The following is a 56,878-nucleotide window of genomic DNA, read 5'->3' as shown; positions in this document are numbered from 1 at the left end:
AACGCCGGCGTCAACGGAAACAACCAGAGCAACAACGATGCTCCTCCGACGTTCAACTCGAACAATCTGGGCACCTATCAACGTCTAGGTGCACGAGATGACGGGGCTCCGATCGACGGCAATTAGTCCCAAACCTCTTTGCGTGGCGGCCGACCGAAGCCTACCGGTCGGCCTTCACGTTTTTTTGCCAACGGCGGGCCATGACTGGCCATCTGATAAGCCCGTGGACACTCGATTTATTGGCACACACATGACACGAACTCTTAACTGCGCCATTCTGTTCTGCTTGATGTCTCTCGTGGGATGCCAGGGGGGAAACGAAGGGGTTACGGGAACGGTTTCCCTGGACGGAAAGCCCCTTCCGAAAGCCGAAGTGGTTTTCACTCCAACCGAAGGAGGCCGACCGGCAACCGCCACAACCGATGCCTCTGGCAAGTACGACTTGCTGTACACCATCAACCAGAAAGGGGCTCCGGCTGGTGAGTACGTCGTAAGGATCCGCACGGCGACCACAACCACCGGCGAAGACGGTCGCGACATCCAAAGCCCTGAATTAGTCCCCGCCAAATACAACCAGCAAAGCGAACTGGTAGTTGAGGTGAAAGAAGGGGCTGCGAACCAATTCGACTTCGACTTGAAGTCCGAATAGTACCCTCAAGAAACAATGGAAGGGCAAGCCTGGCATGCAGGCTGCCCTTCCGGTCCAATCGCTCCCAGTAGGGAAGGTAGCGGTCTTTACGGGATCCAGTACACGGCCCCCAGCACGGCAGCTGTCTGAAACGCAGCACCGCGGGCACTAAGTGGTACCGGTGGAATCAGGTGCGGAGCACAGTTGCCTGGTCGGTAGTAACCCAACGCGTAGCGGCATTCGGTTGGCGGATACATGCCCATTTGGTAAGGCAGCAGCGCCGCACTTCCGAAGAAGTGAGCCCCACTCAGGGCAACCTGCGAGATTGGCCCGGTCGTGTGACCATAGCGTTCCAAAGCTCGGTCTTCAAAGTACAGCGGCTTGTGGCACAGTGCCGAAGCGGTCCAGTTGACCTCCAGCGGAGCCCAGTTGCGTCCCATGAACGGCTGATCGGTCCAACCACATTCGTACGGCAAGTTCCAGTGAGCGGTCAGGAAGCACTTCTCGTCGCTGCCCAGATCTTGGATACGAATCCGCTTGATTTCGCTCCCATCGTCGATCAGCACGCGGCGATCGCGAATATCGAGCATGCGGCCGTCGGCGACCAGTTCGCCCTGAATGTTACGCCACTGACGCGACGGAGCACTTTGCATCGCCTGAATCTGCATCGACTCGGCCACGGCCGGATCATCTTCATCCGGAGCAAACGGCGAAGAGATGTCGAGCGAGATGTTGCGAATGTTGAATCGGCCTAATTCCTCGCGAATCTCGCGGCAGCTGTCCGACTCTTCACAGCAGTTGCGGTCTTGGTAAACCTGCTGGCAATCGGGGTCCGAGTTCTTAGGAATCTCGGGCTGCGTGCGGAACAGCGGCGGCGGCAGATTGTTATTCGATCGAGGTGGCGTTTTCGGAGCCATCGGCTGCATCGGCGTGACTTCCGGCATGGGCTCCTCCATGGGAGCCTCCTCCATCGGCATCGGCTGGGTAGGAGCCGGTTGCATGGGGACCGGCTGCATTGGCGGCTCTTCCACCATCGGCGATTCGGTCATCGGCTCGGGCATGGGCTCTTCGGCCGAACGGCTTGGTGGAGCCGAGAATCGACTTGGCGGTTGAATCTGCTGAGCGGTATAGCGGGGGATCTGGTCGCCGAAGGGATCGTTGAACGGGTCAGCCGGGGGGAGCGTCGAAACGTTTTGAACGACCGAGTGACCGTCTGCAGCGGTCAACTGAACGTGCGAAGCAGGCTGAATCTTGCTGGCCGGCTGCTTGGCCGGGGCACTGACTTTGGAAGATGGTCGCCACTTGAGGTGGCTTTGCGCCGTGGTGGTCTTTTCGATCGGCGCCGCTTCGACAACCGAGCGGGGCAGGGCGCGTGGCGTTTGAGCTTCAGCCTCGGCTGCGAGTCCGCCCAGGACCACGCCACCCTGAACCATCAAGGTGGCAAGCAACTTGAAGCTATTCGTTGTCGTGTGTCTCCGGGCTGTAGTTAGGAGACTCTTGAGTGATCGCGATGTCATGAGGATGGCTTTCCCTAACACTAGCCGAGGTAACTCGGATAAAGGTGGCGTCCTTGCGCAACTCCTCGATGGTTCGCGTTCCGCAGTATCCCATGCCGGCTCGTAAACCGCCAACCAACTGATACACGAACGCGCTCAAATTCCCTTTGAACGGCACACGACCTTCAACCCCTTCGGGAACCAGCTTGCCACCGTCGGTGACGCTGCCTTGTCGGTACCGCTCTTTGGAGCCTTTCACCATCGCTCCGAGGCTGCCCATCCCGCGGTAAACCTTGAAGGTTCGACCTTGGTACAGGATCACCTCGCCAGGGCTTTCGGCCACGCCGGCGAACAAACCGCCAACCATAACCACGCTCGCACCTGCTGCGATCGCCTTGGTAATGTCGCCCGAGAATCGAACGCCGCCGTCCGCGATGATCGGAATTCCATATTTCGCAGCGACCACGCTGGTATCGTGAATCGCCGTGATTTGTGGAACGCCCACCCCGGAGACGACTCGGGTCGTGCAGATCGAGCCAGGCCCGATGCCAACCTTTACCGCGTCCGCGCCCGCGTTGATCAAGTCTTCGCATCCTTCCGCGGTCGCCACATTGCCGGCGATCACGTCGATGCTCCAGTTCTTTTTGATCTCGCGAACGGTCTCGATGACATTCTTGGAGTGCCCGTGAGCACTATCCACTACCAACACGTCGACGTCGGCATTGATGAGACTTTGAACCCGGTCGAAATCCATCACACCGACGGCGGCTCCAGCCCTCAAACGTCCCATCGAGTCTTTGGACGCCTGGGGGAACCGGTTCATCATGTCAATGTCCTTGATCGTGATGAGACCCGTCAGTTTGTAATCTTCGTCAACCAGTAAAAGTTTCTCCACCTTTTTAGCCGTTAAAATTTGCTCAGCTTCCGTAAGCGTTACGGTCCCCGTTGCTGTCACGAGGTTGTCTTTCGTCATAACCTCGTTGATAGAAAGGTCATTCGACTCGAGGAAGCGTAAATCGCGGCGGGTGATGATGCCAGCTAGCTTGCCATCGCTGCCAATGATAGGAACGCCGGAAACGTGATGCTGATCCATCACGCGCTTCGCTTCGTTGACCGGTGCTGTCGGTGGTAGCGTGACCGGGTCGACGATAATCCCGTTGGCCGACCGCTTCACCTTGGTGACTTCTTCGGTCTGCACTTCGGTCGACAGATTCTTATGAATGATCCCCAGGCCACCTTCCTTGGCCAGGGCAATGGCCATCTCCGATTCCGTGACCGTATCCATCGGCGAGCTGAGCAGCGGAATGTTCAACGCGATGTTCGCCGTCAGCTGGGTCTTGGTCGTGACGTCCGCTGGCACAAAGTCGCTAAAGCGCGGGGCAAGCAGCACGTCATCAAACGTAATCGCGACCTTGGCAAAGCGATCTTCCATAGACATTCAAACTCCTGTCGGCTTATGGATACGAGCAAGTCAGGGTAGAGAAACCCTGCATTATGCACCAAAGCATGCACGTTAGGCAACGCGTGGAACTTTAGGGGGAATTCGCAATCCAGGTAAATCGCTCCCAAAAATCGACATTGCAGCGATCCCTCCTTATGGGTACGGTACTGGGGCAAATTGGCACCCCAGATCACATGGATAAGGTTTCGATCGTGAGATTCTCCTGGCTACTCGTTAGTGTGTTGGCTCTGTTTGCATCGGTCTTCCATATTTCTTCGCTCGCTGCGAGCGAAGAAATGGTCGAACTGAAGATCCGCCTGTTGGAAAAAGTCGCAGGGCAAGACGAACCGCTGGTCTTGGCACAACCGCGGATCATGTCGGTCATCGATCGTCCGTTTTCTATCAAAGTGACTCCTAGCAAGCAGTCGAGGTTGGATCAGTCAGAGCACGAGGTTGGGCTAAAGCTCGTCGCCAAGGTCAACAAACTGGGAGATCAACGATACGAACTCAAGCTCGAGTGGTTCCGGGGACAGCCCATGCAGCCGAAGGATCAGCCCGAGAGTGAGTACTTCCGCGAAGAGAAACTTCATGCCCGCACAGTCTTGCAGCCGAACGTTCCGCAAAAAATCACCCTCTCATCCAATCGCTGGTACGAAGTGACCCTCAGCCTGCCCGCTGGTAATCCGCAACCTCAACCGGCCAAGCAGCACTTGCTACTCACCACGCATATCTACCACCAGTCCCCTGGCCAAGACAAACCTGCGTGGAAGAACTCTCCCTCAATGCACCTGGTCGCTGGCAAATACGGTCAGTTCGTTTCCGGAGGGAAGATGAAGTCGCAGTTCGACGAGACGTTCCACGAGATCGGCATACGCATGAGTGCCATCGCCAAGAAGACCGACGACGAAACGTATCTCCTAAGCCTCGAACTAACCCAAGGCAACCTCCGCATACAGTCCTCGGTCCCCAACACGGAAGTCCTTCACAACGACACCACCAAACTGCGCACCATCTTGAAAAGTGGCGAGAAAAAGAAAATTGAAGTCTCCCCCACCTCGTGGCTGGAACTCCGCCTGGAAGAGATTGCGCCCAGCGATCCAACACCGGTAGCTGGCTCCATTCCGAATGCTGGTCCGACGAGATTTTAAGTTCAAACGCAAGTTGGCACGACTCTCTCTGGTAACGTACGATACGAGTAGTTCCCCAAAGCACTGCTTTTCGTACCCAAGCTCATCTCGACAACTGAGTCGGTTCCATGCTTGACCTCGACCACCCGATGTCCCGGTTCATCGTTGCCGTCGCACGTGAAGACGACGCCATCCTTTCGATCGCCAGGCGGATGACACTCGTCTCGACGGAAGCGAAACGCGAATTACTTGAATCTGCCAATCCTCACTTCACGCGCATGCGCGAGCTGCAACGCGAAGGATGGGGCGAGTCAACCGAACAGACCGCAGCGATCGTTCTGCTTAAGCAGCAACTCACCCATCTCGCCGAGATCCCTTCGGAGAACGATTTCTATCCCTATCGGCAAGGCAAGAACTGCACCGTTTGCAGCCGCCCGATTGAGAATCTCAAAGACTATCCAGACATGGTCTATTGCCACGCGTGCATCGCCAAGATCGACTCTGGCCGTGAAGCCGTCGACGAGGCCTTTGGGCTGTTTGCGATCTAACGGCATCTGTCTGCATCGGCAAACCAAAACTTGGAACTCGCCACCGCCCCTTCTATACTAAAAGCCACCAACCCACCCTCGCTCTGTTCTTCTTTTCAAACCGAAAAACACCATGCGAACGCTTCTTCTGAGCTGCGTGCTTGTTCTGCTGGCCTCTTCCTGGCTGGCTGCGGAAACGACTCGTCCCAACATCCTGATCTTGATCGGCGATGACATCGACCGCGACTCGCTCGGCCCGTGGGGTGGTCAGGCTCACACGCCCAATCTCGATCAGTTGGCCAAGGATGGCATGCGGCTCGATGGCGTTTATGCGAACGTCGCCATGTGTGCTCCGTTTCGGCAAGAGCTTTACAGCGGGCGCACGGCCTGGCGGACGCGGGCCATGCCCAATCACAGCAAGTCGGTCGAGGGGACCAAGAGCCTGCCCCATTACCTGCAGCCGCTGGGCTATCGCGTGGGCCTCTTGGGCAAAACGCATATCGGTCCAAGGGATGCTTACCCGTTCGATTATCTCGGCGACGTCAGCAAGCAGAAAGATGGCAACCCGGAACTTGTCCGCCGTGCGACGGCCTACATCCAAGAGGCCAAGGCCGCAGGCGAACCGTTCTGTCTGGTGGTCGCCTCGCACGATGGTCACGGCCCATACACCACCGGCGATCCTTCAAAGTACGACCAAGAGACCTTCGAGTTGGAAGCCGACAAGATCGACACGCCTGCCTATCGCAGCGAACTTCAATTGCATCTGGCTGAAGTGACCAACCTCGATAAGCTGCTCGGCGAACTTCGCGGCGTACTGGCCGACGAAAAGCTGGCCGACAAGACGCTCGTCCTGTTCTGCTCGGAACAAGGCAACGCGTTCCCGTTTGCCAAGTGGACCTGCTTCAACGACGGGCTGGCCAGCGGCATGGTGGTCGCGCTGCCTGGCAAAATTCCCGCCGGCAAAAGCAATGCTCAACTTACCTGGATCGCCGACGTCACTCCGACGCTTCTGGAAGCAGTCGGCGGCAAGGGCACCGCCGATGACTTCGACGGCAAAAGCCAATGGCGGAACTGGACCGGCGGCAACGAGCAAGTCCACAAGTACGCCTATGGTGCGTTCACCAACTGCAACATCATCGACAACCGCGAGCGGGTCTACCCGATCCGCTCGATCCGTGACGACCGCTTCACGCTGATCTGGTCCCCTCAGCACGACGAAGAGATCACCTCGAACACCACGCTGACCGAGGCCTTGGCCTGGCTCGAGTCGGAACCCCAGGATGGCAAGGCCAGCCCCGCCGCCACCTGGGTTCGCAAGGCAAAGCGAACTAAGACCGAAAAGGACGACCAACTCGTCCACCGCCTTCATCACCGGCCCGAGTGGGCCCTATACGATCGCACGGCCGATCCGGAAGAACTGACCAACCTGATCGATGACTCTAAGTATGCCAAGGACGCCGAGCGACTGAAGCAGGAACTCAAGACCTGGCTAACCAGGTGGGACGATACCGATCCGGTGGTGACCGAACGCGGGTTCGTGAAAAGGTCGAAAGCGCAACCGCATTAACTACGAACCGAACGATTCCTGTTAGGAAGCCAGCCACCGATCCGCTTAGAATGAGCGGCTGGATATTGCTGGGGATCGTCCCAGGCTACAACGCTGAAGAAAAAAGGGCGACTGCTCTCACTTCGTCGTCAGCTCGAAATCGTGCGTCTGCGAGCCAGGCTGAACGTCGTACTCAAGTTCTGTCTTCGTGTTGTACTTCGCCGGCACTTGTTCCTTCTGGAACCAGATCTTGCCAGTCTCTTCGTCTCGCTTTTCGCCGCCGTTGGTGATGGTGACGGTGTTCACACCAACGGTCGCGCCGGCCTGGCTGCCGGTGTACATCATTTTATACTTGCCATCTTCACCAGTCTTCCCATAGGCAGGCCGGCCGCCAAGCGGCTGGAACGTGATCACGGCGTGCTTGAGCGGCTCGCCATCGAGCGTGATCGTGCCGCTTACCTCGCCTAGGTTGTCATACTGGCCGCCGCCACAGCCAACAGCGGAGATCAACACAGCACCCAAAAGCATCGCCATCAGGCGATGCTTGTTCAGCATAGAAATCATGAAGACTTGTTCCTGGAAGGATAAAAGATGAATAAGTAAGGAATGGTTCTCGATCCGAGCCGGCTTAGAATTCGCCCACCGGCTGACCGTCGCTCCGGGCACCCAGCTTCTCGTACACCGAATCGATGTTGTTGTCTTGAAGCGGATCGTGATCGATCGTTTCGGGAATGAAACGTACCGAGGCGTCCATCAGCATCGCCATCACGCCGCCGGGATGGTTGCTTGACAGGTTGCCATTGAGTCGCCAGTTATCTGGGTGATTCGAGTTAGGGGACAAGGCCGTCGAGGCCATGCAGTCGTAACGGTGATCGCACGCGTGCGTGGTCGCCGCCGAACACGCCCACACGGCCGCGCGATAATGCTGGCTCCCCAGTCGGTTACAGCGTTCGCCAATACCCAGAATGTTGCTCGTACCATCGGTCAGGTCCGAGAAGGTCAGCCCGCGGCTGACGAGGAACGAACCGGTTTGCGTATCGGCGCCGCTGGCGAACTTAGAGCTATCACCATCTCGCTTGAAGTGGGCCATGGCGACGTAATTCATCGTGGCGACGTCATTCGCCCCTTTCGACATCGACCAGCCGAGGTTGCCATTCAAATCGTCGGTCGTATCCGAAGGGCAGCGGTAGCCGCTGATCGGCGTCTGCATCAAAGCCAGGCGAGTCGCATCCTGATAGGCCTCGTCCGCGTACACCCCCTGGGTAATGCCCAGCCCGTCGTGCAGGGCCTGTTGTTCGATAAACGGCAGAATCAATGCCGACCAATTCCACGCACTGGGGGACGTCAATACGTCCCACGTGGCGGCCCGGTTGTAATTCACGATGATGCCTGGCGGAAAACTACCGTAGGTATCGTGATAGTTATGCACGGCCAGGCCGATCTGTTTCAAGTGATTGCTGCACTGCATCCGCCGAGCTGCTTCGCGCGCCTGCTGCACCGCAGGAAGTAGCAGGGCAATAAGCACCCCAATAATGGCAATAACAACGAGCAGTTCAACAAGCGTAAACGCACGGCGTGCTGGTGCCGCAGGGGAGTGTCGCATGAGGGAACTCCTTGAGAGGGGAAGGAGGGTGGGAAATGAGAGGTAAGAATTAATTAGCAGTTATCTAATAAACTAAGCCAGATAGATCAACATCTCAACATGTATTTGCGCAAGCGTGGCAAAGACAAGATGTTACGCATGGCCAAAACAGAAAAGATTCGCCCAAGAACTGAGCTCGTTTATTCATCGGCCATGGTAGCGTCTCGGTTCGTACGTAAGCATCGCCGATCGACTCATCGTTCCGCCCCATCGCCTAGCGGCGGGCAAATTGAACCCACGGAATCGTCTTCCACTCGCTGCCGGTCCAGAACAGCAGTCCCGAGTCATTAGGAAAAAGCTTGGCGATTTTGTCGAACGAATGCAGTTTGCGAGGTGGTGCGTTCGGGTTGCTCAGATCGATCGCCTCGAGGTTTGCTTCATGGATTCGATAGCCCACGCGGTGCTTCATCATGAACAGCCCGTGGATGCGTTTGTCGTCGCGGTAAGACGTAACGCGTTTGCCGGTCTGAACGTCGATGACGTAGTCGTCGTCCAACAGCAGCAACCCATCATCGAAGGCAGTGAACCGACTATGCTTTCGTTCGTATTCGTTTAAGTCCGGGTCACCGATGGGCACTACTTTTTCGGTTTGAGACGATAGATCCACCAGGTGCAAGCTCTCGGGCGACATCCACAAAAGCACGTCGCCTGAGCGAATGTTTCGATAAGGCACCCACTGCGTCTCCTTACCGATCGGGGCCAACTCGAATTCCCGTTGCTGGTCCAACTGGAATCCATCAAAGGGTATCCAGACCACATGTTCACCACGTGCGTCCCTGGTGCTGTGAGACTTCTTTTGGATGACGCCATCTGAGTAGACGCTGGTGATTCCGTGAATTTCTTCCTTCGGCGAATGAACCTGACCGTCGACGTCGTACCACGTCAGTCGGTTGTAGGTGGAATGCGTAATCAAGCCACTCTCCTGGATCTCCACCGGCGGAACCACGCCCGATCCATACACCGCTTGATACGCGTAGCGCGCGTCTTGCTCTCCTAGCCGCTGGCGATAGTACCGATGCAGGTAATCGGGCCCGCGTCGCGTTGGAACGGCACTGATCACTTCGGACGTTGCCCAAACGGCCCACGTATCATTGAGGCACACCGGGTAGGCAGACTTGTGAGTCGCCGGATAGATGATCAACTCTTCGGCCGAGGGCTCTCCTTGGCCGCTTCCCTGGAAGAGAAACGTCAGACCGAGCGCCGTCAGAAAGAGCGTGCCCAAACCCAGGTTCGATACGGTTTCGCGAAAAGATAGTCGATTCATTTCCGACCTCCCAACGGAATTCTATCCGTGACGGGAATCGACCGCGAGAAATTTGCAGAAGTCGCCGTTAGTTGCCGTCGTCGAACAGCCGTCGCTGCTGACGCTTGTTCCGGAAGAGGCCGGTCTTGGTGGCCGTTGGGTTGGTGGTCTCGGCGGCGACCTCGTAGTTCAACAGTTGCACAGTCGTCTTCGACTTCAGCTTTCCGCTGGCGTCGTAGGCGGTCATCCACGTGCCGACTACAAAGCCTGGCACCTCGGTGCACTGGGCCTCGACCGTTTCGGTCGTCTCGTCGGTGGCCGTCGTCTTCTGCACGATGAACGCAACCGTTTTGATCTCGGTCAGCACCGGGTATGGCTTGTTCAGTGCGACCACTTCCGAAACCATTTCCTTCTGCGGAGCGTCGGCTCCTTCCTGCGTGAACGTGTGTTCGCGCCGCAGGATGTACGGAGGCGTGCTGGCATTGTAGAAGACCTTGCCAGTGATCTTCGTCGGCTCGCCCAAGACTTCCATCTGACGTACTTCGCAAGTGTACGGCTTGCCCAGAATCGAGATTTTCTGCTCGCCTCCGGGCGTGATGCGAACGCGCTGCGCTCCGCTCTGCCCGTTGAGCCCGCTGCGGAACTCGCGGATCGGTTTCTCGAAAACCTGGCCGCTCACTTCCGACTTGGCTTCCCGTTCCAGGACAATGTAGTCCTTACCCACTTCCTTCAAGCGAATGGTCAGCGTGGTCGTCATCGACGAAACCAGTTCGCCTTCCTTGAACGTTTCGGTTACCTGACGAACCTGCTTCCACGAGCCTTCAGGAAAGCTGGCCCACTCGTGATGTTGATGCGGGACGAGCAGTTCCTGCGCTTGCCCCCACATGGGCAAGACCAGCACGAACATCATGGCAACCGCTCGAAGCATCAAACAACTCGCAAGAGAGTATTGTGGACCAAAATACGCAAAGCAGCGTGCGCACGGAACGGACGCTGCTTAGAGACTTATCTTGCCTAAGCTACCTTATCCTGGGTCCGCTTGCATCCAAGAGGGTCGATTTAGCCCTTCAACTCTCACTATTTTTCGGCATTTCCCCTATCGCCCCCCTCGATGGTATTATTTTCTGGCACCAGCTTGCTCACCAACTGGGCATCATTACGGGGGAATAACGTCCGCAAATCGAGTACGACTTCCTCGGCATTCTGGCTCCAACATGCCACCGCAGGAAAACCTTGCAGCTGAGTTTGCAGCGTATCGGCGGCGTCCGGCGCGGCTTTGAGCGTTACGTGTCGGCTGGGCAACTTGATGCCTCCTGGCAGGACGAACGTCTCGGCCGAACCCGTCACCGCTTCGGCAATCCAGGGCGAAACTGCGAGCTGATCGGCCAGCCGCGTCGCGCGAAGATCCAAGTTCTCTTCCGACGTCGACAGAAGCGACATCACCGGGATGCGATCGTCAACGCGCTGGCCGGACTGATGAATCCGCAGCGCCACTTCCAACTCCGCCAGACTCGCTGGCGGTGCCTGTAAGTACTGGGCAATCGGCAGCTTGGACAACTTCGACACGCACTCCGCTTTCCCCAACACGATCGCGCAGCCAGGGCCTCCCAGCAGAAAGCCCGCGCCGACAAGTGCAGCATCAGCCCCAGCTTCCAGCGCCTGCTTCCCGCTGCAGAGACCTAGGTCTTCATGGATTTCATCGGGCAACAGCCCAGCCACCCCCAGCATGGCCCACAGCGACACGCCTGATGTTTTCAACGCGCCGATTGCTTCGAGCGTCGGCGGAACGACGTTCGCGCCGCTGACTGAGAAGTTCGTCTTGTCGAGCCACAGCAGATTCTCGGCGCTCGATTCGATCTCGCCTGCCAGCGAAGCCAGGTCGATCGCATTACTCGATCCTACTTCCTGCACGCCGGCTTCTTCCAGCAGCTTCGGCACGGCGATCCGGTCGAACGTCGCCGACATTTGCGAACGCGGTACGAGCGTCTTCTGGCCGCTCAGTGCTTGCGCCAACAGATAGACGGCTGCCTGGCGATCGCTGACGACCAGCGCCGCTTCGGCGCCGGTCATCTCGCACAACAGCTGCTCGATCGCCTGGCGGTAGTTTTCCTGGGCAGTCGCTTGCCGGTAATCATGCCGCCGGGCATGCGCCTGCACGAGAATTTCTTCGGCGATCGGCCCGGTGGGGAAGTCGGCCCCAAGTACCTGCCCGGTCGCATTGATCACCTCCGGCCGGCTCAGTCCGCGCTGACCGAGAATCCAATCCGAGATCTCACTGGCCAGGCTCTGCAGCGACGCATACGGCAGCGTCGGGGCGGCCTCCATGGCCATCTTCTGGTACGGCTGCAAGTAAGCTTTCACGCCCTCGGCGACCGTGCTGCTGGAAACCTTATGTGCCAGGTCCTTCAGCGGCCGCAGTTCCATCAGCTGTGAGATGGAAGGAATACGATTGACAGGTGAATCCGACATGGGGCAACTCTCCTCAGGTAACGAAGCATGCCCCCATTATGCCAGCCAGGTGCCCCAGTCTAAAACGGTAGGGGAGGTAGAATTTTTGCCTGGTGAGCGAAACAGGTAACTCAACCACTCGGTCAGGCTTCCCGACGTGTGCCACTGCCGCCCTCGGCAGTGGCACACGTGGGAATGAATCTTCTAAGTGGCGAACTCGGTAGCCCTATCAACAAAATCGGCGCGCGCACTATCTTCCGGCACACCCAGGCTGGTATACCTAACTCTTGCACGGGGACTCTTCCCCAAAAGCACTCATTTAAATCGGTGTGCCGCGGGCCTCTGGCCAGTTTCTTTCATGCTAAAGTTGCGTTGGCTCACGTGTACTCCTTCACACTTGCCATATGCCAGTGGCACACGCCAGAGACGTCTCGTTGGTAGACGCAATGTAACCGCTAATCCCCTTTTTTCTGATTATCACCATGTCATCAACCCCAGCACAAACGGATCGCCGCGGATCGCTCTCGCCTGAGAGCGGACCGCAGGTCGTCGTGCGCGCTGGGAAGACGTTCGTGTGCTCGGCCTGTGGGACGCTGGTGGAAGTGCCAGTGGACGTCGTCGGTCAGTTGGTCCATGCGGTCGATCCTTCGCCGCAGGACGAAGCAGTCGAGACCGAGCCTGAGGGTAGGGTTCCTGCTAAAGCGAAGACACGCCCTTCTCGGCCAAAGAAGATCAGGCCAGCGCGGCCATCACGGCCGAAACGTCCTGAGCAACCAGAGCGTGTTTCTCTCGTTGGCGAAATCATTGACGGGCTCCGCGTGCCCTCTGGGAAACAGTTGGACCGCGCGCTGGCGTGGGTTTCGTTTCACTTGAAAGTGCTCGACCGCCAAGGGAGCGAATTGAAACGTCTGCAGAAACTGCTCAAGCAGCGCTCGATGGATCGGGTGCCCCGCTCAAGTCCGCTTGGGCGTGCGAAGGAGGTCGCCGCAGAAGTATCGATTGGCACTCTCGCAGGCACAAAGCCAAGACACGCCCACGCGGACTTGGGCGTGGCACCCACCGTGGGCAACACGAAAGAACGCGGGCCTCCCTGAATTGCTGTCCGCTCTTCCTCGTGGAGAGAGGGCTAGAGTGAGGGTTTTTGAGCGAGGTTTGAAGTGAGTCGCCGATGGATGTTCTTATCGATCGGAACTCTGGTCGCGCATGCGCTGTCAACTTGCGAGATGCCCCCTCACACTAACCCCCAAGGGGCGAGGGGACCAGATAGCCGGCTGCGACTCTTGGGCGTGCGCAACGAAAAACCGCCCTGTGGGGAGCCAGGGCGGTTTCTAGGAATTGGCTTGTTGCGGACTCGCTTAGAACTTGGCGCGTTCCAGGTCTAAGAAGTCGCTGACCGTTTGGGGTGGGCCTGGTTCGGGTTCGGGAGACAACCAGTCGAACCAACCGGGCTCTTTTTGTTTCTTATTATCGCGATAACCGCCGTTGTAGCTGTATCGCTCCTTCTTCTTATGATCGTCGGCGTCGTTGAACGGATTCATGTAGTCCGCCGTTTTGTAGAAGAAGTTTTTGGTGTTGGTGTTGATCTTCGAGAGCGTGCTGGGGCCCTTCGACTTTTTGCTCGAGGAGGAACCCATCCAGCTCATTGGATTGTACCACTCGGCGGAAGCCATCGTCGGCACGGAAACCACACATACGCAAACGAGTGTCCAGATGACCAATTGTTTGTTACGAATCATTTCTCCGACTCCCTCTGTAGAAATTTGGCAGGGGCGGATAGTTGCAACTTTGCCGGTGCGTGTCCAGGTCAATTTGAACATTTTCTGACCCGGTGCCAGCATGCATGCCGATTGTCCCGCAAACCGATATGACTTAGAGTGACGGCAACTTACCAAGAGAATAGGAAGCATTGATGTCAACGAATTCACCCCGCATCGGTTTTTTGGGTGCCGGGCAAATGGCACTGGCAATGGCGCATGGGTTTGTCGCTCGTGGTGGCGTACCCGCGGCGAACATCCTGGCCGCCGATCCCTTCGAGCAAGCTCGAACTCGTTTCGCGAAAGAGATTTCCGGCGCGAAGACCACGGCGTCCAACCAGGAGGTGATCGACCAGAGCGACGTCGTCATCCTTGCGGTCAAACCGCAGATGATGGCCGACGCGGCCAAGTCGCTGACGAAAGTCCCTGGTAGCTGCCTGTTGATCTCGATTGCGGCCGGCATTTCGCTAGACAAGCTAAACTCGCTATTTTCCACCAAGCGGATCATTCGCGTGATGCCCAACACGCCGTGCCTGGTGGGGCTTTCGGCTTGCGCCTTTTCCGCAAACGAAGGGATCTCGGACGAAGACGTCACGCTCACCAAAACGCTGCTGGAAGCCACCGGCATTGCGGTTCAGGTCCCCGAAAAGCAACTGGACGCGGTGACCGGGCTCTCAGGCAGCGGCCCGGCGTTTGTGTACATGATGATCGAAGCGATGAGCGACGCCGGCGTCCGGCAGGGCTTGCCGCGAGCGGTGGCGCTACAGTTGGCAGCCCAAACCGTAAAGGGTGCCGCCGAAATGGTTTTGGCGACCGGGCAGCATCCCGCGGCGCTGAAAGACAACGTGACCAGCCCCGGCGGGACAACAATCGCAGGCGTGCATGAGCTCGAGAAAAAGGGCTTCCGGGGGGCAGTTATCGACGCGATTTCGGCCGCGGCAGAGCGTTCTAAAGAATTAGGGCAGGATTGACAACGCAAACCGCCGATGCCAGTAATATAATGAAATGGTTAAAGAGACTGCCTGTATGAAAAGGAGTCGCCCATGAGTTCGCTCTTTTGCATCATCGACGACAAACACGTACCGATCTATCGCATCTTATGGATCTCGGACGTACCACACTTCTGTGGTGAGGACGATTGCCAGTGCGAAGGCCGCTACGAAGTTCGCCTGGAACAAGGCGAATCACTATGGACCAATCGCGAGGAACGCGATGAAGTCCTGAAGGTTCTCGAAAAGTGGCATACTGGGGACGACCTGGACGCCGGGGGGTCCGATTTCGAGAACTGGTCGTAACCCGAATTCACCATTCAAGCTAACACACCATATAAAAAGGACCTGACAGCAAAGGGTCAGGTCCTTGTTTTTCAAGATTAAAGTCTTTCCCGGATCATTCCACCAGGCGGCATCGCCGACTACTTTTTGGCAGTCTTCTTTTTAGCGGCCTTCTTCTTCGGTGCAGCCGTGCTAGTTTTTTTGCCGCTTGTTTTGGCGGCAGCCTTGCTAGTCGACTTCTTGGTGGTGGACTTCTTTTTGGCAGGGGCGGCGCCAAAAGCCGATTCCCAACCGGAAGCGTACTTTTCGGTGGAACCCACGCGAATGATAGACACGGTAAAAACCTCCTAGAAACTACTAAGTCCTGAATGGATGTCAGGCAGGTGAATCATTGTGTTAGTTAAAAACGTTTTTCGTCGACAGGTCAAGGACCAACCCACTAGCGCTGCAACTTCTTGTACTTGAATCGATGGGGCTCGTCAGCGCTGACTCCCAGACGTTCTTTCCGCTGACGCTCGTAGGTGTCGAAGTTTCCTTCACACCAGTGGACGTAGCCATCCCCTTCAAAGGCCAGGATATGCGTGGCAATCCGATCCAGAAACCAGCGATCGTGGCTCGTGACGACCACGCAGCCGGCATAGTTCAAAATGGCTTCTTCCAGCGCCCGCAACGTATCGACGTCCAAGTCATTCGTCGGTTCGTCCAACAGCAGGACGTTCGATCCGCGACGCAGAAGCGTGGCCAGGTGCACCCGGTTGCGTTCACCACCCGAGAGTACGCCGACCTTCTTTTCCTGGTCGGGGCCTTTGAAGTTGAAGCGCGAGACGTACGCCCGGGCGTTGATCTTGCGTTTGCCCAGTTCGATCGTGTCGTGACCTCCGCTGATCTCCTGAAAGACGGTCTTGTCGGGATCGAGCGCGTCGCGCGACTGATCGACGTAGCCGAGTTCGACCGTATCGCCGATCACGATTTCACCCGAGTCCGGCGTGTCTTGACCGGTCAGCATGCGGAACAGCGTCGTCTTACCGGCACCGTTAGGACCGATGATCCCGACGATACCCCCAGGGGGCAGGCGGAAGTTGAGGTCTTCGACCAACAGCCGATCGCCGAAGCCTTTGTTGACGTTTTTGACGTCGATGACCTGATCCCCCAGTCGCTTGCCCGAAGGGATCTGGATTTCAAATTCGTCGGGCTGGTCTTCGTATTGCTCGGCGACCAGCTTTTCGTAGGCGTTGATACGGGCCTTCCCTTTGGACTGCTTCGCCTTGGCGGAAGAGCGGATCCACTCCAATTCCTTTTGCAGGGTCTTCTGGCGGGCTTCGCTTTGCTTCTCTTCGACGGCCAGACGCTTCTGCTTCTGCTCGAGCCACGACGAGTAGTTCCCCTCGAACGGAATGCCTTTGCCGCGGTCGAGTTCCAGAATCCAGCCAGCGACGTTATCCAAAAAGTAACGATCGTGGGTCACGGCGACGATCGTACCGGGGTATTCGGCCAGGTGATGCTCGAGCCACAGAATCGATTCGGCGTCCAAGTGGTTCGTTGGTTCGTCCAACAGCAGCAGGTCCGGCTTGCGAAGCAGCAGCTGACACAAAGCGACACGCCGGCGTTCACCACCAGACAAGTTGGTGACGCCCGACTCTGGCTCCGGCAGGTTCATCGCGCTCATGGCGATTTCGATTTCGCGATCGAGTTCCCAACTGTTGGTCGCCTCGATCTTGTCCTGCAAGCTTGCCATCTCTTCGTAGAGGGCATTCATCTCGTCTTCGGGCAACTCCTCGCCCAGCTTGCCGGTAATCTCGTTAAAACGCGTCAGCAAACCACGGCGTTCAGCGACCGCCTGCTCGACGTTCTCGAGCACATTCTTGCTCTCATCGAGCTGCGGCTCTTGCGGCAAATAGCCTACCGTAAAACCATCACTAAGACGGGCTTCTCCGTCAAATTCCTTATCGATCCCCGCCATGATCTTGAGCAGGGTCGATTTTCCGGCCCCATTGCGGCCAAGAACTCCAATTTTTGCACCTGGATAGAATGCTAGCCAGACTTCCTTTAATATCTCGCGAGGACCAATCTTCTTGGTCAGTTGTTCCATCTGGAAGATGTATTTCTTGCTCATTGAAATCTTCAAATCCCGTTTTAGGGGAAAAGTTCTAGTCCTTGCGCTTTACCGTACCGTTAAGCTTTCAAGAGGCCTAATGAAAAACTAGACACCGCAAACCGTTTTCCGCCGGAAAATTATCTGCCATCAACCAGTTTTTAATGCTTGCAAGCTCACGATTCTCTGGTACCATCCGAAGTGTTGGAAGCACACTCCAACGCTCACTAATCTCATATCTTGTCGGTACGAGTAAGGTTCAGTTTCGAGGATTACCATCCCCATTCCTCGCCCCGCCAAAAACTGAATTTACATCGCACCTTCCCGATCAACAGCGTGGCTAGTCCCCCTAGTCACGCTTTTTTCGTTTCTTGCCGGCCTGCTCGCGGGAAAGCCTATTCCCACTCGATCGTAGCCGGGGGTTTGGTGCTAATGTCGTAGCACACGCGATTGACCCCTTTGACCTCGTTGATGATGCGCGTCGAGATCCGTGCCAGCACCTCGTACGGCAGGTCGCTCCAGGTCGCCGTCATGAAGTCGTCCGTATCGACGCAGCGGACGCACACGGCGTTGTCGTACGTGCGGGCATCGCCCATCACGCCCACGCTTTGCACCGGCAGCAGCACGGCGAAGCACTGCGAGGTCGACCGGTACAGGTTGGCCGACTTGATCTCGTTCACCACAATCGCGTCGGCTTCTCGCAGCACGGCCAATTTTTCCTCGGTCACCTCGCCCAGGCAACGCACAGCCAGGCCTGGACCAGGGAAGGGATGCCGCCAGACGATATCTTCCGGCAGCCCCAGTTCGATGCCCAGCTTGCGGACTTCGTCCTTGAACAGGTCGCGTAGCGGCTCGACCAGGTCGAAGCCCAGTTCCTTCGGCAGACCGCCGACGTTGTGGTGCAGTTTGATCACCGCGGCCGGCCCGTCTTGAGCTGCACCACTTTCGATCACGTCCGGATACAGCGTCCCTTGAGCGAGGAACTTGGCGTCTTTGATCTTGGTCGCTTCCTCCTTGAAACACTCAATGAATTCATAGCCGATGATGCGGCGTTTTTCCTGCGGATCGGAGACGCCTGCCAGCTTGTTCAGGAAACGCTCCTTCGCGCTGACCACGTGCAGGTCGGTCTTGAAGTGCGAGGAAAACTCGGAGATCACCGCACCTTCCTCGTCTTTCCGCAAAAGGCCGTTATCGACCAGGATGCAGGACAGTTGATCGCCAATCGCTCGGTAAAGCAGGGCGGCCACCACCGACGAATCGACCCCGCCTGAAAGGCCGCAAATGACGCGGGCATCCCCCACTTCTTCGCGAATCCGGGCGATCGTTTCGCGGGCAAAGTCACCCAGTTTCCAGGTTCCCTCGCAGCCGCAAATGGTGATCACGAAGTTCCGCAGGATCTGGCTGCCCAGCGGCGTGTGCGTGACTTCCGGATGGAACTGGATGCCGTACTGCTTGTGCTCGACATGACGCATCGCCGCCACGGGGCAGGTGCGGGTCGAAGCCAACGGGCGGAACAGGCCGCTGATCTGCTCGACCTGGTCGCCATGGCTCATCCACACGTCGGTTTCGTCCGGCAGGCCGGACAGCAGGTCTTTGGCGTCGTTGATTTTGATGTGGGCATGGCCGTATTCGCGGGCCGAGGCGTTACGCACCTTGCCGCCAAACCGATCGCACATCAACTGCATGCCGTAGCAGATGCCCAGGATCGGAATGTCGAGGTCAAAGATGCCTGGGTCGCACTTCGGAGCATCCGGCTCGTACACGCTGGAAGGCCCGCCTGAAAGAATGATTCCCTTGGGGGCCAGTTCCCGGATCCGCTCGGCGGTAATGTCGTGCCGCACGATTTCGCAGTAAACGTGCTGTTCCCGCACGCGGCGAGCGATCAACTGGGCATACTGCGACCCAAAGTCGAGCACCAGCACGCGTTCCGAGTAGATGTCGTTTGTCCCAGGGGAACCGACGGAGGCGGTATCAGGCATGGTTTCCGTCCGTGATCGTCAGGCAATCGGGCCTGACCGGGAAATGAAAAATCCCGCCGAACTATGGGGCGGGACATGGAAACGGGCGATTATATCGCGACTTCCGCAGCCGTCCAACCGTCTCGTAGTCCGTTTGAGGTGAAGTCGCGGGAAACCTTGCCCATAGTTTGGAAGTTTGAAGTGTTCCGTTTTCAGCAGGAAGATGGAAAGGTAACCTGCTGTCCAGATTCACCCCGTTCGGGTGGGGATGGTGGTATGCTGCTCAACTGTAAGTTGAAGATACAAGGCTGGGTCTCGACCCCGCCACGGCAATTCGGTTATATCAGCCTGTTGTTACCGGAAGATAGTGCGCGCTTGCGTTGCTTGTGCTGGATACCGTTTGGCTGCCGGTTATCCGATTTTCGTTGATCACCATCGCAGTGCAGTCAGCCGGCCTTCTAAGCGATGGGATTTCCGAAGGCCTCACAGAATTCGGATGCCGACGTCTTGCCGACTGAAAGATCTCAAGCCTGCGAGAGCGTCTTCTGCCACTCGCTCGACAACAACCCATAAACAACGTGGCTCAAGTAACGCCCGTCGATTGCCTCCGCTTCGCGGATGGTTCCTTCGATGGTGAAGCCTAGCCGCTGGGGGATGGCTCGGCTTTTGGTGTTTTCCGTCGCGCAGCGGATCTCGACGCGGTGCAGGCCCAGCTGGGTGAACGAGTGGGATATGTACGCGGCACAGGCCTTGGTCATGATCCCTTGGCCCTGGGCTTTTTGGGCCAGCCAATAGCCGAGGGAAGTCGACTTGTTTTGCCAGTCGATCTTGTGCATGCCGATGACGCCGACGATTTCCTGGCCGGCGCGAATGGCCGTCTGGAAGCCTGAGTTGCCGGCGAGTTGCTGAAGCGTGGTAGCAATGAACGCTTCGACGTTGGCGACCGACTGGGTCGATTCCACCCACGGCATCCTCGGGCGAAGATGCTCGCGGTTGGCATCGACGACCTCGAAGATCTCCTGCGCGTGTCGCGGTGCGAGGAGTTCAAGCCGAAGATTGGGTTCGAGGTGATACGAGAACATCAATGGCTGCCTTGGCTGGATTCGTGGTGCGATGGACTAAGTCATTAGTGCTACCCTGGCAGCAAATGGTTCGCGAAATCCTGGGTGTGATGAGAGTAGCGAACGACGGGCTTTCTCGGCCAAGGTAGGCGAGCGGTGAAACGAACGAGTGAGCCGGACGGTTTTGCCGGCCAAAGGGGCTTGGCAGCCCCTTAGCATACGAACCAATAGGCCGCTGAATAGCCTGAATGGCGCCTTATTTAACCAAATTGCCTATTCTAAGGATGAGAATATTTCGTAACGCACTGCCGTACAAATTCATTGGATTTAAATCCTTTTTCTGATAATCTGCGGTTACACTACCCCTCTGGTTAGCCGGTCAGCCACCCAACTTTTCAAATTTATACTGTTCCAACGAGCCAACCATCGTCTCATCCATTGAGGTTGCCATGGACCAACTCTGCAGACTCTTTTCTTTGCTTCGCGCGAAGAATGGCCTCGCGATTCCTGCGATCTTGTCGGTCAGTCTCCTTTGCCTGTCACTTACTGGTTGTGGCAATGGCCGCACTACGGCCGGTGCGACGGCTTCGGGCCTGGTGACGATCGATGGGGTTCCGCTTGACGGGGGCACAATTGCGTTCGCTCCGGTCGGTCGCGGCTCGTCCGCGTTCGGGAAGATTCGTCCCGACGGTACCTACGTTGTCGAGACCGACGCCCAAACGATCGGACTGGCCCCAGGTGACTACCAGGTAGCCATCTACTACGAACCGAGTGAAACGGAAGACGCCCAGGGGAATGTGATCGTCGGCAAGAATCCTGTGGCGAAGAAGTACGGCGACTTTGATCGTTCCGGGTTAACCGTCACCGCCAACAAGGGTGACAACAAGTGGGATTTCGATCTCCAACCCAAGAAGGCGGGTCGCAAGTAATAAGCCATAGATTCAACGGTGCCTGCGGCGATTGTTCGAGCGGGCACACCGTTCTCTTCTTTTTCTTATCTGGTATTTACAAGGAGTTGCCATGTCTCATTTCTCATTTCGAAGACATGCGTTCACGCTTGTTGAACTACTTGTCGTGATCGCGATCATCGGCGTTCTGATTGCGTTGCTCTTGCCGGCGGTTCAGCAAGCCCGGGAAGCAGCACGGCGGATGCAATGCACCAACAACCTCAAGCAGTTGGGGTTGGCAATGCACAACTATCATGACGTCGTCGGCAGTTTGCCGCCGGCGTATGTGTTTACCGGCGACACGTCGCACGACCGGATTGCCCTGTGGTCCTGGGGCGCCATGCTGGCACCTTACTTCGAGCAGAACTCTGCTTACGACCGCTTAGATATCCGAGGCAATACGGCCGTTGCTGCCGTCAACAACAATGCCAAGCGGAATATCATTCAAACTCCACTTTCCGCCGTGCGCTGCCCATCGGACGCCGGCCCCGAGAAGCACAATGACTCCGTTGCCGCGCGGAAGTATCGAGACACGATCGCGGACGTGAACCGTCACGGAATCGTGTCGAACTACGTGGTGAATAACAGCAGCGGGCAGATTCGCAATTTCCGCGGAACGCCCAACAGCGATGCCGATGGTGCGTTCTACCGAAATAGTGACGTCGGATTTCGCGACCTGGTCGATGGGACCTCGAATACAATCCTGATCGGCGAGCGCAGCTATCTGCATCCGCTGGCTGGGAATAACGAACCTCAAGGCGCCATGTTCTGGGGCACCAGTGGTTATTTCGACGGCGATGGCAAAGGGCTCGGCTCGGTTTCCGCTGGCGGCCATCGCAAAATCAATTGCCCCGAGAACAACCAGTGTCGCCGCTCCTACACCAGCATGCATCCTGGCGGAGCACAGTTCTGCCTGGGTGATGGTTCGGTCCGTTTCATTGCCGAAACGATCGAACACAATACCAACGCCAACGTGAACTCGACGTTTGAGTTCCTGCTTTCCATCGCCGATGGCAACGTTCCTGGCGAATTTTAGAAACGTCCTAGGATGTCGGATTCAATGGCCCCGGACGAGTTTCCGGGGCCGGATTCGTAGGCTGGGGGCGGCAGCGGCACACGAAAGAAACCTAGGACAAGAAAACCCGAGAAACACCCACCTTCTCAAGCAGAAAGCGGGCCGAGCGGTTCTTCCTTGGTTCTGCCAAACAAGGGAAGTTGCTCGAGCCCGCCACCTGTCGTATGGACGTCGTAGGGGGTCGTACGATTGATCGTTACTTCGGTGGTTCGACCTGGAAGTCGATCGTGTTGGCCCCTGGCTTGACCTGGGCGGTCAGTTCCGAGGTCTGCACGTCGGCGTACTTTTCGTGAACCAGCGACTTGGATGTTGCCACCGAGCGGCCGTTACGGTCGCCGCCGACTGAACTGATCTTCGAGACGATCGCTACCTGGTAATTGCCGGCCGGGGCGCCGTCGCCAGGCTGAACCGAGGAAAGCTCGTACGAGCCATCGGGGGCGATGCGAGACGAAGCGCTGATTGGCGGACTGACCGAAGTGAACGTGATCCGACCGCCAGAGACCACCTGGCCGTCAGTCGTGGTGATGGTGCCGGTCACCGTCGAATTACCGGACGAACCACAGCCGACCAGCGGAAGGACCGCCACGAGGGCAAACAGGGCGATACAAAAACGTTTCATAGTCACACTTATTGGAATAGGTTGTTGGCAGGAACTCTTCAATTTCAAAAGAGCGACTAAGGAATCGAGTTGACTTCGCCGTCGTTGCAGATGACCAGGCGTTCCAGAACGACCTGGCTCAGCGTTGGGGCGATCGTCTGCACGGCACCGTCAGCCATCAGCATGTTGACCACGTTGCCTGAGTGCCAACTGCCCAGTTGCGGTTCGCCGGCGTTGTGCAGGTTGTAGATCACGTCTTGCGGCCCCTTGGCGAAACCACGGCCACGCACCGGCAGCAGCACGCCGTGAGCACGTCCCCAGCTACCGAAGTTGAAGATCACACCGTCACGTTCACCATTTTCTGGCGTGCAGCAGGCACCCAGCTTCTCAGCCGGAACGTGCTTTTCGGCGAACAAGGCCGTGTTGCTCAGACCGTCGGTCACGCGAGCGAACGAGTCGCGGCCGCTCCAGGTGGTAACCGTTTCGGTGTCGAGGTTGGGAACGTGACTGAAGTTCGTCTTGGCCATTCGCAGCGCTTGTCGCTGGTTCGACTGGCTGGCATCGTTGTGCAGATTCCACTCGTCCCAACCGGTGTTGCCGCCGTGGTAGGTAAGAATGCCGTAGTCGTAGGCCGCGAAACCGGTACCTTCGTAGTGGTTGCCGCCGTTGCCGCTCATTTCACGAGCCGATCGCGAAGGGCACATAAAGACGCTCAACCCCTTGGCACCATCGGAAGTGAGCGCGGTCAGGCTCACGTCGCGGTCAGGCTGGCCCATGGTGTTTAGCTGGTTGTAGAGGTTGTCTTGCTCCAGGTAAGGAAGCAGCAGCGAGAAAGCCGAGTGTCCTTCCTTGGCAATGGCCAGGGGGACCATCTTGTCATAGGTGTCGTGGAAGTTGTGTACGGCCAGCCCGAGCTGCTTCAAGTTGCTGGTGCACTGCATCCGGCGAGCTGCTTCACGAGCTTGCTGCACCGCCGGCAAGAGCAACGCGATCAGCACCCCAATGATGGCAATCACCACCAAGAGTTCGACCAGGGTAAAACCACGCCGCGATGGGCGAGATACGACGAGAGCGGTAGCTGGAGACATCGGCAGGAACCTCTGAATAAGAGTTCGACGGACGCGACAACCGATAAGTCAGCGAGGCCGCGTTCGTCAGGGTTTCTATTGAACCCGCGACAGGTGAAAGTAAGAAAAAACTCGTAGCAAACAGTCGCTACTTCGCATTGCGTTGGGAAGGCCGTGGTTAGTTGGTCATCAAGGTTGCTGACCTGGCAGCTAACCTTGGCCGGATTCGCTGAGCGATATGTTTATTTTAGTTTTTCTTTCGAATGCAACCCATGAAAGATTGCACAACGATGCCACACACTTTTACCTGTAAAAATGCGACCGCTCATGTCGTAAAACCTCTGATCACTCGCATCGCGGCGTGTCTGTGGCAAATCATTAAGCCTTCGTGAGCCACATGTACCGACGTTCAAATTGCCGTAAGATGAAAGAAAAACCCGAGGTGGAACCACGATGAAAATACTTCTTGCGAATGACGATGGCATTTATGCTCCGGGCTTGGCGGCCATGGAAAAGGCTTTGCGTGCCATTGGTGACGTGACGGTCATCGCGCCGGCGACCGAGCAGAGCGGGGTAGGGCACTCGATCACTTTCCTGTCGCCGCTGGTCTGCAAAGAGATCTACGACGGCGATAGGCGGCGCGGGTATGCCGTGGAAGGGAGCCCGGCCGACTGCGTGAAGTTGGGGGTCGTCGAGTTGATGGACGGGCGGCCGGATCTGATTGTCAGCGGGATCAACGGCGGGCTGAACGCGGGGATCAACGTCCTGTACTCCGGCACCGTGGGCGCGGCCATTGAAGGAGCCTTCTTCGGCATCACCAGCATTGCCGTTTCCCTGGAATGGAACGAGCATGCCCAGTTCGACCGGGCAGCGGAGATGGCTCGCCAGATCATCAGCCAGATTCTCGAGCACAAGTCGAACTCCCCCAGGCTGTACAACCTGAACATTCCCACCCCCGCCACGAAGCTACCTCCCGGCAAGGCGGAACTAAAGGTCGTGCCGATGGGAGTGGCCCGCTACGGCGAGCACTTCATCAAGCGAAAAGACCCGCGAAACCGGGACTATTACTGGGCTACCGGCGATCCACCGCCGGAACACGGCGAGGAAGAAACCGATCTCTCGGCGCTCGAGAAAGGGTATCTGACCCTCACGCCGCTGCACTTCGACATGACCGAACGTGCGCAAATCGATGAAATGAAGCCTTGGAATCTGAAAGTCCTTGATTAGGGTAGAAGTACCCCGATTCACTTTTCATTTTCCTTTACCGGCAACTGAGGCCGGCGTCGAAGTGCGCACCTGTGCGTGGATGGATTCCGCGTCGCTGCGCGTGAATGATCGACATTGCCATGTTCGTACGAAAAGTGACTCTACTCGGACTTCTGTCCCTGGCCGCCATTGCTGTAGCTTCTGACCAAGTTTCGGCGAACGATTGGCTGCTCGCGCCTAGCTACTACAGCCACGATCCGCAAACCGGCGATCGTGCCGTGCAGTATGCTCAGCCGCAGCCTGCGTTCGTGTACGAGAACCCAACCTACCTCAAGTCAGGGTATCACCATCGCCGCTCGACCATCCGAACCGGCGACGGTAGCCTGGACCAATTCCATGTGGTCGAGGAGTGGGGCCGTCCGGTGCGTCCGTATGGCGAATGGGAACGACCGTTCCGTCCGTACTCGGTTCCCTATCAATTGTGGGGACAGCCTTACGGCGGCTTAGGACCGATCTACCAGAACTTCCCGTATCGGTATCCGTACCTCAGGCCCTAACCGGGTCCAGGCGGTGGCAACCATTCGAACTAGAACCGCTGCATGAATTGCTGTTGCAGTCTTTGCAGGATGGCTATCGCCTCAGAAGACGTAGCCATCCTACGATTTGTCGATAACTATTTCGCTTCCGCGAACCAGTCGGGAGCGTTGGCAGTGGCTTCGTCGTACTTTTCGAGCAGGGCCTTCTTCAGCCTGCCGACGATCTCGGGATGATCTGCCGAAACGTCTTTCGTCTCACCGATGTCTTCGGTCAGGTTATACAACTCGAACGCGGTAAACTTCGCGTCTTTGATCTTCGAGTAGTCCCCCTTGTGATAGGCGGCTCCTGGCTTGACTTCCCCTTGGTCCCATAGGGCGACCAGCTTCCAGTCGCCGTCGCGGACCGCCACCTTGGCATTGTGGAAGGCGCGATAGTAGTGCCAGAACAGCGGTTTGGCTCGTTCGATGGGCTCGCCGCGCATCAGGCCGACCAGGCTGGTTCCATCGAGCTTGGCACCGGCCGGAATCTCGGCTCCTGCGAGTTCGCAGAACGTGGGCAGGATATCAAGCGAACAGACCGGCACGTCCGACTCGGTACCCGCTTCGAGCTTACCAGGAAAGCGGGCAATGCCTGGTACACGAATCCCGCCTTCGTAGATGTGCAGCTTCATCCCCCGCAACGGCCCCGGCGAGCCATGCGAACGCCAGGCGTTAGGATAACGGTTGAGCGTCTCGGGGCCGTTGTCGCTGGTGAACAGCACAAGCGTGTCGTCGGCCAGGCCCAGCTTGTCGATCGTCTGCATCAAGCGGCCGACGGCACGATCCATGTTGGTGACGTTGGCATAGTAAAGGGCTTCCCCCTTTTTGTCGGCATCGGGGTAGGTCTTTACCAGATCGTCCGGCGAGGCGATCGGCTCGTGCGGTTCGTGAAACGTCACCAGCGCGAAGAAGGGCTTACCGTCGTCTTGAATTTCTTCGAGCCAGTGGCCAGCCTCGCCGGCAACCACCTGGCACGAAAAGTCACTCGTCGGACCTACCTTCTCGCCGTTGCGGACGAAGTTGACAGGCTTCTCGTGCGAAGGGGACGCATTGTTCTGCGTGGCGAACCAATATTCAAACCCAAGGTCCCCTGGCTGCGGCTGCTGGGGGGAATTGAACATTCCGTTGCAGTGCCACTTGCCGAACAGGCCCGTGTGGTAGCCCGCTTCCTTCAGCAGCTTGGCGACGGTGATTTCGCTCGCCTGGACGTGCATCGGCGAACCGCCGGGGATCCAATCGTAGATTCCAACTTGGGTCGGCGTTTGCCCGGTCACCAGGCCGGCACGCGAAGGGGAACAAACGGGTGCCGCGCTATAGCACGACGTGAAACGCACCCCTTGGGAGGCCAACCTGTTGAGGTTCGGCGTCTTGATGGCCGGATGGCCGTAGCACTCCAGGTCGCCATAGCCGAGGTCGTCGCACTGAATGACCAGGAAGTTGGGACGCTGCTGGGCGGTGGCCGTTTGCTGGACGACGACCAATAGCGCGAGCGCGATGAAAAGAGAAAATCGTTTCATGGGAGGGATCTCGAGGGGTGGGAGCTTGAAGAGAGTGACTTGCGATCTACGTGTCTCAGAATAACGCAGACCGGCACGAATAGCTAATTTTCGCCAGCGGCCTGCTTCTTTTGACGTCGCAAGACGTCACGATGCGCGATCCCTGCCGTCTCCCACATGTAGGTGCTGATCCGCGAAGGGCCTGCTTCGAGCAGCTTCGGATCGGCGGCCGTCTTCAGGTACTTGGCCGCCAGGTCGTCCTTGCCTTCGGCGACGTAGTACAGTCCGACGTACAGCAGCGTGTAAAAGCGATAGCCGGCGGCGGCTTCCCCGGTGAGCTTGGTCTGGTCCATCTGCTCGAGCAGTTTCTCCGGCGTCACGTTCCCGCGATAAAGCTCTAATACCTCCTGCAAGCCAGGGCGCGGATCGCGCTCGATGGCAATCAACGTTTCGCGGGCTTTGGCCAACCCCTCGGACTTGGCCAGGCAGAGGTACCGCCAGACCGAGTTTTCCACGTCCTGATCGTGATAGTTCTGGTAGTCGAGAAACTGCTTCGCTCCGGCGGCGTAGTCCCCGGCGTAGTAGCACGAGATGCCCCGTTCCCACAGGCTGTCGCTACGTGCCGGCTGAAGCTCGATCAGCTTGTCGAAGTCTTTCACCGACGCGCGAAAGTTCTCGGCCATGTAGTTCTCGGTGGCGCGGACGTAGTAGAGACTGGGCAGCGCCGGTTTCATTTCGATCATTTGGTCGAGCAGCGCGATCGCTTGCTTGTGATCGTCTTTGTCGAGTGCCTCGCGCAGCTGCATGTTCAGCTTGTCAAACGAAGGCTCTTGAGCGACGGCTAGAGTCGGTAAGAGAAGCACGAAGCTAAGGAGGATCAAACAGCGGGACATGGTCACTGAATTCTCGATGCACATCTTGAACGATCCGTTGCAGGGGCTTTCGGCGGATGCGTCGCTGGGCCTCTTCCAACAGGCACCAGCGAAAGCGAAAGTCGACCGGGCCGGTGGCTTCGGGGTACTTCCCGATGTACTGAAACACATGGGCCTTGATCACACCGGGCTCTTCGTTTCGCGAGCGACGCAGGGTGGCGACTGGCTTAGATGCTAGCGGACGAACAAGGAGATGCCAACGGTCTTGAATGTGATGCACGATCTGGTGGTGATCCGAGTGGTCGGCCAATGGGAAGTCAGGAAAAGCCCAGCGTGCGCTCTTTTGGTCGGACTTGAGCCAGAACTCCATTCCCAGTTGCGTTCGCCGGACGACCACAGCACAGATCCATTTTCCCTGGGGCATTCGAGGTCGTTTTTAGATAAGGTCCATTAGCAGCGAATTACGGCACGCAGCCCATTGGCGGGTCCCTCTGAAATGGTACTGCACATTTAACGTATCGGCAACGATTGAGAGCGCCAACCAGACTATTTCGACAAACTACCACCTGGACGAGGGTAGCTAGACCCTACATTCAGGTGTTTCTGGCCTTCATCGATCTCTCAAACTAACTGTCCGATATCTCCGGGTTTCTTCGTTGGTTTTTCGCAAACCGATCTGATTGACGAGCGTCCAACCCCTGTCGTGCTAGCTATCTGCGTGAGTTCTTACCGAACTTGGACCAGTCGATTCGATCATACCTCAAAACCTCAGAACCCCCTACATGCTACTATTTATTATCCCCTTCTGGCCAGGAATTGACCAATCTCTGCCTTCAGCACGCGTATTTACTGCTGAATTAGGCCAATGTGAACTTATCGTGAATCAGAAGAATCAACCTTAAGAGGCCGAAATGAGCCGGTTTTCATCTCAGTTTGATGGACGGTTCTCAATTTAAGACAGCGCGTCGACCAAGCGGCTCGTTTTCTTTAGCCGAAGTGAATATTTTTCTCCAAGCGAAAGACATTGAAACAGAACAACTTACAAAAAACTCAAGGTCATCCTAGACAGTTTTGTTGATTTCTGGCCCTTGAGTTGCACTTAGGGGGCAGCGAGGCGAGGGTGTTCGACACGATGGGTGTCGAGGCCTCACCGAGGGCACTGTACCCGGTCAAGACGATCCAATTTCATAAGCCACGGAGGAGTGAGGTCATGTTAGTTTTGAGTCGAAAAGTTGGCGATTCCATCAAGATTGGCGACAACATCGAAATCGTCGTGAATCGCATTTCTGGCAACCGAGTCACCATTGGCGTCGATGCCCCGAAGGACGTTCGTATCCTGCGTGGTGAAGTCGAACTCGAACTCGACGACGATGCCGTTCTGGCCCTGACTGGCCTAATGAATGCCGACTCCGCCAGCTATAGCCACTCGGCGAGCTAGTGCACATGCCCCAACGCCGCCTGTTTCAACAACCACATCGTTGGTTCGCGGCGTTGGGAGTCAGATGCTTTCGCTGTCTGGCCGACTGCCAACCATTGCAGCTAATTCCCACGAGAACCATCGGGCCATCCAGTCCATGGCTGCCAACTCATGCATCAGAATTGGATGGTGAAGAAGCACCGTTCGGGATGCAGCATTTTCGGCATCATTAAGAGTTCCCACCTTTCGGGCTTGGCTACTGGGACGTTTCGTGAAACCACGAAAACCTGAGCCAACCGGTAATCCCAGCTTTTCCGATCGTCCCACTAGTCGTGTGGCTACCTGCTCACTCTTGGCAAGCCATGCATGCTTGTAGAATGCCGGCTCGCTGTCTGCCCGCAACTGAATCGGACTGAGGTAGCCCTCCCAAGATGCTAGCAGTTCCCTGAGACGCTGCACACTTGACCATCTTCGTTGATTCCATTGGTCAAGACGCTTGAGTTGAGGCCGTATTACCGCTGCCTGTAGTTCACTCAGCGGAAACGCGTGGTTGCCCCGTTCGCAGAAGATCTTGGCCCGCTGCAGCACGTCGGCCCGCTCGGTCAGGATCGCACCACCTCGCCCGGCCGTCAGCAGTTTGCTGCCACCAAAACTGAGTACCCCTACATCTCCGAACGTCCCCAAACGCTTACCGTGTAATCGGGCACCCGGGGCCTGACAGGCATCTTCGACGATCGCAATCCCGCGTCGATCGGCCATTTCGCGAATCGCTGGCATATCGGCGATGCCTCCATGCAGGTGCGATACGATCACGGCGGATGTTTTCTCGGTGATCGCCGCTTCAATCGTCTCGACGTCCAGACACCAGGTGCGTGGGTTGATATCGACCAGCACGGGAAACAGCCCGCTATCTTGAATCGCGCGGAAGTTACCCGGAAAGTCATACGCCGCCAGGATCACCTCCGAGCCGTCCGGCAGGTTCAAACTGCGCAAGGCAATCTGCACGGCGATCGTCCCCGAGGCACACGACAGCGCTGCTGGCACCTCGTGAAACGCGGCCAGTTCTGCTTCTAACTGCTCGACGTTTGGCCCGTGATAGCGGCCCCAACTACCGTCTTCATGCGCGCGGAGCAGGGCCTCACGAATGGCCTGGTCGCCAGGACAGGGCCACTCGCTCCAGCGGGGATCAAACGGGGGAAGATCGTCGCGATCGCTGATCGTAAAGTTCCTCGACTGGGGCAATGAAATTCTTGCCGATCTCACATTGACGTACTTTTCTCGATCTTTGTATTGTCTTCCGGCCTCTTGCCATGTCCAGCGTAGGACCTGGCTCTGGTGTCTCGAACGGTCAAATCCCTGGCACCCCACGATTTGACAAAACACCAGGCAATCGTAACCGCGGAGTTCCCATATACTCGAGTCGAGAACGCGTCCCATGATCCATCTCCAACACTGGTTCATGCCCGCTACCGTCAGGCGAGGTTCGCGCTGGGAATCCAAAGGAATCATTCTTCTACTCTTAGCAGTCTCGATCACCTCAGGCTGTGCCACGCAAAAGTGGGCCAGCGTTCGCAAGTCTCCCAACAATCCGCTGGAAGGCCCGCTGCAGTTGATGTCGCACACTGGCCCTAAGGTCACCGACCGTACCCGGCAATCGTTGCGAGTACTGGGCCTCGAAAAGTATGCCGACGGCAGCTACGAAAAGGGGCTGGCCGAACTGGCCGCGATCATCGAAAAGGAACCGACTGGGGATAACCTTTATACGTTCGCCGAACTTTCGTACATCGCCGCCGCGCGAGCCGATGCAATGGGCAAGGACGCGACGGCCTTGGAACTGTACGCCGGCAGCGTGTCGCATGCCTATTACTTTCTCTTTGAATGCAAAGAAGGAGTCTCGGCCAATGGCTACGATCCGCGCTTCCGCCAGGCCTGCGACATCTACAACAAGTCGCTCGAAGGATCGCTGCGGCTGGTCAAAGCGCAAGGTCGCTTGAAGCAAGGGGAAACCTACCGAATCAAGACGCCCAATCACGTCTTCCACGTTTCGCTCGACACGGTCGGTCGCTGGAAAGATACCCAGTTTCAAGACTTCAAGTTCACCTCCGACTACCAGGTGGAAGGGCTCAAGAACCAGCATCGCCAGTATGGTTTAGGCGTGCCGCTGATTGCCGAATGCAAGGACAATCCGCCGCAGGCACCGGGTGCCGATTACTTTCCGCCGAATCTAACGTTCGCGCTTACCGCGTTTTTGCAGGTCGAACACACGCCGCAGATCGATCCGGAAACCAACAAGAAGATCCACTACTGCAAGATCCACTTGTACGATCCGCTGGAAAAGCCCGAGATCGAGATTCATGGCCGGACGATTCCATTCGAAGCCGACATCAGCACGCCGCTGGCCTACCTGCTCGATTCGAGTTCCCTCGCGCCAACCTACATGGCGACGCTAGGCTTGTTGAGCCCCGGCGAACAGACCGAACAACGCGGCATCTACATGCTCGAACCGTACGATCCCAAGAAGATCCCGGTGATGATGGTGCATGGTTTGTGGTCCAGCCCCATGACCTGGCTGGAAATGTTCAACGACCTGCGGGCTCAGCCTGAGATCCGAAAAGACTACCAATTCTGGTTCTATCTCTACCCGACAGGGCAGCCATTCTGGATCTCGGCCGCGCAGTTCCGAGCCGACCTGGACGCCATGCGCGCAGATCTCGATCCGCAGCACACGGCGATAGCACTCGATCAGATGGTGCTCGTCGGTCACAGCATGGGCGGTCTCGTCTCACGCATGCAGACCATCGAAAGTCAGAACGACTTCTGGAACCTGGTTTCCGATCAACCACCAAGCCAACTCAAAGGCAGTCCAGAAGACACCGAGGCTTTGAAGAACGTCCTGTTCTTTGAACCCAACACGTCCGTTCGCCGCGTGATCACCATGGGCACGCCGCATCGCGGAAGCGACTTCGCCAACTCGACCACACGCTGGCTGGGCAAGAACTTGATTGCTCTGCCTAGCTTCGTTACCGGCAGCAGCAACCGGTTGATCGCCGAGAACCCAGGCTTCTTCCGCAATCGAGAACTGTTGGAAATCAGTACCAGCGTCGACTCGCTGGCACCGGATTCGCCCGTGCTGCCTGAGATTCTGGACGCCCCGAAAGCACCGTGGGTCAAGTACCATACGGTGATTGGAGTGGTCGATCAGGACACCTGGCTGGGATACTTCTCGGGGCGTAGCGATGGGATTGTGAAGTACGAGAGTGCCCACCTAGACGAGGCGGTATCGGAGAAGATCGTCACTGCGGATCACAATACGGTCCATCGCAATCCACAAAGCGTGATCGAGGTGCGACGTATCTTGCGAGAACACGTCGAGCAGTTAAAGCAGGAATACTACAGCTCGCTTCAACAGCCGGCGATCGAACCGACGATGCACGATCCTGTGATGCCGGCAAGTCACTTGGCCCCAGTCCAGCGGTTTGCTCCTCAGCAAACCAATCCACTGCGGCCCAGCATCTATACGACTCCCCCGTCGCCCAACTAAGCGTTATCAGGGGAGTCGTTTCCTGCGACTAACCTACCGAGTTAGCGGCTCGGGCAGCCAGGAAGTCTCGCATGCTCGCGGCCCGGGGGGACTCGTTACGCTTGCTATCGGTCGTCTCTTGCTTCACGCGAAACGAGAGGACCCGGTAATCTTCCTTGCTGTGGCTACCAGCCGTTGCGGACTCGACTTGATCGATGCGCGACAGCGTTGACTGAGGCTCAGATTCCTCAGCCGGAGTAGCTTCTTCTTCCGGCTCAAGCTCGGCCCGCACGATTTTGACGTCGTTGGGTGCTTCGATCCCGATGCGAACCGTGTTTCCTTTCACCTTCAGGATGGTGATGGTGACGCCTTCGCCGATTTGAATTTGCTGCTGCTGCTTGCGAGTCAGAACTAACATTGGCTTACACTCCGTTGCAAAAAAGGGGAAATCCTTAGGTGGTTGTTTTGGCGTCTCTAGGCTTTCGCACAGCCCGTGCCAAACGATGACCAAACGACGCGATTTTGTCCTAAATGGTTCATTCCATTGATTTTAGTGTAAATCTGTTCATTTCCCTGCCTGCCAAGTAGTGTACAAATTTCCAATGATTTGGCAACTAGATTTGTCGAAATGACAATTTGGCAGAGGAAGAATTGCCAAAGTCCCTCAATTCAGAATAGTGACCGTCGATGGAAACCGCGGACAACACAGGCTAGATACTCGTGCCCTAAGGAAGGAAGAGATGACTCTCTGGACCACCCTGGGGATTGGAACGGTCGGATGACTAACTCCAATCAGTGCTGAATCCCTCTCCTCTTCGGTCAGCGCAAAAAAAAGGCCCAGCCACATGACCAAGGGCAGCGTGCCGCTGATAAAGCGACTCAGGTCATATGGCCGGGCTGGGGCTTGGGTTTGAGCGATCTTTGATTCAAATACCGCTTAGCGAGGAAATCAGCCCCCGAATTGCAAATCGAATTTTACCTTTTCTGCGGCTACGTGAATCACCGTAATTGGTATTCGGCGCAAAATTCTTCAAAATCCCGGAAGGATCACGGCAGAAATTGGCGGAGTGATCTCACCGGCTTGCTCTCCGCGTGGATCGAAGAACTGGTAGCCGATCACGCGCCACTCGCCGTCGGGATCTTGCTGGAAGGTCAAAACCATGAACGTGGCGAAATCGCCGTTCCACTCTTGGTTGTTCTTGAGATGCCCCATCATTTTCACATTCAACTTGGCCACCCCGATGATGGGCGTGCTGCCGGGATTAATGGTGACTTCAAGGTTTCGCTTCAGCTTGACGCTCTCGATCTGCACGTAGGCCATCTGCCGTTCGGCCTCGGCTTTGAGCTGGGGGGCGTCGCTGGAGATATAGGATTTGACCCCTTCGGCGTCGTTGGCCTCCAGGGCTTCAGCGATGCGATAGATGACCGCTTCAATTCGCTCGCCGTCGGTCACGATCGAATACTCCAGCGCCAACAACAGGGCACAAATGGCGATCCAACCGATTAGCAGGTACAGAAAGAGCTGTTTTCCGGTTTGCAGCATCGTGCCGGCGAGAATCGCCCCGCCGATGACGGCCATGATGATGATCGGCAATGATTGTTCGAAGATCCACATACGCTAATCACCGTGAGGATGAAGTCTCGGGTGCCTCTTTGCCCCAATGGCGAAACCGTACATACCACAGCCGAATCCAGCCCACGGCGACCAATACGGCCAACACGCCGACCAGGTAGTTCCATCCGATCAACGTATTGCCAGGGCTCGATACGGCCACCGGCGCGTCGCCGGTAATTTCGTCGGGCTGATTGGCAAGCTGTCGGGCTTGATGTTGCCGTTCGATGTCGGCCTGCCGGATATCGAGCTTCCCTTGGAAGACGACTAGCAGGATCAAGGCCACCGTAGCGAACAGATACAGCCAAAACCAAGGGGAATCGGTAATCGGCTCTTGCTGTGGGGTAGGAAGCTCGCTCATGCCCATAGTCTAACCCACCCTGGCATTTTGGGCGAAAGAAAAAGCAAGGGGCCACGAATGGGCCCCTTACCAAGGCTTGTCAATCGTCACCAAAGGAACGATTGGAGTAAGTCCCCGGAAGGCCTTACTTGCCGCGACGCTTCAACAGGGCAGGGCCGCCGTACAGGGCCAGGTCGCCCAGTTCGGCTTCGATTCGCAGCAGTTGGTTGTACTTGGCCATACGATCGCTACGCGAAGCCGAGCCCGTCTTGATCTGACCGGTACCAAGAGCAACGGCTAGGTCCGAGATGAACGAGTCTTCGGTTTCACCGCTGCGGTGGCTGGCGATGCTGGTGTAATCGTTGGCATGGGCCAGTTGGATGGCGTTGATCGTTTCGGTCAGCGAACCAATCTGGTTGACCTTGATCAGAATGCTGTTGGCGATGTCTTCGTCGATACCGCGCTGCAGACGCTCGGTGTTGGTGACGAACAAGTCGTCACCGACCAGCTGGACCTTGTCGCCGATCTTGTCGGTCAGCATCTTCCAGCCTTCCCAGTCGTCTTCGTCGCAGCCGTCTTCGATCGAAACGATCGGGTACTTGTCGGCCCAAGCGGCCAGGAAGTCGACCATGCCGGCGGAATCGATTTCCTTGCCGTCGATGGTGTAGGTCTTCTTGTCTTTGTTATACAACTCGCTGGAAGCGACGTCCAAAGCGATGTAAACCTGCTCGCCGGCCTTGTAACCAGCACCTTCGATCGATTCCATGATCAGGTCGAGGGCTTCAATGTTGCTGCCCAGGTTTGGAGCGAAACCACCTTCGTCACCGACGGCCGTGTTGAGCCCCTTACCCTTGAGCACCTTCTTCAAGCTGTGGAACACTTCCACGCCGCAGCGAAGCGCGTCGCCGAACTTGTCGAAACCCAATGGGAAGACCATGAACTCTTGAACGTCGACGTTGTTATCCGCGTGCGAACCACCGTTGACGATGTTCATCATCGGAGCCGGCAGCGTGCGAGCACCGACGCCACCCAGGTAACGGTACAGCGGCAGGCCGGAAGCGGCCGCGGCGGCCTTGGCAACGGCCAGCGAAACACCCAGGATCGCGTTAGCGCCCAGCTTGGCCTTGTTAGGGGTGCCGTCCAGTTCGATCATCAGTTCGTCGATGTGCGTCTGGCTGGTCGCGTCTTCACCGATCAACGCGTCGGCGATCACGTCGTTGACGTTCTCGACCGCCTTAGTGACGCCTTTGCCCAGGTAAACGCTCTTGTCACCGTCGCGAAGCTCCAGCGCTTCATGCACGCCGGTCGAGGCACCGCTAGGAACGGCAGCGCGACCCACCACGCCACTGTCCAAAATCACTTCGACTTCCACCGTGGGGTTACCGCGGCTGTCCAGGATCTGAAGTCCGCGAACGTCGACAATCATGCTCATGGTTTTGGCTCGTCTTCTACAAAGTTGAAAAATAGTGAGTGCGTATTTCCGAATTCCGCGCTGCATAGCCGGAATACGGCAAAGCTCGAATCGCCTTGGGGATTCAAGCGGTTTTTCAAAATTCGCCGCTATTTTGATCCATCTTACTGCTACTTGCCAAGGATGGGACGGGTCGTTGTGGGGAAATTTCCCTACCGTTAAATTCGTGAGTAGTCATTCCCACGCATGTGAAACCCCAATTCGGACTGCCCAAGGATCACCATGTTTACTGGCCTGGTTGAAACGCAAGGAAAAGTCGTCGCCCTTAAGCCCGAGGGACCGGGGGTTCGACTGTCATTAGAGAGCCCACTGATCGCCAGTAGCGCCGTGATCGGGGATAGCATCGCGGTCAACGGGTGCTGTTTGACCGTGGTCAGCATTGACGAAAATGTTGCCGATTTTGAAGCAGGCGAAGAGACGTTAAAGAGAACCAACCTTGGCCAACTTGAAAAGGGCAGCGTCGTGAACCTGGAACGATCCCTTCAATTGGGTGATCGGCTCGGCGGGCATTTGGTCACCGGGCACATCGATACGACGGCCACGCTCGTCGAGCGCAACGACGACGGCCAGTGGTGTACGATGTGGTTTGAAGTCTCCCCAGAGTATGCCCGGCAAATGGCCAGCAAGGGCAGCGTGGCGATCGACGGCATCAGCCTGACGCTGGTCGACGTGACCGATACGCGGTTTAGCGTGGCGTTGATTCCACATACGCTCGACGCCACCACCCTGGGCGGGCGAAAGCAGGGAGACACCGTCAACATCGAGACCGACCTGCTGGCTAAATACGTCCAGCGACAACTCGAAACGAAGTAGTTCCTTTCCAACTCCAACACGCCCATTCGACACGAATCCAACAGAAACCGATTTCGCTAATGCCTGAATTTCGCAATCAAACCATCTCGTATCTCACGAGCAAATTCCGCGAAATCGGAATCCGCCCTGTCTCGAAGCACGGGCAAAATTTCCTGATCGATATGAACCTGTTGGATCTGCTGGTCCGTTCGGCTGACATTCAGAAAGATGACGTCATCCTGGAAATCGGGACCGGCACCGGCACTCTTTCGACGCGCATGGCCGACCAGGCAGGCTACCTGGTGACGGTGGAAATCGATCCTCACATGGCAACGTTCGCCACCGAGGAACTCGACGAGTTCGAGAACGTCACGCTGCTGAACTACGACGCGCTGCGTAACAAGAACAACTTCCGCCCCGAGATGATCGAGACCATCAAGGAAAAGATGGCCGAGATCGGCACCGATCATTTCAAGCTGGCCGCCAACTTGCCGTACAACGTGGCGACGCCGATCATCTCGAACCTCCTGCGAACCGAGATCACCCCCAAGAGCATGACGGTGACCATCCAGAAGGAACTCGCCGAACGGATCATCGCTTCGCCGGGCACCAAAGACTACAGCGCGCTTTCCGTTTGGATTCAGGCCCAATGCCGCTGCGAACTGGTCCGCATCCTGCCACCGAGCGTCTTCTGGCCGGCCCCCAAGGTGCATTCCGCCATTTTGCATATCGAAGTGCAGCCTGAGCGCCGGGCCGCAATTTCCGACCTCGAGTTCTTCCACGAGTTCAACCGCTCGCTCTTCTTCCACCGCCGCAAGTTCCTCCGCAGCGTGCTGCAAAGCTCGTTCAAGGGAAAGCTGGAGAAAGCGGAAGTCGACCAGGTGATGGAGCAGGGGAGCTTAGACCCAACTGCCCGAGCCGAGAACTTCACCGTCGACGAAATCCTGGCGATGTGTGAACTGTTCCGCCAGAAGTTGGCCGAGCAAGACTCTTAGAACCGTTTACTTCTCGACACGCACATTCGCCTGCCGGTCATGCTGAAGAGAACCGTCAGTCCAGCGAACAGCCATCGGCAGACGGGCGCCGCATCGACCTTGGCCAAGCCGCATGGGGATTTCCGGAAACTCAAAAAAAATTCGATTCTACCTATTGCAATGAAACAGACTGGTCTGTATATTTCAGGCATGAGTAAGACACGAACCAAAAAATCCGATGCTCGCCAACGATTGGTCGAAACCGCGGAGCGGTTGTTTTACGCCGAAGGCATCCACAGCGTAGGCATTGATCGTATCATCGCCGAGGCCGGTGTCGCCAAGATGACGCTCTACAACCACTTTTCCTCCAAGGACGAGTTAATTCTCGCCGTGTTGCAATATCGAGAAGAGCAATTCGGCAACTCACTCGCCAAGTCGATTGATCGCTATGTGAGCAAGGGCCTGAGCCGTTTGGATGCTTTCTTCGCGGCGCTGAAAGACTGGTTTAAAAGCCCAGGCTTTCGTGGTTGCTCGTTTATCAATGCCTCGGTGGAACTGGCGGACGCCGGTCACCCAGCTTCCCAGTTCTCAACGGCCCACAAAGTCAAGTTTCGGGAACTGATCCACGAAATCATCGCCGAAACGGTCGATCCCAAGGTCGCCCAGTCGGTGACCCCTGCGATTTATCTGCTGGTGGAAGGCGCGATCGTAACCGCCGTGATCCAGCAGTCATCGAAGTCGGCAGACGTCGCCAAGGATGCCGCGATCACCCTGATTTCTGCGAAATCGAAGAAGAAGTAAACCCTATATTTTTTTACTGCATTTTGTACAGACCTGTCTGTCTTTTTAAGGAGAACTGAAATGCCTGATTCCGCTCCCATTCGATCCGAAATCGTTTACGGCTCGTCGCGCAAGCCGGATGCTGCCATCCCTCGCCCAGGCCTGGAACCACGAAAGGGGCAAGTCGCCGTGGTGGTCACCGATCCTCAAAACGATTTCCTTAGCCCGCAGGGTGTTGCCTGGTCGGTCGTCGGCAAGAACGTCACCGCAAACAATACGGTGGAAAACATCGGTCGGTTGTTCTCTTCGGCGAAGGAAAACGATGTGCCGCTTTTCATCAGCCCGCACTATTACTATCCGCAAGATCATCGATGGCACTTTGAGGGCGCGCTCGAGCGTTTGATGCACGACATCCGCATGTTCGACCGGCCCGGTTCGCTCGACCTCACGAATTTCGAGGGATCCGGCGCCGACTGGCTCGAGCAATACAAACCACTGATCAACGACGGCGAGACGATCGTAACCAGTCCGCACAAAGTCTATGGTCCGGAAACCAATGACCTCGTCTTACAGCTTCGCAAACGAGGGATCGACCAGGTCGTGCTTGCGGGCATGTCGGCCAACCTGTGCGTCGAATCGCATCTGCGAGAACTCTTAGAACAGGGCTTCGAAGTGGCCGTCGTCGGAGATGCCACTGCGGCTGCCCAGATCCCAGGCTACGACGGCTACGAAGCCGCCATGACCAACTTTCGCTTTTTGGCCAGTGACGTGTGGAGCGCGGATGAAGCTGCCAAGCGACTCTCGACAATTTGAGCCCAGTACCCAGAATTCCATTTTTCTCAACACTTCCAATTCAGGAACCGAAGCGATGATCAAATTCAAGACAACCGCTACCTTGCTGGCTTTTGCCACTCTTTTTTCCATTGTATCGTTGGCAGTCGCCCAGCCGCACCAGCAAGTTCGCTATCGCACCGTTAAAGTAGACGGTCTCGACATCTTCTACCGCGAGGCGGGGCCGAAGGATGCACCAACGGTGCTGCTGCTGCATGGTTTCCCAACCTCCTCGCACATGTTTCGCGAACTGATTCCCGCGCTCGCGGATAAGTATCACGTGGTGGCTCCCGACTATCCAGGCTTTGGTTACAGCTCGATGCCTGCGGTCGACGAGTTCAACTACACGTTTGACAACCTGGCTAACGTGGTTGAAAAGTTCACCGAGAAGGTCGGTCTGGAGAAGTACACGCTCTACTTGATGGACTATGGTGCCCCCGTCGGTTTTCGCCTGGCAACGAAACACCCGCAGCGCGTTGACGCGTTGATCGTTCAAAACGGCAACGCTTACGACGAGGGAATCGACAACGATTTCTGGAAGCCCATCAAAGCCTATTGGCAGGATCGAACGAAAGAGCAAGCGGACGGTCTTCGCTCGCTTTTAACCCTGGAAGCAACCAAGTGGCAATACACCTATGGCGTTCGCAATGTCGAAACGATCAGCCCCGACACCTGGGGACATGTGCAGCCACTGCTAGACCGCCAGGGGAATCAGGAGATCCAACTGGCACTGTTCTACAGCTATGGCAGTAATCCACCGCTGTATCCCAAGTGGCAACAGTACCTTCGCGACCACCAGCCGCCGACGCTGATCGTTTGGGGAAAGAACGATGCGATTTTCCCCGCCGCTGGGGCGCATCCCTACAAGCGCGACCTCGAAACTCTGGAGTTCCATCTTCTCGATACCGGGCACTTCGCACTGGAAGAGGACGGAGCACAGATTGCCAGTCTGATCCGGGAATTCCTCGGCAAACACGTTGCCGGTAACTAAACGCCTTGTCGTGACCACGCTTGCTGGGGCGCTTTCCAGCAAGTGGCTTTTCTACCACTACCTACGCTTTCCAAGGAAAGATCAACATGTCTGCCATTCGACCTCCGTTCACCTGGGAAACGGCCACCGCCAAAGTTCGAGCCGCGGAAGATGCCTGGAACAGCCGTGATCCGCATCGTGTTTCCCTGGCTTACTCAGAAGACTCGCAGTGGCGAAACCGAGACCAGTTCATTCGCGGCCGTCAACAAATCCAAGAGTTCTTGACCGGCAAGTGGGAAAAGGAGCTCGACTATCGACTCACCAAGTCGCTGTGGAGCTTCACTGAAGACCGAATCGCTGTCCGATTCCAGTACGAATACCACAACGCCGACGGACAGTGGTTTCGTGCCTACGGAAACGAACTCTGGGAATTCGACGAAGAGGGGCTCATGCGTCGCCGTGAAGCCAGCATCAACGATGTGGCCATTGAAGAACACCAGCGCACGTTCCACTGGCCGGCCCCCGGACCGCGTCCGCAAGAGGACGCGGGGATTCCAAACGTCGCATGACGATTTAGAGCAGGCATTCCATTCAAGGAATTACGACATGAACCTATACCCAAGTGACGTCGCCTTCACGCCAGCCGTCAAAGCAATCCAATCCGAGAAGGGCTCTCGTGCTTCCTACGCAAGGATGGAAGAGCGGAACGGTTGGGAAACGAGTGTGACCCCTGAGCTGGAAGCGTTCCTGGGGCAACAGGACATGTTTTATTTGGGTACCGCCAACTCCGAAGGCCAGCCGTACATTCAATACCGAGGAGGTACGCCTGGCTTTTTAAAAGTCATGGACAAAAAGACTTTGGGATTTGCCGACTTCGGAGGCAATCGCCAGTTCATCAGTCTGGGTAACCTCTCAGAGAATCCCAAGGCGTTTATTTTTCTGATGGATTACGCACGAAGTCGCCGTATCAAGCTATGGGGAACCGCTCGCGTGGTAGAAGGGGATAGCGTACTCGAAGCCAAGCTCAGCGATCCAAGCTACCCAGGCAAAGTCGAACGAGTCATTCTGTTTGACGTCGAAGCGTGGGATGTGAATTGCCCGCAGCACATCCACAAGCGTTTTACGCAGCAGCAGATCGCTCCGGTCGTCAAGCAGCTTCAGTCGAGAATTGCCGAACTTGAATCGGAGCTGAAGGCCTTGAAAACAACCCCCGAGACATAACTCACGCGAACCATCGTTCCCATCCGCTGGACGATCTTACCGCGCCAGCTTCGCCGTGATTGGCAAGTGATCCGAGGGGGTGCTGCCGTCGCGGTGGATCGGCAGGATCTTCGCCTCGACGATGTTCCAGCCGCGGCCGGCGCCGATCCAGTCGATGCGTGCTCCGCCGGTGTTCTTGACGTCGAAATTCGAGAACGTTCCTTCGCCGGCTTTCTTTTCGGGGTGAACGGTGCGATACGTATCGACGACAGGGGACTCTTCCGCGAACATCGCCACGTAGGGTTTTGATCCTTCACCGGCGTTGAAGTCGCCGGTCAGGATGACGTCGACGTCGCCCAACTGCGCGATCTTCTCGCGAATCATCTTGGCCGACTGATAGCGGGCCTCGGGGCCGCGGTGATCGAAGTGCGTATTGATGTACACGATTGGCTTGGCATCCACGGCCTTCTTGTCCTTCAGCTTCACCCAACTGGCCATCCGCGGCAGGCTGCTGTCCCAGCTCTTGCTGCCTGGCACGTCCGGCGTTTCGCTCAGCCAGAAGTGACCGGCGTCGAGTTTCTCGAAGCGATCGGTACGAAAGAAGATTGCACACATCTCTCCCTGCTCCTTGCCATCTTCCCGGGCCGCGGCGTGCACCTGGTACCCAGGCAACTGCTTGGCCAGGAAGTCGCGCTGAAAACCGAGACATTCCTGCGTGCCCAGCAGATCGGGATTCACCTCTTGAATGGTCTCAGCCACGAACTCCTTGCGCCGGTCCCAGTGATTCTCGCCATCGTTGGCAGTGCCGTAACGAATGTTGAAGGACATCACGTTCACCGCGTCCTCCTCCGGCTCGGCACCTAGCAGCGTCGAAACGGTCATACCGGCCAACAGGGCCACGCAGAGAAGCAGAATAGTACGCATGGATAAGCGTTGTTCTCGATCAATCACGGGGAAGGGGGGATTATCTTGGGTGGCCCGGAGAGTTATCTCTGGGCCGCCCTTGTTATTATCTAACTGCCAGCAGGTTTCGCACCAGGCACGCCTGATTCGATCACATACGAGGCACGCGTGATCTTCGGTGCCCCAGGCTTATCGATGAACTCGACGACCTGGTAATCGCTCCGCCACTCCTGCGGCGTAACCGTGCAGCTGACGTAGCCGCGTTCGGCATTGAAGAACTTGACGAAGGGATTCTCGCTGGTGAGAACCTTGGCCCGATCTTCGGCCTTTTGACCGTTGCCGCCTGAGGAGATCGACGTGCAGACGAACTCGGTTCCCATGGTCGGGTCCTTGTCGTCCTCGAAGTTCACCTTCAGGTCGTTGACCCAATTGTTATGAATGTCGCCGGTCAAAACCACCGGGTTAGGAACCTTGCGATCCCGCATGAAGCCTAGCAAGCGATCACGCGAGTGCGTATACCCAGGCCACTGATCCATGCTGTAGGCCTTTTTCTCACCTTCCAGGCGATCGGCCGGGGCCATCATCACTTGCTGTCCCAGCACATTCCAATTGCTCTGCGAAGCGATCAGGTCGCGCATCAGCCAGTGCTCTTGCTTGTCGCCCAAAAGCGTGTTCTTGTGGTCCCGGGCGGCGTCGTTCATCGGCTTGAGGCCGTCGCCGTTGGGCTGCTCAGTGCGGTACTGCCGCGTATCGAGCATCTCGAAGTTCGCCAGGCGGCCATAAGGGATCCGGCGATATAGCTGCATGTGGGGGCCACGCGGCATGCTGCGGCTGCGCAGCGGCATCATTTCGTAATACACCTGGTACGCCGTTGCGCGACGCAGCAGGAAGTCTTCCGGACTGACGTCATGCTCTTCCGAAATATCGCCGGCACAGTTGTTGTCGAACTCGTGGTCGTCCCACACCAACAGCCAAGGGCACAAGGCGTGAGCCGCTTGCAGGTGTTCATCGGTTCGATAAAGCGCGTATCGATTGCGGTAATCGTTGAGGGACTGAATCTCCTGACCAATGTGCTGACGAATGGCTTTGCTGTTGGCGGGATACTCGTAGATGTAATCCCCCAGGTGCACCACCAGGTCAAGGTCTTCCTGGGCCATGTGTTCGTAGGCGGTGAACAGGCCGTGTTCGTAGTGCTGACACGAAGCGAACGCAAATCGCAGTTGGTCGGCCATCACATCATAGCCGGGCGTTGTCCGGGCACGGCCCACCGGGCTGATCGCGTCACCACATTGAAAGCGGTAGTAGTACCATCGATCGGCCGGCAATCCTTGCACTTCGACGTGCACGCTATGTCCCAGCTGCGGGGTCGCGAAGGCCTTGCCGACTTGGGTGATCTTGTTGAAGGTTTCGTCTTCGGACAGCTCCCAGGTCACCTCAAAGGTATCACTGGGCATGCCGCCCCCGCCCAGGGGTTCCGGCGCCAGACGCGTCCACAGCACGAAGCCATCAGGCTGCGGATCGCCGGAAGCAACGCCGAGCGTGAAGGGATTTTTGGCGAACGACGCACTGGTTTTCATCGCCCCTTGAACGCATTGCCCCAACCAGGGAAGCAGAGCCATCGAGCCAGCCCCCAGCACGAACTGACGGCGGTCCGAGAGAAACGTATTGGCGGCGGATTGAAATGAACGAAGCGACACAGGCGGGACTCCCGGGAAAGATTGTTGCCAAAGGTGGGTGGCATGGGTGTAAGGTATCGCGATCGCTTACCCTGGCAACCAGGATGACTTGTTTCGCGTCTGATCTCAATAAGATCTTCACATGAATTACGGTTGCCCTCGGTGCATGTCCCGCGAAAAAACTAAGAAAACGGCCGTTTCACCTCCCCCATAGGGCCGGTTTTTCGGTTGCAATTCTCCAGACGTGATACTCCCCCAACGATCGGTTTACGTTATCATGGACGATTGCCCTCTGCCGGGCCGAAAATGTCTTAAGCTCGTTCATAGTCGAAAGTTTGCAAGCCATGCAGTTCATCGAAATGACAGGCAAAGAATTGATGGATGCCTTAACCGATGACGAATTGACCGCCGAAGATTTAAAGAAGTCCCATATTACCGAGACTTCCATCGTTCGCATCAATCGCCAAGGGGACATCGAAGTTCGTCGCCCCGATTGCTGGGACGTCGTGGGCGGTCTGATCGGCGAATATGAGGGCCGCATCACCAAATGCAGCGGTCGTACGTGGGCCTGATGGACGGCCCCGAGTGAATAGCGGAAATCGGCGATACGGCCCTATGCACCAGTTTGATACCTATTCTCGTCCTACTCCTCACTACCCGGCGCGTTTGTACCCGTTGCCGTCGGAAGCGTGACCGCCGAAGACCATGACCGCCGAAGACATCGGCACCCTCGAACCACCGTGCCCCTTTGCGATTTGTCCCAGCGGAGACTGAAAAGCTCGTGACTCCAGAGATGCTCAACTCGTTTACTCCTCCTTCCACCAGCATCGTCGATCGTTTGCGCCACCGGGCCGAACATCTCGGATCGCAGGTAGCTTTCACGTTCCTGGTCGACGGAGAAGACGAAGAGATCAAGCTCACTTACGAGCAGCTTGATAAACGGTGCCAGGCGATCGCCGCCGAACTCCAGGCACGCGGCATGGAAGGGGAACGAGCGTTGCTGCTGTTCCCACCGGGGCTCGACTTCATCGCGGCGTTCTTTGGCTGCTTGTACGCCGGCGTGGTCGCCGTTCCCGCCTATCCGCCGCGCCGCAACCGCAACATGGTGCGTATCCAGGCCATCGCCGAAGATGCCCAGGCCAAGGTCGCGCTAACCATCTCGGAAGTCTACGACCGCATGGTCCCGATGTTCGAGGAAACCCCCAAGCTGAAAACGATCGAGTGGATCAGCACCGACAAGGTCGAAGACAAGCTGGCCGCCCAATGGAACCAGCCCGGCATCACGGCCGAAACGCTTGCATTCCTGCAGTACACCTCTGGCTCGACCGGCACGCCCAAGGGGGTGATGCTGAACCACGGCAATATGATGCACAACTCGGCGCTCATCTCGTATGCGTTCGAGCATACCCGCAGCGTCCGGGCCTGTTTCTGGTTGCCCATGTACCACGACATGGGCCTGATCGGTGGTGTGCTGCAGCCCATGCAGATCGGCCAGCCGAACGTGCTGATGTCGCCAATGGCCTTCCTGCAGCAGCCGTATCGCTGGCTGCGGGCAATCTCGAAGTACCAGTGCAACATCAGCGGCGGGCCAAACTTCGCCTATGAACTGTGCGTGCAGAAGATCACGCCGGAACAGCGCGAGAAGCTCGACCTGAGCAGTTGGGAGTTGGCCTTCAACGGGGCTGAGCCGGTCAAACCGGAAACGCTTGATCGCTTCGCGAAGACATTCGAACCGTGCGGCTTCCGGCGCGAGGCGTTCTACCCCTGTTACGGTATGGCCGAAGCGACGCTCATCATCTCAGGCGGCATGAAGAAGAGCCCACCGGTAATTCAAGCGGTCGATGGCTACGCACTCGATCAACACCAGGTGATGGACGCCGACCCGGACGACGACGGCGCGCGATTGATCGTCGGCTGCGGTAACACGCTGCCTGACCAGCGGATTTTGATCGTCGATCCCGACACGTTCGCCAAGCGACAAGCGGACGAAGTAGGCGAGGTCTGGGTTCAAGGCCCCAGTATCGCCAAGGGTTACTGGCGAAACGAAGAAGCGACCGAAGCGATCTTCAATGCCTACACCAGCGACACCAACGAAGGCCCTTTCCTGCGAACGGGCGACCTCGGTTTCATGCAGACCAACGGCGAGTTGTTCATCACCGGCCGTTTGAAAGACATGATCATCGTCCGCGGCGTGAATCGCTATCCGCAGGACATCGAACAAACCGTCACCCAGTGCCACGATCTGCTGGAAGGGATGACGGCCGCCGCGGTGATGGCCGAAGTTGCCGACAAGGAACGCCTGATCGTCGTGGCCGAAGCGCCTCGGGCGAAGCGCAAGGACCTGACCGACATCATCGCGGCCATTCGCCGTGAAGTGGCGATCGAGCACGAAGTCTCGGTCGACGGGGTAGCCCTGATTCGTCGCGGTTCGATCCCCAAAACCTCCAGCGGCAAAATTCAGCGCCACGCATGTCGCGAGCACTTTCTCACGCACACGCTACCGGTGCTGGAGCGCTGGGTGGCCTGGGACGAGGTTCAGGTTTCCGAAGAAATCCAACGCGTCAAGCTGAGGCGTGCTCAACTGGAAGCTGCCCGGGCCGATGCCGAAGGGCTGGCCGTTTCCGATCCGCTGGTCCGCCAGCGCACCATGCAGATGGTGATCGACAAGATCCGCGAGATCGCCAAGGATCGTGGCCGCCAGATCGAACCCGAAACCGACATCCTGGAACTCGATCTCGATTCGCTCGAACGCATGGAAATCATCGCGTCGATCGAAGATCACTACGGAGCCCGCTTTCCCGACGACGTTCTGCCGTCGATGCGAACCGTCGCCCAGGTCGCCGATTGCATCGAGATCTACCTGGCCACCGATGACATGCATCCGGCCCCGCCGAGTGAAATCCCGCAAGAGATGTTCGGCTTCTCGGCATTGCCGGAGTATCGCCAGGTGCGGCAAATCTCGGAACAACTGGGAGACCTCGGTCTTCCCAACCCTTACTTCCAAGTCCTCGACAGCCCCACGTCGGCCACGGCGATCGTCGATGGCAAGGAAGTGATTAACTTCGCTGGCTACAACTACCTGGGCCTGGCCGAGCATCCCGAAGTGAAGAAGGCCGCGATCCAAGCCATCGAGACCCTCGGCGTATCGACCAGCGGCAGCCGGTTGATCTCTGGCGAACGGGCTTTGCATCGCGACCTGGAAAGCGAACTGGCCAGATTCATCGGTGTTCCCAGTTCGATGCTCATGTCCGGCGGGCACGCGGCCAACGAAACGACGATCGGCCATTTGCTGCGAACCGGCGACCTGATCCTGCACGACTCGATGGCCCACAGCAGCATCATCACCGGGGCCAACCTGAGCGGTGCTAGGCGTCGTCCTTACCCGCACAACGATTGGCGTGAACTCGACGAGATCCTGCACGACATCCGCAAAGACTATCGCCGCGTGCTGATCGTCGCCGAAGGGATCTACGGCATGGAAGGGGACGTCTGCCCACTTCCGCAGCTGATCGAAATTCGCAATCGCCACAAGACATGGCTGATGGTCAACGAAGCCCACTCACTGGGCACGCTCGGCAAAACCGGCCGCGGCGTATGCGAACACTTCGGCACCGACCCCAACCAGGTCGACATCTGGATCGGCACGCTCAGCAAAGCGTTTGGTTCGTCGGGCGGTTTCGTCGCCGGTAGCCACGAACTGGTCGATTACCTGAAGCACACCGCCTCCGGCTTCGTCTACAGTGCCGGTCTTTCCCCACCGGCAACCGCCGCGGCCCTGGCCAGCCTGCGCGAGCTGGAGCAAAACCCCGGCTGGGTCACCAAGCTGCAGCAGAACGCCGACCTGGTTCGCGACCTGGCGAAGAAAGCCGGCCTGAACATCGGCGGCAGCGATAAGTCTCCGATCGTGCCGGTCATCGTCGGCGATTCGATGATGACGATGATCCTCGCTCAGAAACTACTGGCCGACGGCGTCAACGCCCGACCGCTGACCTACCCGGCCGTGGAAGAATCGGCCGCTCGCCTGCGTCTGTTCGTCAACGCCCACCACACCAAAGATCAGATCCGCCAGACGATCAACAAACTGGCGGCCCTCTGGTCGAAGCTGCAACGAGAGAATCACGCCAGCGCGGGTTAGATTGCTGACCTGCTCGTTTCCGTGATTCGACTCGCTGGGGCTCCCTCCTTTTGGAAGTGCACCTCATGGAAACGCGAAAACTTGGCCGGACGGGTCTTGAGATCAGTCTGCTCTCCATCGGCGGCTTGTATACCTCGTCGCTCGCTGGCGGCGTGAGCGAAACCAAGCGGATCATGCACAAGGCCGTTGACCTGGGCGTTAACGCCGTCGATACGGCCCCGGCCTATGCCGACAGCGAGCAGACGCTGGGCAATGCGATTGCCGACCTGACGGCACCGCTGATCGTGACGACCAAGCTCGGCGGCAGGCCCACGCCGTTCAACCCGCAAGATGCCGCCGGCCTGAAAGCTTCGGTCGAAGAGAGTCTGCGTCTGCTCGGCCGGCAGCACGTCGACATTCTGATGATCCACGAGCCCGACCGGCCGCAGCAATACCCATGGTGGACCAGCTACGATCCGTTGGAAGGCCCGGTCCTCGAGGTGCTGGACGCGCTGAAGCAGGCCGGGACGATTCGCTTCACCGGCCTGGCCGGCACCACCGTCAACGAGATGACCTACCTCGTTCGGCAGAACCAATTTGACGTCGTCCTGACCGCGTTCAACTACAACGCGCTGTTTCGCGAAGCCGAATCAACGGTTATCCCCGCCGCGACTGCCAACGATATGGGGATCGTCCTCGGTTCGGTCATGGGACAAGGCTTCCTGACACGCCCAGCCAGCGTTTCCGATCCCAGCAACCAGGTCTGGCTGTCGGAAGCACGCCGAGAGCAGTTCCAGCAGTACGTTCGCCTGCTCGATGAGTCAGGCATCTCGGCCGTCGAGCTTTGCCTGCGGTTTGCCATCGCCGAACCGCGCATCCACACGATCCCCATCGGCTGCAAGACGATCGACCAACTGGAAACCTGCGTCGCGGCCATCGAGAAAGGCCCACTGCCGACGGACGTTCGCGCGCGTCTGGACGAGATCGCGGCGATCTTGCCGTATCGCCCCTACGAAGAACCGATGATCTTGCCGCTGGGTAAAAACTATCACGGCCCAGGCATCGCCAACATGGGCGCCGCCGTTCAGGTTGGCAAGCTGGCGAAGTAGATGACGATCCGGTCCCCTCTCCCTTCCCAAGGGAGAGGGCTAGGGTGAGGGCTTGCCGAGCGATGTTTACTCTACGTCGCCAGCCCATATTTCGCCATCGACCCTGAACGCCGACCGGGCACACGCTTCACGCAAGCACGATGCCCCCTCACCCTAACCCTCTCCTCCGCAGACGGTGGAGAGGGGGACAGATAAGAGCATCTGTCCTATCGCGCACGAAAAAAGCCTCGCGAATGCTCGCGAGGCTTTTTGATTTGTCGTGGAAGTCGCTGTGATTAACGGTTCAGCGTGAAGCCGAAGGCCACGCCGGAGAACGTCATGTCGTCGCTGTCTTGGAAGTTTGGATCGCGGCCGATGCCCGTACCGAAGTACATGTGCTGCCAGGCCACGTCGAAGGTGATCTCGCGAGTGATGTGGTAGGCACAGCCCAGGCTGAATTCACCACCGACAACCCCGTTGGAGTAATCTTCGATGTCGCCGCGGAAGATCCAGTTCTGACCGCCGAAGCCGCGGACGGTCGAGTAAAGCGTCCACTGGCCACGCTGCGAGAAGATGCGTCCACCCAACTGACCCATCAGCATGTTGTTCTGCACGAAGACCGGTTCCGGGACCACGGTGGTCTTGTCGTTGAACTGGGCGAATCGCATACCGATCATCGGTTCGATCCAGAACCCTTGGTGGAACTGATCCAATCGCCAAGTGCGGTTGACTTCAAAGCTGTTGAAGTCAGCCCGGTTGACCAGGTCGTACGAAGGACCGTCCAAACGCCAGCCGCTGCAAAGCCAGCCGTAGTTGTCGTCGGTCATGTAACCGAAGTCGACTCGGTTACCGTACGTGGCGTCACCATCCCAGGGACCTGGGGCGGATTCGGCACGGCTGACGTTCATGAACAAGCGGTGATATTCAAAGAAAATCCCGGTGTTCGGATCGATTGTGTCTTGCCCGTACTGTTCGGTAATCGGGGGAGCGAACCACTGGAAATCGTAGTTTTCCAGATTGACGTCGCTGAACGGCTGCATCGCGCCGGGGAATGCGGTTTCATACTGTGCTTGCACGCTGGACGCGACAGCCAGATTGGCTGCAATTACCAGGCTCCACAGTGCTTTACGATAGCTCAACATGGTCCACTTCTACCTTGTGACTTCCACGGTATTTGGTATGGACGTCGCCACCACTCGCGATGACGAAAGTTCCTGCGTTGCCGTTTGTATCGGTACGTCCGTGATTGGGAATTGAACCAGTTTGGTAAACTCTGCCGAAAATTCGGGCTAATCCGTAAATCCCCCCAGATATTGCCCTTGCAAGCCCTTATTTTTTGCCTCTTCGTTTTCTTTTTCCCTTCTGGAAACGAACTGCGTATATTGCGGGTAAGATACTAGAAGACTTTTTTGCTAGCGATACTCAAGGATAGCCCATGTCACGCTTCCCCCTCCTCAGTGCCATACGCCCGCTTCTCGACCGTCGCCTGTGGACGCTGGTCCTCTCGATCCTGCTAGCATCGGGTGCCCAGGCCGAAACCAAAACCGAAAGCGACGCCCCCGAGTTCGTCCGGGTAAAGAAGAACGCCAGCGAGCGTCCAGTCGCCCTGCAAACGGCCATCGCCCATTACGCGTCCAAGGACGGTGCCCTGAAGATCGACCTGGTCGGGGCTGTTCACATTGGCGAAGACAGCTACTACCAAGAGCTGAACAAACGCTTCAAGGGGTACGACGCCGTCATGTACGAGTTGGTCGCTCCGGAAGGTACCCGGGTCCCCAAAGGGCACAAGGGAACCGGCAGCCCGGTCAGCGGTCTGCAGAACGGCATGAAGGACATGCTCGAACTCGAGTTCCAGTTGGAAAAGGTCGACTACTCGCCGGATAACTTCGTCCATGCCGACATGTCCCCCGAAGAGTTCGCCAAAGACATGGAAGCGCGCGGCGACGGTCTGCTGCATATGTTTGCCCGAGCCATGGGGCAGGGGCTGGTTCAGCAGTCCAAAGGGGACACCAGTGACGCTGCCATCATGATGGCATTGTTCTCCAGCAATCGCGCGATGAAGCTCCGCCGCGTGTTCGCCTCGCAGATCTCCGACATGGATAACGCCATGAAAGCGATCGAAGGCGAAAACGGCTCGACGATCATCTCGCAGCGCAACGCCAAGGCCTTCGAGGTGATGGGCAAGAGCATCAAGGATGGCAAGAAGAACATCGCCGTCTTCTACGGAGCCGGCCACCTGGAAGACATGCACGACCGTTTGAAGAAAGACTTTGGTATGGAACTGAAGTCGGTTGAGTATTTGGATGCTTGGAAACTAGAGTGAGGAAGTTTTCAGTTTTCAGTACGAACACCCATTCTCTTTTTATTGCCAGCGTCTCCCCCTGCAGATGCACGTGCTATCACGGTTTACCGAAGGGTGCGTTTATGCTTCCCTGAAAATCGAAAACTGAACACGGAAAACTATCTCGTCAAGCCGTTTACAAATTCACTTCGATTCCTATACTTGGCTTCACTTCGCAGCCGCGCGTGACGGAAACGGCGCGGCTCTGGGCAGATCTCTTTTCGTATTAAAGTGTCGCACGGATGGCCAAGTTCTCGATGAACCAGATGACCACGCTACGCTGGTCGTTTGAACAAGATTGCTTCCGATACCGCGAGGCAGGCCTCTCGGCAATTCATGTCTGGCGGGACAAGCTGCACGACTTCGGCGAAGCCAAGGGTGCCATCCTGCTGGAAGAGTTGGGCCTGGAAGTTTCCGCCCTCAGTTGGGCTGGCGGTTTCACCGGTAGCGACGGACGCAACTTCAAAGATGCCGTCAACGACGCCAAGCATGCCGTCGACCTCGCCCAGGAACTCAACGCCGGCTGCCTGATCGTTTACAGCGGAGCACGCGGAGGGCACATCAATAAGCATGCCCAACGGTTGTTCTCCGGAGCGCTCGAAGAACTCATTCCGTATGCCGAAGCGCACGGAGTGACGCTCGCCATTAAACCGATCCGGCACAAGTACGGCAGCGACTGGACGCTGGTCCGCCGCATGACCGACGCGCTACAGCTGATCGACGTGATCGACTCGCCCCGATTCAAACTGGTGTTGGATCTTTACGAGTTCGGCGATCAGGACGAGGTGCTCGACAACCTGCATCTGCTGGTGCCGTACCTCGCCCTGGTCCAAGTCGGTGACCGCGGCTGCGAACCGCTGGAAGAGCCTAACCGATGCTTGCTGGGGGACGGGCACCTGTCCCTCAACGCGACGATCGCCAAGCTGATCCAACTCGGCTACGACGGCCCCTTCGACATCGAACTCATGGGCCGCGACGTCCAGCAACTGGAATACGAACACCTGCTTGCCCACAGCATGGGTTTCCTGCAAGCGATGAAGATCGCGACGTAGAGATCCGTCGCGAAGTTTTAATGCGCCTCGCGCATGATGAGAGCAACGCACGTCCCTCATGTCCCCTCTCCCTCGCAGGGAGAGGGGACATGAGTGGGAAAGTCCTTTTTACCAAAGTTAGTACGAGCGCACTCTACTTACCCGGTGGAATCACCTGCAGACAAACCAACCGGTTATCCCCACGCACAAACAAACGCCCATTGGAAAGAATCGGCGCCGACCAAGCCGGGGGCTTGAGCAATGCGTTGCCGTTTTCGTCTTCCAGCGAAACCTCGGAAATGACATCGAACTTTTCGGGGTTCGCTTTCAGAAGACGCAGCGCGCCGTATTCACTCAGGCAAATCAGGTAGTCCTCGACCAACAGCAGCGAACTCCTCGTCAGACTGGGCTCGGCCCAGAGGACTTTGCCAGTCTTCCAATCGATACACCGCAGTTCGGCCTGGTGCGAATGGCGTCCGCTGCTGGCGTACAGATAGCCATCTTTGTAGACGGCCGTGTTCCAGTGCGTTTCCATCGCGTGGTCGCGGCTCCGTTCTTCGTCCTTCCATACCACTTCATATCCGCCTGGCTTCACTTTCAGCAGGGTACTGCCCAGCGCATAGCATTCCGAAATGAAGACTTCGTCGCCGACCACCACAGGCGTGCTGGCGTTAACGCTTTCCAGCTTCTTGGCCCGCCAAGGGTAATGGAAATCGATCGCACCATCACGCGGATCGAAACCCAAAAGACCACCACGCAGGAACGCGAAGCACCACGGGCGACCGTCGATCTCGGCCAGCGTCAGACTCGCGTAGCTGGCCAGTTCGTCGGAGATCTTGTAGATCTCTTTGCCCGTCTTCTTATCGAGCGCTACGATCGCGCTGCCATTGCCCGTCACGCGACCGATCTGATAGGGGCCCAGGCCTTTAAACTCTTCGGGGCTGCCGCCCACCATCACCAGCAGTTTGTCTTCAAAGATCACCGGCGTGCTGCCCACCCCAAAGAAGTTCGGCACGACACCATACTCTTCCGACAAGTTCCGTTTCCAGATGGCCTCGTGCGTTTCGATGTTGACGCAGTGCAGTTCGCCTTCAGCGCCGTAGATGTAGACGCGATCTTCGTCGATCACCGGGCTACAACGCGGACCATTGTTGTAGCCGAGCGCGTCTTCGTACTCGGTCGGGTATTCGTACTGCCATAGCTTCTGCCCGGTAGTGACTTCCAAAACTTCCAGCCGGTTTTGATCACCATGTCGATCGAACTGAAAGAACTTGCCGTTGGCGATGCTGCCGATTCCATACCCGGTCCCCAACTCGCGCTGCCAAACGATTTCCGGACCACCTTTGGGCCAGGGAACCTGAAGGCCTGTTTCGATGGAGGTGCTATTATGACGCGGTCCCAGGAAGGTCGGCCAGTCTTCAGCAACCAGCAGGGCAGGCAAGAGGCAAGCGGCAAGGAGGATGAACGAACAAGAAAGGGAGCGAACCCGTATCGGCATGCTGCGGTCCTTCAGCGAACGAGGGTAGTTCTCGATGAGAAAACGACATATCCTGGCAGTATAGCCAAGTCGGCAGTTTGCCCCAAATCATCCTAGCAGCGCGTGTGAGTCGCATGTCGACCTTTGATATCAGTCCGTCCATCCGCATCCCCTGGAGCGAGTTGCAGTTTTCGTACTCGCGTTCGAGCGGGCCAGGGGGGCAGCACGTCAACAAGACCAACACCAAGGCCACGCTCAAATGGGACGTGCAGCAGACCGAAGCCCTGCCGCCGACGGTCAAGCAGCGGTTTGAAAAGCACTGGGGGGCTCGCATCAACAAGGAAGGCTGCCTGGTCATCAGCAGCGAGGAAAGCCGCGAGCAGCGCAGCAACATGGAGGCCTGCCTCGAAAAGCTGAAACATATGGTGACCCTCTCGGCCAAGCGTCCCAAGCCCCGCATCGCCACCAAGCCGTCGCGTAGTTCAGTCAAACGGACCCAGGAAAAGAAACGCCAGCACAGCGATCGCAAGAACCAGCGACGCGAGTCGAAGAACATTTCTTACCGGAAGGACTGAGGACAATTCCTGTCCCCTCTTCCTTGGGAAGGGCGAGGGGACAAGAATTTCGAAGAATCGGCTTTGGGGATGAAAGTATCCCATCTTAGCGCGTCCTTTTCCGATTTCCGGGATGGCCTATAATCTCTTTGGACCTTAAAGCATCGCTAACGTGACTAGGGACCTAATGGACTCCTCCGATCACTCTGAAAACATCGACCACATCCTCAATACGTGGAACTTTGAGCCTGGCCGGCTGACGGCCCGGATCACTACCGCCTCGGATGGACGCGACGTGCTGCAGATGCGGATCGAGATGGGCCTGCTGCAGATGGAAATCAATGGAAGGCCTGACGGTGAAAGACCTTACGACTTTGATTCGTATCTCGAATATCTCCAGTCGCAGTTCCTGATCGACCCGACGGTTCCTCTGACCGAAGACGATTGCGTCGAGATCGACCGGGAGTTCGTCCAACTGTATCACCGCCGTATTTGCTGGCTGGCTCTGCGCGAATACGAGAAAGCGGTCCGCGATGCCGACCACACGTTAGCCCTGATGGACCTCTGCCGCGATCACTCAAGCGACGAAGAATGGATCGACAGTCACGAACATTTTCGCCCGTTTGTGATGTTCCACCGCATTCAAGCCAAGGCCCTGATCGAGCTGGAAAAGCACACGCCAGAGCACGCCATCGAGCAGCTGACCCAGGGGGTCGAAGAGCTGCGGACCTTCTATGAAGCGGAAGGGATGGAAGATGGGGAAGAATTCGAGTCGGACGAACTGCACGTTCGCTTGATCGAGCTGCGGGAAACGCTTCGCGAGCAGTTCGAAGTAGGGCAGACCCTCAACGAACAATTGGCCGAAGCGGTGGCCAACGAGCGTTATGAACAGGCCGCCAAGCTGCGTGATCGCATCCACCGACGGGAAGATCCCCGCTAACCGGGGGGCTGTTTTCGGTTGCAAGCTGCTTCTCTAGCTATCTTTACGACGAAAGGGCATCCCATTTCGAGGGGCCATACCCTTCGTATGGATAAACTTTGTTGCATTCACTGGCCGATCTGGCTAGAATTCGGTTTCACACCTTGTCTGTTTTACAAGCACATATCCCGGTATATCCCACCTACCACCCACCTAAGGATCATCCATGTCCGAGAAGACGACCAAACCTTCGCCGCAGAAAAATGTCCAGCGTCGTACCTTCCTCAAAGGTTCCGCCGCACTTGGCACCGCCGCTGCGGTTGGCAGCTTGACGATGGCCCGTTCGGCCCATGCCGCTGGTAACGACGAATTGAAAGTGGCTCTGATCGGTTGTGGTGGCCGCGGCAACGGTGCCGCCGTCAACGCGACCAAGGGTGACGAGAACCTGAAGGTCACCGTGCTGGCCGACATCTTCCCGGACAAGGTCGAAGCTTCCAAGCGAATCCTTTCGCGACAGCTGGGCGATCGCCTGGCTGTGACCGACGAAAACTGCTTCAGCGGTTTCGATGCGTACAAGCAAGTGATGGAAACCGACGTCGACGTCGTGCTGCTGTGCACCACGCCGCACTTTCGTCCGGCTCACCTGGAAGCTGCCATTGCCGCTGGCAAGCACGTCTTCTGTGAAAAGCCCGTCGCCATCGACGCCCCGGGTTGCCGCAAGGTGATGGAGACGGTTGAGAAGGCCAAGCAGAAGAACTTGAGCATCGTCAGCGGTCTGTGCTGGCGTTACCATCC

55 protein-coding genes (2 of these 55 running past the window's edge) are annotated in these 56,878 nt (G+C 57.3%); 29 read left to right on the top strand and 26 right to left on the bottom strand.

The window, feature by feature from the left end; genetic code table 11:
- Both Pan97_RS09820 and Pan97_RS09815 read left to right on the top strand, forming a co-directional pair.
- Nucleotides 1-126: the 3' portion of a DUF1559 family PulG-like putative transporter gene (locus Pan97_RS09820; RefSeq protein WP_144972053.1), read on the top strand. It extends 846 nt beyond the left edge of the window; 126 of the gene's 972 nt are visible here — the last part of the coding sequence; its start codon lies beyond the left edge, outside the window; the stop codon is at nt 124-126.
- Between the two features lie 124 nt (nt 127-250).
- The gene (locus Pan97_RS09815; RefSeq protein WP_144972051.1) at nt 251-649 is read left to right on the top strand and encodes a carboxypeptidase-like regulatory domain-containing protein; all 399 of its coding nucleotides are present in this window, start codon (nt 251-253) and stop codon (nt 647-649) included.
- An 86-nt stretch (nt 650-735) separates the two neighbouring features.
- On the opposite strand, the gene Pan97_RS09810 is transcribed toward Pan97_RS09815, so the two are convergent.
- Together Pan97_RS09810 and guaB are read right to left on the bottom strand one after the other, a co-directional pair.
- A complete protein-coding gene (locus tag Pan97_RS09810) occupies nt 736-2,076 on the bottom strand; it encodes a hypothetical protein (protein ID WP_144972049.1) in 1,341 nt (446 codons plus the stop codon).
- A gap of 7 nt (nt 2,077-2,083) precedes the next feature.
- Nucleotides 2,084-3,556 (bottom strand): IMP dehydrogenase, encoded by a 1,473-nt coding sequence (gene guaB / locus Pan97_RS09805; RefSeq protein ID WP_144978278.1) that lies wholly within the window; start codon nt 3,554-3,556, stop codon nt 2,084-2,086.
- A 221-nt stretch (nt 3,557-3,777) separates the two neighbouring features.
- Between guaB and Pan97_RS09800 the strand changes: the two genes are divergently transcribed.
- The 3 genes from Pan97_RS09800 to Pan97_RS09790 all read left to right on the top strand — a co-directional run bounded on the left by Pan97_RS09800 (nt 3,778) and on the right by Pan97_RS09790 (nt 6,786).
- Entirely contained in the window at nt 3,778-4,713 is a 936-nt protein-coding gene (locus tag Pan97_RS09800; RefSeq protein WP_144972047.1) for a hypothetical protein, read from the top strand.
- 107 nt (nt 4,714-4,820) lie between these two features.
- Nucleotides 4,821-5,240: a hypothetical protein gene (locus Pan97_RS09795; RefSeq protein ID WP_144972045.1), complete on the top strand. Its 420-nt coding sequence runs from the start codon at nt 4,821-4,823 to the stop codon at nt 5,238-5,240.
- Between the two features lie 112 nt (nt 5,241-5,352).
- Nucleotides 5,353-6,786 (top strand): sulfatase-like hydrolase/transferase, encoded by a 1,434-nt coding sequence (locus tag Pan97_RS09790; RefSeq protein WP_144972043.1) that lies wholly within the window; start codon nt 5,353-5,355, stop codon nt 6,784-6,786.
- A 117-nt stretch (nt 6,787-6,903) separates the two neighbouring features.
- Here Pan97_RS09790 and Pan97_RS09785 read toward each other — a convergent pair whose 3' ends face one another.
- The 5 genes from Pan97_RS09785 to Pan97_RS09765 form a co-directional block, all read right to left on the bottom strand.
- Nucleotides 6,904-7,329 (bottom strand): hypothetical protein, encoded by a 426-nt coding sequence (locus tag Pan97_RS09785; protein ID WP_144972041.1) that lies wholly within the window; start codon nt 7,327-7,329, stop codon nt 6,904-6,906.
- A 64-nt stretch (nt 7,330-7,393) separates the two neighbouring features.
- Nucleotides 7,394-8,368, bottom strand: a complete 975-nt coding sequence (locus tag Pan97_RS09780) for a DUF1559 domain-containing protein (protein WP_144972039.1) — start codon at nt 8,366-8,368, stop codon at nt 7,394-7,396.
- Nucleotides 8,369-8,621: 253 nt separating this feature from the next.
- Nucleotides 8,622-9,671, bottom strand: a complete 1,050-nt coding sequence (locus tag Pan97_RS09775) for a hypothetical protein (RefSeq protein ID WP_144972037.1) — start codon at nt 9,669-9,671, stop codon at nt 8,622-8,624.
- A 67-nt stretch (nt 9,672-9,738) separates the two neighbouring features.
- A complete protein-coding gene (locus Pan97_RS09770) occupies nt 9,739-10,578 on the bottom strand; it encodes a hypothetical protein (protein WP_144972036.1) in 840 nt (279 codons plus the stop codon).
- Between the two features lie 149 nt (nt 10,579-10,727).
- Nucleotides 10,728-12,119 (bottom strand): PLP-dependent aminotransferase family protein, encoded by a 1,392-nt coding sequence (locus tag Pan97_RS09765; RefSeq protein ID WP_144972034.1) that lies wholly within the window; start codon nt 12,117-12,119, stop codon nt 10,728-10,730.
- 461 nt (nt 12,120-12,580) lie between these two features.
- On the opposite strand from Pan97_RS09765, the gene Pan97_RS09760 reads away from it, so the two are divergent.
- Nucleotides 12,581-13,192 carry a hypothetical protein gene (locus Pan97_RS09760; RefSeq protein ID WP_144972032.1) on the top strand — a complete coding sequence of 204 codons (612 nt, stop codon included), beginning with the start codon at nt 12,581-12,583 and terminating at the stop codon, nt 13,190-13,192.
- Between the two features lie 261 nt (nt 13,193-13,453).
- On the opposite strand, the gene Pan97_RS09755 is transcribed toward Pan97_RS09760, so the two are convergent.
- On the bottom strand, nt 13,454-13,834 hold the full coding sequence (locus tag Pan97_RS09755; RefSeq protein ID WP_144972030.1) for a hypothetical protein: 381 nt from the start codon (nt 13,832-13,834) through the stop codon (nt 13,454-13,456).
- A 173-nt stretch (nt 13,835-14,007) separates the two neighbouring features.
- On the opposite strand from Pan97_RS09755, the gene proC reads away from it, so the two are divergent.
- Nucleotides 14,008-14,823: a pyrroline-5-carboxylate reductase gene (gene proC, locus Pan97_RS09750; protein ID WP_174819545.1), complete on the top strand. Its 816-nt coding sequence runs from the start codon at nt 14,008-14,010 to the stop codon at nt 14,821-14,823.
- 72 nt (nt 14,824-14,895) lie between these two features.
- Nucleotides 14,896-15,147, top strand: coding sequence for a hypothetical protein (locus Pan97_RS09745; protein ID WP_144972027.1), 252 nt, complete (start codon nt 14,896-14,898; stop codon nt 15,145-15,147).
- 119 nt (nt 15,148-15,266) lie between these two features.
- On the opposite strand, the gene Pan97_RS09740 is transcribed toward Pan97_RS09745, so the two are convergent.
- The 4 genes from Pan97_RS09740 to Pan97_RS09725 all read right to left on the bottom strand — a co-directional run bounded on the left by Pan97_RS09740 (nt 15,267) and on the right by Pan97_RS09725 (nt 20,258).
- The gene (locus tag Pan97_RS09740) at nt 15,267-15,461 is read right to left on the bottom strand and encodes a hypothetical protein (RefSeq protein WP_144972025.1); all 195 of its coding nucleotides are present in this window, start codon (nt 15,459-15,461) and stop codon (nt 15,267-15,269) included.
- Nucleotides 15,462-15,565: 104 nt separating this feature from the next.
- Nucleotides 15,566-17,239 (bottom strand): energy-dependent translational throttle protein EttA, encoded by a 1,674-nt coding sequence (ettA, locus tag Pan97_RS09735; protein ID WP_144972023.1) that lies wholly within the window; start codon nt 17,237-17,239, stop codon nt 15,566-15,568.
- 374 nt (nt 17,240-17,613) lie between these two features.
- Nucleotides 17,614-19,197, bottom strand: a complete 1,584-nt coding sequence (gene guaA / locus Pan97_RS09730; RefSeq protein ID WP_144972021.1) for a glutamine-hydrolyzing GMP synthase — start codon at nt 19,195-19,197, stop codon at nt 17,614-17,616.
- A gap of 503 nt (nt 19,198-19,700) precedes the next feature.
- Nucleotides 19,701-20,258, bottom strand: a complete 558-nt coding sequence (locus Pan97_RS09725; RefSeq protein WP_144972020.1) for a GNAT family N-acetyltransferase — start codon at nt 20,256-20,258, stop codon at nt 19,701-19,703.
- 428 nt (nt 20,259-20,686) lie between these two features.
- Between Pan97_RS09725 and Pan97_RS09720 the strand changes: the two genes are divergently transcribed.
- Nucleotides 20,687-21,166 carry a hypothetical protein gene (locus Pan97_RS09720; RefSeq protein ID WP_144972018.1) on the top strand — a complete coding sequence of 160 codons (480 nt, stop codon included), beginning with the start codon at nt 20,687-20,689 and terminating at the stop codon, nt 21,164-21,166.
- A 91-nt stretch (nt 21,167-21,257) separates the two neighbouring features.
- Nucleotides 21,258-22,220 carry a DUF1559 domain-containing protein gene (locus Pan97_RS09715; protein WP_144972016.1) on the top strand — a complete coding sequence of 321 codons (963 nt, stop codon included), beginning with the start codon at nt 21,258-21,260 and terminating at the stop codon, nt 22,218-22,220.
- Between the two features lie 235 nt (nt 22,221-22,455).
- Here the strand turns inward: Pan97_RS09715 and Pan97_RS09710 are convergent, their stop codons facing one another.
- Both Pan97_RS09710 and Pan97_RS09705 read right to left on the bottom strand, forming a co-directional pair.
- Nucleotides 22,456-22,878 carry a hypothetical protein gene (locus Pan97_RS09710; RefSeq protein WP_144972014.1) on the bottom strand — a complete coding sequence of 141 codons (423 nt, stop codon included), beginning with the start codon at nt 22,876-22,878 and terminating at the stop codon, nt 22,456-22,458.
- A gap of 56 nt (nt 22,879-22,934) precedes the next feature.
- Nucleotides 22,935-23,945, bottom strand: a complete 1,011-nt coding sequence (locus Pan97_RS09705; RefSeq protein WP_144972012.1) for a DUF1559 family PulG-like putative transporter — start codon at nt 23,943-23,945, stop codon at nt 22,935-22,937.
- Nucleotides 23,946-24,377: 432 nt separating this feature from the next.
- On the opposite strand from Pan97_RS09705, the gene surE reads away from it, so the two are divergent.
- Together surE and Pan97_RS09695 are read left to right on the top strand one after the other, a co-directional pair.
- Nucleotides 24,378-25,151, top strand: coding sequence for a 5'/3'-nucleotidase SurE (surE, locus tag Pan97_RS09700; protein ID WP_144972010.1), 774 nt, complete (start codon nt 24,378-24,380; stop codon nt 25,149-25,151).
- A gap of 119 nt (nt 25,152-25,270) precedes the next feature.
- A complete protein-coding gene (locus Pan97_RS09695; protein ID WP_144972008.1) occupies nt 25,271-25,687 on the top strand; it encodes a hypothetical protein in 417 nt (138 codons plus the stop codon).
- 116 nt (nt 25,688-25,803) lie between these two features.
- Here the strand turns inward: Pan97_RS09695 and Pan97_RS09690 are convergent, their stop codons facing one another.
- The 3 genes from Pan97_RS09690 to Pan97_RS09680 form a co-directional block, all read right to left on the bottom strand.
- A complete protein-coding gene (locus tag Pan97_RS09690; protein ID WP_144972006.1) occupies nt 25,804-27,222 on the bottom strand; it encodes a sulfatase in 1,419 nt (472 codons plus the stop codon).
- 83 nt (nt 27,223-27,305) lie between these two features.
- Nucleotides 27,306-28,094, bottom strand: coding sequence for a tetratricopeptide repeat protein (locus Pan97_RS09685; protein ID WP_144972004.1), 789 nt, complete (start codon nt 28,092-28,094; stop codon nt 27,306-27,308).
- Complete coding sequence (locus Pan97_RS09680; protein ID WP_144972003.1) at nt 28,069-28,497, bottom strand: hypothetical protein; 429 nt, start codon at nt 28,495-28,497, stop codon at nt 28,069-28,071. Before Pan97_RS09680 ends, Pan97_RS09685 begins: the two co-directional genes overlap by 26 nt.
- 786 nt (nt 28,498-29,283) lie before the next feature.
- Between Pan97_RS09680 and Pan97_RS09675 the strand changes: the two genes are divergently transcribed.
- Nucleotides 29,284-29,511, top strand: a complete 228-nt coding sequence (locus tag Pan97_RS09675; protein ID WP_144972001.1) for a carbon storage regulator — start codon at nt 29,284-29,286, stop codon at nt 29,509-29,511.
- A 60-nt stretch (nt 29,512-29,571) separates the two neighbouring features.
- On the opposite strand, the gene Pan97_RS09670 is transcribed toward Pan97_RS09675, so the two are convergent.
- Nucleotides 29,572-30,732 carry a DegT/DnrJ/EryC1/StrS family aminotransferase gene (locus Pan97_RS09670; RefSeq protein WP_165698680.1) on the bottom strand — a complete coding sequence of 387 codons (1,161 nt, stop codon included), beginning with the start codon at nt 30,730-30,732 and terminating at the stop codon, nt 29,572-29,574.
- A gap of 193 nt (nt 30,733-30,925) precedes the next feature.
- Here Pan97_RS09670 and Pan97_RS09665 point away from each other — a divergent pair, with 193 nt between their 5' ends.
- A complete protein-coding gene (locus Pan97_RS09665) occupies nt 30,926-33,031 on the top strand; it encodes an esterase/lipase family protein (protein WP_144971997.1) in 2,106 nt (701 codons plus the stop codon).
- Nucleotides 33,032-33,059: 28 nt separating this feature from the next.
- On the opposite strand, the gene Pan97_RS09660 is transcribed toward Pan97_RS09665, so the two are convergent.
- The 4 genes from Pan97_RS09660 to eno all read right to left on the bottom strand — a co-directional run bounded on the left by Pan97_RS09660 (nt 33,060) and on the right by eno (nt 36,394).
- Nucleotides 33,060-33,428 carry a carbon storage regulator gene (locus tag Pan97_RS09660; RefSeq protein ID WP_144971994.1) on the bottom strand — a complete coding sequence of 123 codons (369 nt, stop codon included), beginning with the start codon at nt 33,426-33,428 and terminating at the stop codon, nt 33,060-33,062.
- Nucleotides 33,429-34,040: 612 nt separating this feature from the next.
- Entirely contained in the window at nt 34,041-34,625 is a 585-nt protein-coding gene (locus tag Pan97_RS09655; protein WP_144971991.1) for a hypothetical protein, read from the bottom strand.
- A gap of 7 nt (nt 34,626-34,632) precedes the next feature.
- On the bottom strand, nt 34,633-34,983 hold the full coding sequence (locus Pan97_RS09650) for a hypothetical protein (protein WP_144971989.1): 351 nt from the start codon (nt 34,981-34,983) through the stop codon (nt 34,633-34,635).
- A 124-nt stretch (nt 34,984-35,107) separates the two neighbouring features.
- A complete protein-coding gene (gene eno, locus Pan97_RS09645; protein WP_144971987.1) occupies nt 35,108-36,394 on the bottom strand; it encodes a phosphopyruvate hydratase in 1,287 nt (428 codons plus the stop codon).
- A gap of 261 nt (nt 36,395-36,655) precedes the next feature.
- Here eno and Pan97_RS09640 point away from each other — a divergent pair, with 261 nt between their 5' ends.
- The 7 genes from Pan97_RS09640 (at nt 36,656) to Pan97_RS09610 (ending at nt 42,001) form a co-directional block, all read left to right on the top strand.
- Nucleotides 36,656-37,246, top strand: coding sequence for a riboflavin synthase (locus Pan97_RS09640; RefSeq protein WP_144971985.1), 591 nt, complete (start codon nt 36,656-36,658; stop codon nt 37,244-37,246).
- Nucleotides 37,247-37,305: 59 nt separating this feature from the next.
- Entirely contained in the window at nt 37,306-38,220 is a 915-nt protein-coding gene (gene rsmA, locus Pan97_RS09635) for a 16S rRNA (adenine(1518)-N(6)/adenine(1519)-N(6))-dimethyltransferase RsmA (RefSeq protein WP_144971983.1), read from the top strand.
- Between the two features lie 189 nt (nt 38,221-38,409).
- On the top strand, nt 38,410-39,000 hold the full coding sequence (locus Pan97_RS09630) for a TetR/AcrR family transcriptional regulator (protein ID WP_144971981.1): 591 nt from the start codon (nt 38,410-38,412) through the stop codon (nt 38,998-39,000).
- A gap of 60 nt (nt 39,001-39,060) precedes the next feature.
- Nucleotides 39,061-39,792, top strand: coding sequence for a cysteine hydrolase (locus tag Pan97_RS09625; protein WP_144971979.1), 732 nt, complete (start codon nt 39,061-39,063; stop codon nt 39,790-39,792).
- Between the two features lie 55 nt (nt 39,793-39,847).
- The gene (locus tag Pan97_RS09620; RefSeq protein ID WP_144971977.1) at nt 39,848-40,801 is read left to right on the top strand and encodes an alpha/beta fold hydrolase; all 954 of its coding nucleotides are present in this window, start codon (nt 39,848-39,850) and stop codon (nt 40,799-40,801) included.
- Between the two features lie 86 nt (nt 40,802-40,887).
- Entirely contained in the window at nt 40,888-41,349 is a 462-nt protein-coding gene (locus tag Pan97_RS09615) for a nuclear transport factor 2 family protein (protein WP_144971975.1), read from the top strand.
- 37 nt (nt 41,350-41,386) lie between these two features.
- Complete coding sequence (locus tag Pan97_RS09610) at nt 41,387-42,001, top strand: pyridoxamine 5'-phosphate oxidase family protein (RefSeq protein WP_144971973.1); 615 nt, start codon at nt 41,387-41,389, stop codon at nt 41,999-42,001.
- A 36-nt stretch (nt 42,002-42,037) separates the two neighbouring features.
- Here the strand turns inward: Pan97_RS09610 and Pan97_RS09605 are convergent, their stop codons facing one another.
- Together Pan97_RS09605 and Pan97_RS09600 are read right to left on the bottom strand one after the other, a co-directional pair.
- Complete coding sequence (locus tag Pan97_RS09605; RefSeq protein ID WP_174819544.1) at nt 42,038-42,904, bottom strand: endonuclease/exonuclease/phosphatase family protein; 867 nt, start codon at nt 42,902-42,904, stop codon at nt 42,038-42,040.
- Between the two features lie 89 nt (nt 42,905-42,993).
- Nucleotides 42,994-44,580, bottom strand: a complete 1,587-nt coding sequence (locus Pan97_RS09600) for an alkaline phosphatase D family protein (protein WP_241676380.1) — start codon at nt 44,578-44,580, stop codon at nt 42,994-42,996.
- A 323-nt stretch (nt 44,581-44,903) separates the two neighbouring features.
- Here Pan97_RS09600 and Pan97_RS09595 point away from each other — a divergent pair, with 323 nt between their 5' ends.
- The 3 genes from Pan97_RS09595 to Pan97_RS09585 all read left to right on the top strand — a co-directional run bounded on the left by Pan97_RS09595 (nt 44,904) and on the right by Pan97_RS09585 (nt 49,782).
- A complete protein-coding gene (locus Pan97_RS09595; protein ID WP_105357830.1) occupies nt 44,904-45,131 on the top strand; it encodes a hypothetical protein in 228 nt (75 codons plus the stop codon).
- A 209-nt stretch (nt 45,132-45,340) separates the two neighbouring features.
- A complete protein-coding gene (locus Pan97_RS09590) occupies nt 45,341-48,694 on the top strand; it encodes an aminotransferase class I/II-fold pyridoxal phosphate-dependent enzyme (RefSeq protein WP_196782338.1) in 3,354 nt (1,117 codons plus the stop codon).
- A gap of 65 nt (nt 48,695-48,759) precedes the next feature.
- Entirely contained in the window at nt 48,760-49,782 is a 1,023-nt protein-coding gene (locus tag Pan97_RS09585) for an aldo/keto reductase (protein ID WP_144971971.1), read from the top strand.
- 275 nt (nt 49,783-50,057) lie between these two features.
- Here the strand turns inward: Pan97_RS09585 and Pan97_RS09580 are convergent, their stop codons facing one another.
- Nucleotides 50,058-50,903 (bottom strand): hypothetical protein, encoded by an 846-nt coding sequence (locus Pan97_RS09580; protein WP_144971969.1) that lies wholly within the window; start codon nt 50,901-50,903, stop codon nt 50,058-50,060.
- Between the two features lie 293 nt (nt 50,904-51,196).
- Here Pan97_RS09580 and Pan97_RS09575 point away from each other — a divergent pair, with 293 nt between their 5' ends.
- Nucleotides 51,197-52,084 carry a hypothetical protein gene (locus Pan97_RS09575; RefSeq protein ID WP_144971967.1) on the top strand — a complete coding sequence of 296 codons (888 nt, stop codon included), beginning with the start codon at nt 51,197-51,199 and terminating at the stop codon, nt 52,082-52,084.
- Between the two features lie 260 nt (nt 52,085-52,344).
- The gene (locus tag Pan97_RS09570) at nt 52,345-53,154 is read left to right on the top strand and encodes a sugar phosphate isomerase/epimerase family protein (protein WP_144971965.1); all 810 of its coding nucleotides are present in this window, start codon (nt 52,345-52,347) and stop codon (nt 53,152-53,154) included.
- A gap of 133 nt (nt 53,155-53,287) precedes the next feature.
- Here Pan97_RS09570 and Pan97_RS09565 read toward each other — a convergent pair whose 3' ends face one another.
- Nucleotides 53,288-54,631, bottom strand: a complete 1,344-nt coding sequence (locus tag Pan97_RS09565; RefSeq protein WP_144971963.1) for a PQQ-binding-like beta-propeller repeat protein — start codon at nt 54,629-54,631, stop codon at nt 53,288-53,290.
- Nucleotides 54,632-54,744: 113 nt separating this feature from the next.
- On the opposite strand from Pan97_RS09565, the gene arfB reads away from it, so the two are divergent.
- From arfB to Pan97_RS09550, 3 genes are all read left to right on the top strand, one after another.
- Nucleotides 54,745-55,185, top strand: coding sequence for an alternative ribosome rescue aminoacyl-tRNA hydrolase ArfB (arfB, locus tag Pan97_RS09560; protein ID WP_144971961.1), 441 nt, complete (start codon nt 54,745-54,747; stop codon nt 55,183-55,185).
- Between the two features lie 166 nt (nt 55,186-55,351).
- On the top strand, nt 55,352-56,104 hold the full coding sequence (locus tag Pan97_RS09555; protein WP_144971959.1) for a UvrB/UvrC motif-containing protein: 753 nt from the start codon (nt 55,352-55,354) through the stop codon (nt 56,102-56,104).
- A gap of 205 nt (nt 56,105-56,309) precedes the next feature.
- A protein-coding gene (locus Pan97_RS09550; RefSeq protein WP_144971957.1) for a Gfo/Idh/MocA family oxidoreductase crosses the window boundary here: on the top strand, nt 56,310-56,878 show its 5' portion. Its footprint extends 733 nt past the window's final position; 569 of the gene's 1,302 nt are visible here — the first part of the coding sequence; it begins with the start codon at nt 56,310-56,312; the stop codon falls past the right edge of the window.

Origin of the sequence: Bremerella volcania, assembly GCF_007748115.1 — a bacterium.
GTDB classification, from domain to species: Bacteria; Planctomycetota; Planctomycetia; order Pirellulales; family Pirellulaceae; genus Bremerella; species Bremerella volcania.
This window is presented reverse-complemented; position numbering and strand designations above follow the sequence as displayed.

Coding starts and splice junctions, on each gene's coding strand:
- Pan97_RS09815 (WP_144972051.1), top strand. CDS start 251: ATGACACGAACTCTTAACTGCGCCATTCTGTTCTGCTTGATGTCTCTC.
- guaB (WP_144978278.1), bottom strand. CDS start 3,556: ATGGAAGATCGCTTTGCCAAGGTCGCGATTACGTTTGATGACGTGCTG.
- Pan97_RS09795 (WP_144972045.1), top strand. CDS start 4,821: ATGCTTGACCTCGACCACCCGATGTCCCGGTTCATCGTTGCCGTCGCA.
- Pan97_RS09790 (WP_144972043.1), top strand. CDS start 5,353: ATGCGAACGCTTCTTCTGAGCTGCGTGCTTGTTCTGCTGGCCTCTTCC.
- Pan97_RS09785 (WP_144972041.1), bottom strand. CDS start 7,329: ATGATTTCTATGCTGAACAAGCATCGCCTGATGGCGATGCTTTTGGGT.
- Pan97_RS09780 (WP_144972039.1), bottom strand. CDS start 8,368: ATGCGACACTCCCCTGCGGCACCAGCACGCCGTGCGTTTACGCTTGTT.
- Pan97_RS09775 (WP_144972037.1), bottom strand. CDS start 9,671: ATGAATCGACTATCTTTTCGCGAAACCGTATCGAACCTGGGTTTGGGC.
- Pan97_RS09770 (WP_144972036.1), bottom strand. CDS start 10,578: ATGCTTCGAGCGGTTGCCATGATGTTCGTGCTGGTCTTGCCCATGTGG.
- Pan97_RS09765 (WP_144972034.1), bottom strand. CDS start 12,119: ATGTCGGATTCACCTGTCAATCGTATTCCTTCCATCTCACAGCTGATG.
- Pan97_RS09760 (WP_144972032.1), top strand. CDS start 12,581: ATGTCATCAACCCCAGCACAAACGGATCGCCGCGGATCGCTCTCGCCT.
- Pan97_RS09755 (WP_144972030.1), bottom strand. CDS start 13,834: ATGATTCGTAACAAACAATTGGTCATCTGGACACTCGTTTGCGTATGT.
- proC (WP_174819545.1), top strand. CDS start 14,008: ATGTCAACGAATTCACCCCGCATCGGTTTTTTGGGTGCCGGGCAAATG.
- Pan97_RS09745 (WP_144972027.1), top strand. CDS start 14,896: ATGAGTTCGCTCTTTTGCATCATCGACGACAAACACGTACCGATCTAT.
- ettA (WP_144972023.1), bottom strand. CDS start 17,239: ATGAGCAAGAAATACATCTTCCAGATGGAACAACTGACCAAGAAGATT.
- guaA (WP_144972021.1), bottom strand. CDS start 19,197: ATGCCTGATACCGCCTCCGTCGGTTCCCCTGGGACAAACGACATCTAC.
- Pan97_RS09725 (WP_144972020.1), bottom strand. CDS start 20,258: ATGTTCTCGTATCACCTCGAACCCAATCTTCGGCTTGAACTCCTCGCA.
- Pan97_RS09720 (WP_144972018.1), top strand. CDS start 20,687: ATGGACCAACTCTGCAGACTCTTTTCTTTGCTTCGCGCGAAGAATGGC.
- Pan97_RS09715 (WP_144972016.1), top strand. CDS start 21,258: ATGTCTCATTTCTCATTTCGAAGACATGCGTTCACGCTTGTTGAACTA.
- Pan97_RS09710 (WP_144972014.1), bottom strand. CDS start 22,878: ATGAAACGTTTTTGTATCGCCCTGTTTGCCCTCGTGGCGGTCCTTCCG.
- Pan97_RS09705 (WP_144972012.1), bottom strand. CDS start 23,945: ATGTCTCCAGCTACCGCTCTCGTCGTATCTCGCCCATCGCGGCGTGGT.
- surE (WP_144972010.1), top strand. CDS start 24,378: ATGAAAATACTTCTTGCGAATGACGATGGCATTTATGCTCCGGGCTTG.
- Pan97_RS09695 (WP_144972008.1), top strand. CDS start 25,271: ATGTTCGTACGAAAAGTGACTCTACTCGGACTTCTGTCCCTGGCCGCC.
- Pan97_RS09690 (WP_144972006.1), bottom strand. CDS start 27,222: ATGAAACGATTTTCTCTTTTCATCGCGCTCGCGCTATTGGTCGTCGTC.
- Pan97_RS09685 (WP_144972004.1), bottom strand. CDS start 28,094: ATGTCCCGCTGTTTGATCCTCCTTAGCTTCGTGCTTCTCTTACCGACT.
- Pan97_RS09680 (WP_144972003.1), bottom strand. CDS start 28,497: ATGCCCCAGGGAAAATGGATCTGTGCTGTGGTCGTCCGGCGAACGCAA.
- Pan97_RS09675 (WP_144972001.1), top strand. CDS start 29,284: ATGTTAGTTTTGAGTCGAAAAGTTGGCGATTCCATCAAGATTGGCGAC.
- Pan97_RS09665 (WP_144971997.1), top strand. CDS start 30,926: ATGATCCATCTCCAACACTGGTTCATGCCCGCTACCGTCAGGCGAGGT.
- Pan97_RS09660 (WP_144971994.1), bottom strand. CDS start 33,428: ATGTTAGTTCTGACTCGCAAGCAGCAGCAGCAAATTCAAATCGGCGAA.
- Pan97_RS09655 (WP_144971991.1), bottom strand. CDS start 34,625: ATGTGGATCTTCGAACAATCATTGCCGATCATCATCATGGCCGTCATC.
- Pan97_RS09650 (WP_144971989.1), bottom strand. CDS start 34,983: ATGAGCGAGCTTCCTACCCCACAGCAAGAGCCGATTACCGATTCCCCT.
- eno (WP_144971987.1), bottom strand. CDS start 36,394: ATGAGCATGATTGTCGACGTTCGCGGACTTCAGATCCTGGACAGCCGC.
- Pan97_RS09640 (WP_144971985.1), top strand. CDS start 36,656: ATGTTTACTGGCCTGGTTGAAACGCAAGGAAAAGTCGTCGCCCTTAAG.
- rsmA (WP_144971983.1), top strand. CDS start 37,306: ATGCCTGAATTTCGCAATCAAACCATCTCGTATCTCACGAGCAAATTC.
- Pan97_RS09630 (WP_144971981.1), top strand. CDS start 38,410: ATGAGTAAGACACGAACCAAAAAATCCGATGCTCGCCAACGATTGGTC.
- Pan97_RS09625 (WP_144971979.1), top strand. CDS start 39,061: ATGCCTGATTCCGCTCCCATTCGATCCGAAATCGTTTACGGCTCGTCG.
- Pan97_RS09620 (WP_144971977.1), top strand. CDS start 39,848: ATGATCAAATTCAAGACAACCGCTACCTTGCTGGCTTTTGCCACTCTT.
- Pan97_RS09615 (WP_144971975.1), top strand. CDS start 40,888: ATGTCTGCCATTCGACCTCCGTTCACCTGGGAAACGGCCACCGCCAAA.
- Pan97_RS09610 (WP_144971973.1), top strand. CDS start 41,387: ATGAACCTATACCCAAGTGACGTCGCCTTCACGCCAGCCGTCAAAGCA.
- Pan97_RS09605 (WP_174819544.1), bottom strand. CDS start 42,904: ATGCGTACTATTCTGCTTCTCTGCGTGGCCCTGTTGGCCGGTATGACC.
- Pan97_RS09595 (WP_105357830.1), top strand. CDS start 44,904: ATGCAGTTCATCGAAATGACAGGCAAAGAATTGATGGATGCCTTAACC.
- Pan97_RS09585 (WP_144971971.1), top strand. CDS start 48,760: ATGGAAACGCGAAAACTTGGCCGGACGGGTCTTGAGATCAGTCTGCTC.
- Pan97_RS09580 (WP_144971969.1), bottom strand. CDS start 50,903: ATGTTGAGCTATCGTAAAGCACTGTGGAGCCTGGTAATTGCAGCCAAT.
- Pan97_RS09575 (WP_144971967.1), top strand. CDS start 51,197: ATGTCACGCTTCCCCCTCCTCAGTGCCATACGCCCGCTTCTCGACCGT.
- Pan97_RS09570 (WP_144971965.1), top strand. CDS start 52,345: ATGGCCAAGTTCTCGATGAACCAGATGACCACGCTACGCTGGTCGTTT.
- Pan97_RS09565 (WP_144971963.1), bottom strand. CDS start 54,631: ATGCCGATACGGGTTCGCTCCCTTTCTTGTTCGTTCATCCTCCTTGCC.
- arfB (WP_144971961.1), top strand. CDS start 54,745: ATGTCGACCTTTGATATCAGTCCGTCCATCCGCATCCCCTGGAGCGAG.
- Pan97_RS09555 (WP_144971959.1), top strand. CDS start 55,352: ATGGACTCCTCCGATCACTCTGAAAACATCGACCACATCCTCAATACG.